Annotated in this window: 38 protein-coding genes and 1 rRNA gene (1 of these 39 cut by a window edge); 13 read left to right on the top strand and 26 right to left on the bottom strand. The window is 62.3% G+C overall.

Going from position 1 to position 42586, the window contains the following annotated elements:
• Nucleotides 1-186 precede the first annotated feature (186 nt).
• A 5S ribosomal RNA gene (rrf, locus tag D6Z24_RS18295) occupies nt 187-303 on the top strand.
• A gap of 165 nt (nt 304-468) precedes the next feature.
• Here rrf and lon read toward each other — a convergent pair.
• Entirely contained in the window at nt 469-2874 is a 2406-nt protein-coding gene (gene lon / locus D6Z24_RS18290; protein ID WP_129128054.1) for an endopeptidase La, read from the bottom strand.
• Nucleotides 2875-3074: 200 nt separating this feature from the next.
• Here lon and D6Z24_RS18285 point away from each other — a divergent pair, with 200 nt between their 5' ends.
• Both D6Z24_RS18285 and D6Z24_RS18280 read left to right on the top strand, forming a co-directional pair.
• Nucleotides 3075-3755 carry a type 1 glutamine amidotransferase domain-containing protein gene (locus tag D6Z24_RS18285; protein ID WP_129128053.1) on the top strand — a complete coding sequence of 227 codons (681 nt, stop codon included), beginning with the start codon at nt 3075-3077 and terminating at the stop codon, nt 3753-3755.
• A gap of 58 nt (nt 3756-3813) precedes the next feature.
• Entirely contained in the window at nt 3814-4713 is a 900-nt protein-coding gene (locus D6Z24_RS18280; RefSeq protein ID WP_129128052.1) for a pirin family protein, read from the top strand.
• A gap of 70 nt (nt 4714-4783) precedes the next feature.
• Here D6Z24_RS18280 and D6Z24_RS18275 read toward each other — a convergent pair whose 3' ends face one another.
• Nucleotides 4784-5473 (bottom strand): OmpA family protein, encoded by a 690-nt coding sequence (locus tag D6Z24_RS18275; protein WP_129128051.1) that lies wholly within the window; start codon nt 5471-5473, stop codon nt 4784-4786.
• Nucleotides 5474-5556: 83 nt separating this feature from the next.
• Nucleotides 5557-6432 carry an alpha/beta fold hydrolase gene (locus tag D6Z24_RS18270; protein WP_129128050.1) on the bottom strand — a complete coding sequence of 292 codons (876 nt, stop codon included), beginning with the start codon at nt 6430-6432 and terminating at the stop codon, nt 5557-5559.
• Nucleotides 6433-6914: 482 nt separating this feature from the next.
• Between D6Z24_RS18270 and D6Z24_RS18265 the strand changes: the two genes are divergently transcribed.
• The 5 genes from D6Z24_RS18265 to D6Z24_RS18245 all read left to right on the top strand — a co-directional run bounded on the left by D6Z24_RS18265 (nt 6915) and on the right by D6Z24_RS18245 (nt 12249).
• Nucleotides 6915-8330: a B12-binding domain-containing radical SAM protein gene (locus D6Z24_RS18265; protein WP_129128049.1), complete on the top strand. Its 1416-nt coding sequence runs from the start codon at nt 6915-6917 to the stop codon at nt 8328-8330.
• Between the two features lie 112 nt (nt 8331-8442).
• Nucleotides 8443-9207, top strand: coding sequence for a hypothetical protein (locus D6Z24_RS18260; RefSeq protein ID WP_129128048.1), 765 nt, complete (start codon nt 8443-8445; stop codon nt 9205-9207).
• A gap of 20 nt (nt 9208-9227) precedes the next feature.
• On the top strand, nt 9228-9935 hold the full coding sequence (locus D6Z24_RS18255) for a methyltransferase domain-containing protein (RefSeq protein WP_129128047.1): 708 nt from the start codon (nt 9228-9230) through the stop codon (nt 9933-9935).
• Complete coding sequence (locus D6Z24_RS18250) at nt 9932-11161, top strand: U32 family peptidase (protein ID WP_129128046.1); 1230 nt, start codon at nt 9932-9934, stop codon at nt 11159-11161. The genes D6Z24_RS18255 and D6Z24_RS18250 overlap by 4 nt, the downstream gene beginning before the upstream one ends.
• Nucleotides 11161-12249 carry a type III polyketide synthase gene (locus D6Z24_RS18245; RefSeq protein WP_129128045.1) on the top strand — a complete coding sequence of 363 codons (1089 nt, stop codon included), beginning with the start codon at nt 11161-11163 and terminating at the stop codon, nt 12247-12249. Before D6Z24_RS18250 ends, D6Z24_RS18245 begins: the two co-directional genes overlap by 1 nt.
• A 147-nt stretch (nt 12250-12396) precedes the next feature.
• Here the strand turns inward: D6Z24_RS18245 and D6Z24_RS18240 are convergent, their stop codons facing one another.
• A complete protein-coding gene (locus tag D6Z24_RS18240) occupies nt 12397-13809 on the bottom strand; it encodes a B12-binding domain-containing radical SAM protein (protein WP_129128044.1) in 1413 nt (470 codons plus the stop codon).
• A 164-nt stretch (nt 13810-13973) separates the two neighbouring features.
• Here D6Z24_RS18240 and D6Z24_RS21710 point away from each other — a divergent pair, with 164 nt between their 5' ends.
• From D6Z24_RS21710 to D6Z24_RS18230, 3 genes are all read left to right on the top strand, one after another.
• Nucleotides 13974-14123, top strand: coding sequence for a hypothetical protein (locus tag D6Z24_RS21710; protein ID WP_198419581.1), 150 nt, complete (start codon nt 13974-13976; stop codon nt 14121-14123).
• Between the two features lie 161 nt (nt 14124-14284).
• Entirely contained in the window at nt 14285-16885 is a 2601-nt protein-coding gene (ppk1, locus tag D6Z24_RS18235; RefSeq protein WP_129128043.1) for a polyphosphate kinase 1, read from the top strand.
• Nucleotides 16886-16997: 112 nt separating this feature from the next.
• Nucleotides 16998-17267, top strand: coding sequence for a hypothetical protein (locus D6Z24_RS18230; RefSeq protein ID WP_129128042.1), 270 nt, complete (start codon nt 16998-17000; stop codon nt 17265-17267).
• Nucleotides 17268-17507: 240 nt separating this feature from the next.
• On the opposite strand, the gene hcp is transcribed toward D6Z24_RS18230, so the two are convergent.
• The 3 genes from hcp to D6Z24_RS18215 all read right to left on the bottom strand — a co-directional run bounded on the left by hcp (nt 17508) and on the right by D6Z24_RS18215 (nt 21136).
• Nucleotides 17508-19142 (bottom strand): hydroxylamine reductase, encoded by a 1635-nt coding sequence (gene hcp, locus D6Z24_RS18225; RefSeq protein WP_281275048.1) that lies wholly within the window; start codon nt 19140-19142, stop codon nt 17508-17510.
• 428 nt (nt 19143-19570) lie between these two features.
• Entirely contained in the window at nt 19571-19843 is a 273-nt protein-coding gene (locus D6Z24_RS18220) for a hypothetical protein (RefSeq protein ID WP_129128040.1), read from the bottom strand.
• Between the two features lie 60 nt (nt 19844-19903).
• The gene (locus D6Z24_RS18215) at nt 19904-21136 is read right to left on the bottom strand and encodes an MFS transporter (RefSeq protein WP_129128039.1); all 1233 of its coding nucleotides are present in this window, start codon (nt 21134-21136) and stop codon (nt 19904-19906) included.
• 282 nt (nt 21137-21418) lie between these two features.
• Between D6Z24_RS18215 and D6Z24_RS18210 the strand changes: the two genes are divergently transcribed.
• On the top strand, nt 21419-22330 hold the full coding sequence (locus tag D6Z24_RS18210) for a LysR family transcriptional regulator (RefSeq protein ID WP_129128038.1): 912 nt from the start codon (nt 21419-21421) through the stop codon (nt 22328-22330).
• On the opposite strand, the gene D6Z24_RS18205 is transcribed toward D6Z24_RS18210, so the two are convergent.
• The 19 genes from D6Z24_RS18205 to D6Z24_RS18120 form a co-directional block, all read right to left on the bottom strand.
• On the bottom strand, nt 22327-22890 hold the full coding sequence (locus D6Z24_RS18205) for a CheB methylesterase domain-containing protein (RefSeq protein ID WP_129128037.1): 564 nt from the start codon (nt 22888-22890) through the stop codon (nt 22327-22329). The two genes, D6Z24_RS18210 and D6Z24_RS18205, sit on opposite strands and share 4 nt — an antisense overlap.
• Nucleotides 22880-23278 carry a response regulator gene (locus tag D6Z24_RS18200; RefSeq protein WP_129128036.1) on the bottom strand — a complete coding sequence of 133 codons (399 nt, stop codon included), beginning with the start codon at nt 23276-23278 and terminating at the stop codon, nt 22880-22882. The genes D6Z24_RS18205 and D6Z24_RS18200 overlap by 11 nt, the downstream gene beginning before the upstream one ends.
• Nucleotides 23275-25647, bottom strand: coding sequence for a PAS domain S-box protein (locus D6Z24_RS18195; RefSeq protein WP_129128035.1), 2373 nt, complete (start codon nt 25645-25647; stop codon nt 23275-23277). Before D6Z24_RS18195 ends, D6Z24_RS18200 begins: the two co-directional genes overlap by 4 nt.
• On the bottom strand, nt 25644-27410 hold the full coding sequence (locus D6Z24_RS18190; RefSeq protein WP_246014717.1) for a cache domain-containing protein: 1767 nt from the start codon (nt 27408-27410) through the stop codon (nt 25644-25646). The genes D6Z24_RS18195 and D6Z24_RS18190 overlap by 4 nt, the downstream gene beginning before the upstream one ends.
• Nucleotides 27411-27488: 78 nt before the next feature.
• Nucleotides 27489-28574: a protein-glutamate methylesterase/protein-glutamine glutaminase gene (locus D6Z24_RS18185; RefSeq protein ID WP_129128034.1), complete on the bottom strand. Its 1086-nt coding sequence runs from the start codon at nt 28572-28574 to the stop codon at nt 27489-27491.
• A complete protein-coding gene (locus D6Z24_RS18180; RefSeq protein WP_129128033.1) occupies nt 28565-29128 on the bottom strand; it encodes a histidine kinase in 564 nt (187 codons plus the stop codon). The genes D6Z24_RS18185 and D6Z24_RS18180 overlap by 10 nt, the downstream gene beginning before the upstream one ends.
• A gap of 2 nt (nt 29129-29130) precedes the next feature.
• On the bottom strand, nt 29131-29967 hold the full coding sequence (locus D6Z24_RS18175; RefSeq protein ID WP_246014720.1) for a CheR family methyltransferase: 837 nt from the start codon (nt 29965-29967) through the stop codon (nt 29131-29133).
• A gap of 32 nt (nt 29968-29999) precedes the next feature.
• Entirely contained in the window at nt 30000-31736 is a 1737-nt protein-coding gene (locus D6Z24_RS18170) for a methyl-accepting chemotaxis protein (protein ID WP_129128031.1), read from the bottom strand.
• Nucleotides 31733-32260, bottom strand: a complete 528-nt coding sequence (locus D6Z24_RS18165; RefSeq protein WP_129128030.1) for a chemotaxis protein CheW — start codon at nt 32258-32260, stop codon at nt 31733-31735. The genes D6Z24_RS18170 and D6Z24_RS18165 overlap by 4 nt, the downstream gene beginning before the upstream one ends.
• 21 nt (nt 32261-32281) lie before the next feature.
• Entirely contained in the window at nt 32282-34324 is a 2043-nt protein-coding gene (locus D6Z24_RS18160; RefSeq protein ID WP_129128029.1) for a chemotaxis protein CheW, read from the bottom strand.
• Nucleotides 34325-34372: 48 nt separating this feature from the next.
• A complete protein-coding gene (locus tag D6Z24_RS18155) occupies nt 34373-34699 on the bottom strand; it encodes an STAS domain-containing protein (protein WP_129128028.1) in 327 nt (108 codons plus the stop codon).
• A 275-nt stretch (nt 34700-34974) separates the two neighbouring features.
• Nucleotides 34975-35103 carry a hypothetical protein gene (locus tag D6Z24_RS21975; RefSeq protein WP_281275047.1) on the bottom strand — a complete coding sequence of 43 codons (129 nt, stop codon included), beginning with the start codon at nt 35101-35103 and terminating at the stop codon, nt 34975-34977.
• Nucleotides 35104-35110: 7 nt separating this feature from the next.
• A complete protein-coding gene (locus tag D6Z24_RS18150) occupies nt 35111-36019 on the bottom strand; it encodes a type II secretion system F family protein (RefSeq protein ID WP_129128027.1) in 909 nt (302 codons plus the stop codon).
• 9 nt (nt 36020-36028) lie between these two features.
• Complete coding sequence (locus D6Z24_RS18145; protein ID WP_129128026.1) at nt 36029-36988, bottom strand: type II secretion system F family protein; 960 nt, start codon at nt 36986-36988, stop codon at nt 36029-36031.
• A 13-nt stretch (nt 36989-37001) separates the two neighbouring features.
• The gene (locus tag D6Z24_RS18140) at nt 37002-38309 is read right to left on the bottom strand and encodes a CpaF family protein (protein ID WP_129128025.1); all 1308 of its coding nucleotides are present in this window, start codon (nt 38307-38309) and stop codon (nt 37002-37004) included.
• 52 nt (nt 38310-38361) lie between these two features.
• Complete coding sequence (locus D6Z24_RS18135; protein ID WP_129128024.1) at nt 38362-39483, bottom strand: nucleotide-binding protein; 1122 nt, start codon at nt 39481-39483, stop codon at nt 38362-38364.
• A gap of 57 nt (nt 39484-39540) precedes the next feature.
• On the bottom strand, nt 39541-40863 hold the full coding sequence (locus D6Z24_RS18130; protein ID WP_129128023.1) for a type II and III secretion system protein family protein: 1323 nt from the start codon (nt 40861-40863) through the stop codon (nt 39541-39543).
• 44 nt (nt 40864-40907) lie between these two features.
• A complete protein-coding gene (gene cpaB, locus D6Z24_RS18125) occupies nt 40908-41768 on the bottom strand; it encodes a Flp pilus assembly protein CpaB (protein ID WP_129128022.1) in 861 nt (286 codons plus the stop codon).
• Between the two features lie 133 nt (nt 41769-41901).
• Entirely contained in the window at nt 41902-42060 is a 159-nt protein-coding gene (locus D6Z24_RS18120; protein ID WP_129128064.1) for a Flp family type IVb pilin, read from the bottom strand.
• Between the two features lie 461 nt (nt 42061-42521).
• Here D6Z24_RS18120 and D6Z24_RS18115 point away from each other — a divergent pair, with 461 nt between their 5' ends.
• On the top strand, nt 42522-42586 hold the 5' end (the start) of the coding sequence (locus tag D6Z24_RS18115; protein WP_129128021.1) for a TadE/TadG family type IV pilus assembly protein. The gene runs 427 nt beyond the window's last position; 65 of the gene's 492 nt are visible here — the first part of the coding sequence; its start codon is at nt 42522-42524; its stop codon lies off the right edge, out of view.

Below are 42586 nucleotides of genomic sequence, written 5' to 3'. Positions count from 1 at the left end.
CTAATCGGCCGTGAGGCTTGACCATAAAAAATTCTCGAGAGGGGGGTGGACCTCCACCCCCCGATCATATACTGCCGAATCCTACGATCACGAAAATGCAATTGTAAAACTGTCAGACCAGTCTGACCAGTCCGACTGGTCTGACGTCCGACGATAGAGAGTTTCGCGCTAAGCGCGTAAAAGTTTCTCTGTGGCAATGCCGAGAGGGTCACACCCGTTCCCATCCCGAACACGGAAGTTAAGCCTCTCTGGGCCGATGGTACTGCACTGGTAACGGTGTGGGAGAGTAGGTCGCCGCAGGGAATTTAATAGAAAAGCCCCACCGGAATCCCGGTGGGGCTTTTTCGTTTTCCTGGTTTCACTCAAACTGTCATCGCGACTCACTAACGGGGCAGCGCCCTCACCCCTGCCCCTCTCCCGGAGGGAGAGGGGAGGATGTGCTAGCGTGTTACCTGCGTACGTGCTCTCTTAAGCCTTGCCGAAGGCGATCTTGGCAACGTCCTTGTACTCTTTGGCGAAGTGAACCTCCAGCCCCTCTTTCAGATAATCCGGCAATTCATCAAAGTCTTTCTTGTTCGCCTCGGGGAAGATCAGTACTTTCAGCCCGGCACGACGCGCTGCGATGGTCTTTTCTTTAACTCCCCCGATCGGTAGCACCCGACCCGTCAGAGTCAATTCCCCGGTCATCCCCAGTTTTTTCCTTACCGGCTTTCCTTTTATCATCGAAATGAGCGCCGTTGCCATGGTGACACCAGCCGACGGGCCGTCTTTCGGTGTCGCGCCGGCCGGGACATGCAGGTGCACGAAGTGGTTGTCGAAGTAGTCCGCCGGTGCGCCGTACGACTTCAAATGCGCCATCACAAAGGAATAGGCAATCTCGGAACTCTCTATCATCACGTTACCCAGTTGGCCTGTCTGTCTGAACCCCTTTCCTTTGCTTGCCATGGCGGTTGCTTCGATGGGAAGCGTCGCTCCCCCCATGCTGGTCCAGGCAAGACCCGTCACCACCCCGGGCACCCCTTCGAAGATCTCCTCCGTTGTGAACACCGGCTGACCTAAGTAATCATGCAGATCTTTCTTGCTGACCACGATGGCTTCGGTCCGTCCGGAGGCGAACTCCATCGCGGCCTTGCGCATCAGTTTCTTGATGCGGTTCTCAAGGGTTCTGACTCCGGCTTCCCTTGCCCATCCGTCGACTATCGCGGCTAGGGCGTCCTTCCTGATGGTGACCTGCCCGTGTTTCAGACCATGGTTCTTCATCGCCTTGGGTATCAGGTAGCGCTTCGCTATCTCCATTTTCTCCTCAAGGACATAACCGGAAAGGCGGATCACCTCCATCCTGTCGAGTAACGGCGCGGGAATCGTGTCCAGCTGGTTCGCCGTCGCAATAAACAGGACATTGGAAAGATCGAACGGCACGTCGAGGTAATGGTCGCGAAAAGATCCGTTCTGCTCCGGGTCCAGCACTTCCAGGAGCGCCGATGCCGGATCCCCCTGGAAGGAGGCGCCGATCTTGTCGATCTCGTCCAGCATGAGCACGGGGTTCGCGGTGCCCGCACTCTTCATGGCCTGCAGGAATTTCCCCGGCATCGCCCCGATGTAGGTTCGGCGGTGCCCCTTGATCTCGGCCTCGTCCCGCATGCCGCCCAGCGAAAAACGGAAGAACGAACGGCCGAGGGCGTCTGCGATGCTCTTCCCGATGGAAGTCTTGCCGACGCCTGGGGGACCGACCAGGCAGAGGATGGAGCCTGAGATGTCGCCCTTCATCTTGCCGACCGCGATGAACTCGGTGATGCGGTCCTTCACGTCATTCAGCCCGTGATGGTCGCGATCCAGCACCTTGCGCGCCTTCTCGACGTTGTACGAGTCCTTGCTGTATTTACCCCACGGGAGAATGGTGAGCCAGTCGAGGTAGTTCCGGGTGACGTGGTACTCCGGCGAGGACGGCTCCAGCAACCTGAACTTGTCGAGTTCGTCGGCGACGGCACGCTGCGCCTCGTCGTTCAGTTTCAGCTCCTTCAGACGCTGCTCGAACTTCTCGATCTCCGAAGTCTTTCCTTCCTTCTCCAGCCCCAGTTCCTTCTTGATCGCCTTCAACTGTTCCCGCAGGAAAAACTCGCGCTGCTGACGACTGATCTTCTCTTCGATCTGCTTGGTGATCTTCGTCTGTAGTCTCGAGACCTCGAGCTCCTTCTTGAGCAGGGTGAGGACCATGTCGAGCCTTTTCCGTACATCGAAGGATTCAAGGACCTGCTGCAGTTCCTGCCCGTCGGCGGAAGTGAGGCTCGCGGCGAAATCGGCCAGCTTGCTCGGGTCTTCGAGGCTCGAGCGCCCGAGGAACATCTTGATCTCCTCGGAGTAGAGCGGGTTGATTTGGACCAGTTCTTTCAGTGCGCTCACCACCGCCATGGAATAGGCCTTCAGTTCAGGATTGACGGAAAGCTCGGTGCCGTACTGGTAACTGACCGTGGCATAGGATGCTCCATCGCTTTGGTGCAGTTCGACGATTTTGAAGCGCTCCAGGGTGTTCAGCAGGAACTGTGCATTGTCGTCCCCCAGGTGGATCATCTTGACGATCTTCCCTACGACCCCGACGGCATGGAGGTTATCCGGACCGTCCGGCTTCTCCGGGTCTTTGACGAGCACGAGCCCGATCGCCTGGGCCTGGGATTCCATGGCGTGTTTGATGGCGCGTATCTGGTTCGGATCATCAAGCGCCATGGGAATCAGCATGTTCGGAAACGCAGGGCGCGGCCGTATCGGTATTATGGGGACACCAAGCGGCAGGACCTCGGAAGCCAGAACAAGAGTGCCCGGCTGCGAAGGCTTGCCGTTTATTTCAGCTTCTACAACTTCGATATCCTTTTCGCTCATGATGAGACTCCTGGCTTGGTTTTAATAAAACGTAAGCACGGAACCCGGCAGTGTCAACCTCACCGACAGCAGCCGATCGATGCGAAGGCGCCAAACATAAGCCTGTAGGTTGATATATCCCCGGGATGTTGTAAGACTTAGCAGTGCTCAACCAAATCCCGATACTTTCCCGCAGGCTGCAACGCGCAAAGGAGTCAGTGATGAAAATTCTGATGGTGGTGACCTCGCATGACAAGTTAGGCGACACTGGAGAGAGGACCGGCTTCTGGCTGGAAGAGCTTGCCGCGCCCTATTACGTCTTCCACGATGCAGGGGCGTCGGTGACCATCGCCTCGCCCAGGGGAGGAATGCCCCCGGTGGATCCGAAGAGCAATCTGCCGGAGAACGAGACCGAGGCGACGATGCGCTTCAAGGACGACCAGGCGGCGCAGGATGACCTCGCTCATTCCAGAAAGCTGCGCGAGGTGTCTGTGAATGACTTCGACGCGATCTTCTATCCCGGTGGACACGGGCCGCTGTGGGACCTGGCGCTCGATGCGGATTCCATCGCACTCATCGAGGCCTTTGTGCGGGCCGACAAACCGGTGGGCGCCGTTTGCCACGCCCCGGCGGTGCTGGCGGATGTAAAGGGAGCGGATGGCGATTTCCTGGTGAAGGGAAAGCATGTTACCGGCTTCACCAACGCAGAAGAAGAGGCGGTGGGGCTGACCGATGTTGTGCCGTTCCTCCTGGAGGACCGGCTTAAGCAGCGTGGTGCGACCTTCCGGAGCGGGGGAGACTGGGCTCCCCACGTTGAAGTTGACGGTAAGCTCGTGACCGGCCAGAACCCGGCGTCATCCGCACCTGCTGCCGAAGCGCTACTGAAGCTGTTGAAGCGGTAACCTGTCCCGAGCCGCGCTGACACCCGGGACAGCGGAGCCCATCACGAAAGGAGCTATTATGGAGACCCTGCGAAAGATACGGAAGATATGGAAGAGCGAGCCGACCATCGAGGGGGCGGGCGTGCACCTGAAGCGCGCCTTCGGGTACCACGAGGCGCCGCTTTTGGACCCGTTCCTGCTCTTCGACGACTTCCATTCCAACTACCCGCCGCATTACTTGAAGGGCTTTCCATGGCACCCGCACCGCGGCATCGAGACCATAACCTATGTGCTCCATGGGAAAGTGGAACATGGTGACAGTATGGGAAACAAAGGTGTGATCGATTCCGGCGATCTGCAGTGGATGACTGCCGGCAGCGGCATCATCCATCAGGAAATGCCGCTTGGCGACGGGGAGGGGCTCATGTGGGGCTTTCAGCTTTGGGCGAATCTCCCCGCCTCACAGAAGATGATGGCGCCGCGCTATCGCGGGATCGTCGCGTCGGAGATACCGGAGGTCACCATGAACGGCATCAAGGTGAAGGTGATCGCCGGGACGGCGGGGGGCGTGCAGGGACCGGTACGGGACGTGGTGGTCGATCCTGAGTATTTGGACGTAACCATCCCCGAGGGGAGCAGCTTCACCCACCCGATAAAGCGAGGCTATACGGCCTTGGCCTACGTTATCGACGGTGAAGGTTACTTCGATCACGAGCGCAACGCCTTCGGGCACGAGGTGGTCGGTAACAACTACTTCGACCTCGATCGACAGTGTGAGTGCGGTCCCGAGAACCTCATCCTTTTCGAGGACGGCGACGTGGTATCGGTAACCACACAGGGGAAACCGGTGCGCTTCCTTTTGATCTCGGGGAAACCTATCGGGGAGCCTGTGGCGTGGTACGGCCCCATCGTCATGAATACGCAGGAAGAGTTGGAGCAGGCCTTTGAGGAGTACCGCAACGGTACCTTCGTGAAGTAGGCGGGGATTTCAGGTAGCTAGAAAGAAGAACGGGACGCCGAGGTCGGCGTCCCGTTGCTGTTTGAGGGAGCTAGTTGCTGCCGCTTCCTTCCTGTGCCTTGAGCTTCTCGTTCGGAGTGAGCTCGATCTGCACGCGGCGGTTCAAGGCGCGGTTGGCCTCGGTATCGTTCGCCACGGCCGGGCGGGTGGACCCGTACCCAACGGCGGCCATCTTCGATGCCGGTACCCCTTGGGAAATCAGGAAGTCGCGCACGCGACCGGCGCGCCGCTCGCTGAGCGGCTGGTTGATGGCGTCGGAGCCGGAGGAGTCGGTGTGCCCCTCGATGACGATGGTGGTCTGGGAGTCCTTGAGGGTGGGGGCCGCCTTGCTGAGGGCATCTTTCGCTTCCGGCTTCAGGACGTCCTTGCCCACGTCGAAGAGGACACCCGAGGGAAGGGCCACATAAACCTTGTCGCCGTCGCGCACCACCTCAGCCTGGGGCATGCTCTTTTTGAGCGCAGCCGCCTGGCGGTCCATGTAATTGCCCACGCCTCCGCCGATGACCGCACCGGTTAACCCGCCGATGGCCGCGTTGCGTCCGCGGTGGGATTTGCCGCCGATGAGCGCGCCGGCACCGGCACCCAGAACCGCACCGCCCAAAGCTCCCAGGCCGGTTCTCTTGTACTCGTAGCTTCCGTCAGGATTGGTTGCGCAACCGGTTACTAACAGGGCGGCTGCTGTCATTCCAACGATCATTCTCGCTATCAAACGTGCTTTCATACTCCATCTCCTTGTTGAGTAAAATATGATGGAACTCACCAAACATAGCACTACCGTTGTCTGGAATCAATGCGCCTTTGGCTTTACGAGTGTTTTTCTTTCACGGCCTCTCCGATGAAACTATCAATGATCTCATAAGTTTCAACAGGTTTCTCCTCCTGAGGGTTGTGTCCGCATTGTTCGATCACCCGTAGTTTAGCCCCTGGAATAGCAGCTTGCAGGCGACTCCCCTGTGACAGTGGCACGATCTCGTCGTGCCTTCCCCAAAGAAGCAATACCGGCAGACGCAGGTCCTGGTAACGTGAAGTGATCTCTTCCTGGTTGACCGGCACCAGGCTGCAACATGTCGCGACAAGGGCACGCTTGGCGGCTTTGTTGCGGTAGCAGGGGGCGTACCTGGCGATGTGTTCCCGGTCGATGAGGCTGTGGTCGTGGTAGGCCATCTTAAGTCCGACTTTCACCCAAATGTCCGGTGCATAAAGGGCAACGAAGAGGGCGGCGGCGTAACGGTTTTTGAAAATCTCCGCCATGAGTGGTAGCCGCTGGAGGTAACCCGGGCCGGCCATGATGATCATGGAGGACAGAAGATCGCGCTCATCCCGGAGCATCACCTCTATCGCGGTCAGCAGCACCACTGCTCCGCCGAGCGAATGGCCGGCGAGGACGACCTGTGCGAGCCCTTCCTTCTTCAGGAAGGCGATGAGGCGGAGTGCGTGACCGCGGATGGAGTAGTCCCCTTCTTTGGGCTTAGAGGATTCTCCGGACCCGAGCAGGTCGAGCAGGTGGACGCTGTAACGGTTGGCGGGGAAGAGCGAAACGAGATCACTCCATGTCTCGGATCTTGCCGCCAGGCCGTGCACCAGGATGACGTTGGTAGGCCCGGTCCCGTAGGTACGGTAGGCGAGAGTCTCGGTTTCCGACAGACGACAGCATGAAAGGGGGAGGGTGACGATGTTCATGTCGGGTAGTTTAACAGAAGACAGGCGGAACGCGGGCGGGGGGCGGCGAAAAACGAGGATTCTGATACTCTTTTGTGGTGGGACAGGCAACGGAACAGGCAACGGTTGAAAGTGTGTGAAACGGAAAAGGCCCGATGCATAGTCATCGAGCCTTATGTGAAAAAAATAACTGGCGTCCAGTGAACCTGCTCAATCCGTGGAGTGGTTTTGGTGCTTCTTGAAGTAACTGCTGTAGCCACCCTTTTCTGGTCTTTTTATGCCATAACGGACGAGATATATGAGCCTTTCGGCCTGGTCTCCTGAACGTCAGTTACCAACCCCGGATGCCGCTTCATGCACCTGGAGTTGTTTTTGTATTGGTTTGTGAAGTTCTTTGTCTTGTGCTCCCTCCATAAGAAACATTTTACTCCTGCCACATTGTCTGTTCAACACTTTTTGTGCCGGTCTATGAGGTGCAAGGTACTGTTTTTCAGGAGGAAGATGTGCCCTGCCGCATACTCGTCATCAGCACGAACCGTGAGCACGCCCCACAGCCGACGGTTCCTCTCGGCGCGGCCTGGGTGGCCGAGGCGCTGCTGCAGGCAGGCTTCCAGGTCCGCCTCCTCGACCTCTGCTTCGCGCGGGATGCGTTGCGCGCAACTGAGAACGCCATCGCCGCGTTCGTTCCCGACGGCATCGCCCTTTCCGTAAGAAATCTCGACAACTGCAACTTTCTCGCCCCCAAGTCCTATCTCCCCGAGGTGCGGCTCCTGGTGGATCTCATCAAGTCGCGCAGCGAAGCCAGAATACTGGTGGGAGGCTCGGGCGTGAGCATCATGCCGCAGCAGGTCCTGGACTTCCTCGACCTGGACCATGCCGTTGTCGGGGAGGGGGAGCATGCCGCACCGCTTTTCTTTCGCGCTGAAGGAGCCGAGCAAGCCGGACGTGTGGTAGGGGTGGTCCGCCGCAGCAAAATGGGCGTGGCGGACGCGGGCGGGGGGGGCGCAGGCGCCGGTTCCTTCATCACTCCGCGCCTGCACCGATGGGTGGAGACACGGCGTTACCTCGCGCTGGAGCCGGTGCTCCCCATACAGGGAAAGAGGGGCTGTACCCATCGATGCCTATACTGCACCTACCGCAGTATCGAGGGTGACTCGTGGCGGGTCAGGGAGCCGGGAGCGGTGGTCGATGAGATCCTGTCGGCGATGCATAACACCCGGGCCCGCGAGTTCGAGTTCGTGGACAGCATCTTCAACGAACCGGAGGGGTATCTCGAAACCCTTCTCGATGAGATTTTGAGGCGTGGGATCAAGGCCCGCTTCAGCGTCTCGTCCCTTTCCCCGAAGGGGCTCACCAGGAAACAACTTGAGTTGATGGCCCGCGCGGGAGTTGCTTCCGCGGTCATCACCCCCGAGAGTGCAGCCGGCACCACCCTGGCTGCGCTTGGCAAGGGATTCGACGAGGACGAGGTGCACCGTGCCGCGGAACTTGTTTCAAGTTCACGCCTGCGCGCCCTGTGGTGCTTTCTCCTGGGTGGTCCCTCCGAAGATGAGATGACCCTGGGGAAGACGGTGACCTTTCTGAACCGCTACCTGAGCGACAAAGACCACGCCTTCCTGACCACCGGGATACGCGTCTATCCGGGTACGGGTTTGCACGGAATCGCGTTGCGGGACGGGCTGGTTGCGACGGGAGACGATCTGCTCATGCCGGCTTTCTATTTTTCGCCGCAGCTTACCCCGCAGCAGGCCCGGACGCTTTTGGACAGCGGCATAAGGGCGCCGTCGCGGTGCATCAATCTGCTTGATACACAAGCCCCGGTAATTGGGGCTTTGCGCCGGATAGGCACTGCCGTGGGGTTACCGACACCGTACTGGCGCTATACCCGTTTCGCCAAGCGGATGAGCCGCAAACGCTGACAGAGGTGTACGTCGCTCCAGCACATTGACGATAATGTGTTAGAATTGCCAAATGCTTTGTCACACAATTCCACTTCAGTACCAAGGAGCGACAGTGTCTGCGTTCAGTCGAATGAGTAGCAAGCTGCTGTTGGTACTTTTGCTGCTGTTGCCTTTGCCGGTACAGGGCGCACCGGTGACGGTGAGGTTCACGGAAGGAATGGTGCGCGGCTTCCTCGTACTGAAGGACGAAGCAGGCAATCGGATCGCTTCCGGTGATTTTCTGCAGCTACCAAATGACGGCGGGATAAAGACCCGCATCGTGCTCTATTTCAAGGACGGTTCTCTCCACGACGAGACAGTCGTCTTCTCACAGCAGCACCATTTCCTCCTGAAGAGCTACCGTCTCATCCAGAAAGGGAAGTCTTTTGACGAGGACCTCGATGTGTCCCTGGAACGGAGCCCCGGCACCTATCGGGTGCACGTGAAAGGAAAAGACGGCCGCGAGAAGGTCATGCAGGGGGAGCTGGAACTGCCGCCCGACGTCTACAACGGCATGGTGCCTACGGTGATGAAGAACCTCGTCAGGGGGAGCCGTGAGACCATCCGCATGGTGGCTTTCACCCCGACACCGAGGGTGATCGAGTTGGAGATGTCCCCTTCCGGGGAGAACAAGATACTGATCGGTGACGTCGAGAAGACGGCAAACCACTACGTGCTGAAACCGAAGCTCGGACTGCTGAGGCTTCCCGCCGCGCTCCTCGGCAAGAGCCCGCCGGACAACCACATCTGGACCGTCATGGACGAGGTGCCCGCCTTCGTCAAATTCGTGGGGCCGCTCGCCACCGGCGGACCGATTTGGCGCATCGAGTTGACCAGCCCCTGTTGGCCCAAATAGAAAAGGGAAAGAACCAGCCTATGCCGTTTATCCCCCGCCGGAGGACAAACCTGGAATTTCTCGATCTCCCCTCGGACGTCTGCAGTGTCGACGAACTCGAGGGGAGCCTCGCCGACATTCGCACGGTGAACCGTTATCTGGGCGACCGCCGGGCGCTTTTGAAACACCTGTCGGCTCGGGCGAATGGGCTCGCGCGGATCACGGTGCTTGACGTCGCCACCGGTTCCGCCGACCTCCCGGTTACTATGGTTGAGTGGGCGCGTAAAAAAGGGATCGATATCAGCATCACCGCAGTCGACATCAACAGCCGCACCATAGACATCGCGCGCACGTGCACAGTGCAATACCCCGAGATCGAGCTGATGGTCGCCGATGCCTTGGAGCTCCCGTTCCGGGATGGGAGCTTCGATTTCGTGCTATGCAGCAAGACCATGCACCACATGAAGGAGCCGGACGGGATCGCCGCACTGCGGGAAATCCTGCGTGTGGCGCGGAGGGGATACCTCGTCATGGACCTGCGCAGGAGCTGGGTCGCCTACCTCCTCATCTATGGACTCACGAGAATTTTCACCAGAAACCGCATGACCCGGTATGACGGCCCGCTCTCCGTGCTGAAGGCGTTCACGGTCGAGGAACTCGCCTTGTGGGCGCAGCAGGCGGGTGCCCTTTCCTTCAAGATCCGCCGCGAGCCGTTCTGGCTGCTCGTTCTCTCCGGGGACAAATCATGAAGTTCTCCGTCGCCACCAATTTCGAACCAGACCTGCTGCCCGCCCTGGAAGGTTTCCCGGTCGCGGAACTCTTCGGCAAGCTCGCTAGTGACAGCATAGGCGGGGGGCGCGCCTCCTTCATGCTGGCGCCTCTTGGCAGGGATCGGTTCCGCGCCCACGTCGAAGATGCGGCGCGCAGGGGGATCGGGTTCAACTACCTTTTGAACCCCGCCTGCCTGGACAACCGTGAGTTCACGCGCAAGGGGCAAAAGGACCTGGAACGGCTGCTCGCTTTCGTAGAGGAGTGCGGCGTCACCTCGGTCACCGTTTCGCTCCCCTTCCTGCTTCCGGTCATAAAGAAGCGGCACCCGCGTCTCAAGGTGCGGGTGGGCGTCTACGCGCGGGTGGACTGCGTGGCGAAGGCCAAGTTCTGGGAGGACTTGGGGGCGGACTGCATCACGCTCGAATCGATCGCGGTGAACCGGGACTTCGCCATGCTGCAGGCGATCCGAGAGGCGGCGCGCATCGAGCTTCAGCTCATCGTCAACTCCAACTGCCTCATCTTCTGCCCCTGGTCGGGACAGCACATGGTGAACCTGTCGCACGCCTCGCAGAAGGGACACGAAAGCCGCGGCTTCATGATCGATTACTGTGCCCTGCGCTGCTCCGCGGCGAAGCTCGCCGATCCGTCGCATTACCTGCGCTCCGAGTTCATCAGACCCGAGGACCTCGGGGCCTACACCGGGCTTGGCTACCACTCCTTCAAGATCCTGGAGCGGGGTGCGCCGACGCAGGTGTTGGCGCGCCGGGTGAGGGCCTACGCCGAAGGGCGCTTCGACGGGAACCTGCTCGACCTGATCCAGCCCTACGGCTACCGGGGGGGCGGAGGAAGCGGTGGCTTCGCCGGGCTCCGGAGGTTCGTGAGGTTCTTCCTCCGTCCGGCAACGGCGAGCCCCACCGGTCTCATGCGTCTGAAGCGTCTTGCCGAAAAACGCGGCCTGCTGGCGGGACTGGACTGGGACCCGGTCTACATCGACAACCGGCTCCTGGACGGCTTTCTGGACGGCCTGAAGGATATCGACTGCCGGGGCTGCGATTGCGCCCGGTGCGGCTACTGCGCCCGCTGGGCGGAGAAGGCGGTCAGGGTCGACGCGAAGTACCGCGAAGAGATGCTCAAGCTTTACCAGGCAGCTTTCCATGACATGCATTCCGGGGCCCTCTGGGGGGTGACCGATGGGAGGGGATGATGATCGATGCACGTTTCACCAAGGGGGAGCCTGCCTCGCCCGGGGCGGCGTATGTGGCCTCGGTGGCGTCGGCCGTACCGCAGTTCAGCGCAACACAAAGTTACGCGGCGGAACTCGTCCGGCAGCGCTTCAAAGACACCCTGACGCCCAGGAGCCTCGGGCTGATCCGGGCGACCTTCGAGCACCCGGCCATCGAGAAGCGTCACTTCGCCGTAGATGCACCGGTGCGCATCTTCGACGAGACCGCTGACGAGCGGGTGGCCCGTTTCACCGAGGAGTCGGTGGACCTTGCCGGCCGGGCGGTGCTGGCCGCGCTGGAACAAGTAGGGCTTTCGCCCTTGCAGGTGAGCGGCCTGGTGCTCAACACCTGTACCGGCTACATCTGTCCCGGCATCTCCACCTACCTTGCGCAACGCCTCGGGATGCGTACAAGCACGCGGCTTTACGACCTCGTGGGGAGCGGTTGCGGCGGCGCAATCCCGAACCTGCAGGTGGCCGAGTCGATGCTGAGAGTGACCGGGGGCGTCGTGGTGAGCGTCGCGGTGGAGATCTGCAGCGCCGCCTTCCAGATGGACAACGACCTGAGCCTCATCCTCTCCAACGCGCTCTTCGGCGACGGCGCGGCGGCCGCCGTCTTGTGGCAGAAACCGGTCGGCTTCGAGTTGACGGCATCGGCGGGGCGCTACGTGCCCGAGGAGCGCGAGGCGATCCGCTTCGTCCACAAGGGGGGGCAGTTGCACAACCAGTTGTCGACCGACCTTCCCGGTCTGGTGGCAAGGGCCGCGGCCGAGGTGGTCGACGACCTTTTGGAGTCGGCATCGCTGGAAAAGGAAGACATCGGGGCGTGGGCGCTGCACACCGGAGGCGAGAAGGTGATCAATGCGGTGCGGGACCAGGTGGGGATACCGGAAGAGCACCTTTGGGCGACGCGTCGGGTCCTCTCCCAGTACGGCAACATGTCTTCGCCCACCGTCTGGTTCGTGCTCGAGGAGATGATGCAAAAGGGGATCCCTGCCGGTACGTGGTGCGTCCTGCTCGCCTACGGCGCGGGGCTCTCCGCCCACGCCTATCTGCTGCGCAAGACGTGAGGTCCGGCTGGGAATTTAGAGCAAAAAGCAAATCCCCTCTGTCCCCCCTTCGCAAAGGGGGGGACGTGATGCCATGCTCACCTTTTCATGGACAGAGGTCTAAGAAGGTCCCTGTATTTCCGGGTGAGCCTGGCATGAAGGGGAGGATCAAAACCTGTGGCGGGAGCGGAACTGGTCGCCGGTGAAATAGCCGCGCACCAGGTCGAGGTTGTTGAGCAGCACCTTCCAGGCACCCTTCTCGCGCTTTTTCACGAAGCGGTTCCCCACGAACATCGAGGGGCTGAAGAACGCCTTCAGGTTCTCCCAGTTCATCAGACGGTTCAACTGGGCCGTGCTGAGCCGCCTCGTCCTCACGTTGCACATGAAGCCGGTGTACCTGCTCAGTCGGTCGGAATTGGTGACGAGCCCCGCCTGAAGCAGCTCCTCCCTGATCCGGGTGCCGGGGTAGGGGGTGACGCACTGCACGTAGGGGAGGTCGACCCCCAGCCGGCGCGAGGCGCGGAACACCTCCCTTATCTCCTCCTTGCCGTCGTCGGGATTGCCGATGATGAAGCCTCCCATCACCCCGATGCCGTGTTCGCGCAACCGGCGCACCGCCTGCCTGGTCTGCTCCCGGATGTCACCCTTTTCAAAAAGAGCGAGGTTCTTCGGCAGCACCGACTCGATGCCGAGGAACACCATGGCGAAGTTCGCACGGGAAAGCGCCGGGATAAGCGCCGGGTCGGCCACGATGCCGGCGACGGAGGCCTGCACCAGGTACTCCATGTCGTTAAGCCCCTGCTCCGCGATCGCCTCGGCGAGCCTGGTGAAACGGCGGCTGTCCAGAGTGATGTTGTCGTCGACCAAAAGCACCGTCTTCGTGCCGCGTCGTTTGAGTTCCCTCAGGTCCTCGATCACCATCTCGATCGGTCGGCATCGGAAGCTGGAGCCGTACATCCCGGTGATCGAACAGAAGGTGCAGGTCATGGTGCAGCCTCGCGAGGTTTCCACGCAGTCGAGCCGGCGGTCGAAGTAGGTGAAGCCCTCCAGCGCGCGCACGCTGCGGTCCGGCAGCGGCAGGGACTTCAGGTCGAGCAGGGGTGCGGGGGGATTGTGGACGAAGACACCGTGGTGCGGCCAGGAGAGGCCGGGGACGTCGAAAAAGGAACGTTGGCCGTCGAGCGCTTCCAAAAGGGCGGCAAAGGCGTGCTCACCTTCGCCGCATACCAGGAAGTCGAAGGGGGCGTCGCCGGAGGCGAGCTCTTCGCGGGCGAGGGTCGCGTGGTAGCCACCAAGGACGAGGCGAGCGCGCGGGGCGGCTGAGCGGCAGATGGCGAAGACTTTCAGGGCGCTTTCGTATTGGAAGCTCATACTGCTGACGCCGATCACGTCGGGAGCGAACTCGGCCAGAAGCCGCCTGAGCCACGACTCGATGTCGCGATGCACCAGGACGAGATCGACGATCTTCACCCGGTGCCCCTTGAGGTGCGCGGCGATGGAGCAGAGCCCGAGGTTGGGGACCTTTATGATGCGATGGAAATTGTTGGCGGCATCGGGCATCGCCAGGAGGAGTACGTTCATGATTTCCCTTGTGACTGCGGCAGGTTCGATTGAGCCCCTAGCATTATAGTGGCTGGGACCGCTTGCGCAAACGGAATGCCGGCTGGCAAGGGGGAGTATTGAAGATAAAATGTTCGTCATTAAACCCGGTGCTGCGGTGGAAGCCGCCGCGGCTGGAGGTGCCCATGGACGAACAGGAAAAAAAAGAGGAAGCACCGGTGGTGGTGATCGTAGAGCGGCGCAGGCAAAGGGAGACGGAGTTGAGCCCGGCTGAGGTCATGAAGATATTGAGAAAGAGGGCGGCCCGGGCACGGAAGAACCCGACTCGGGAGTAAGAGGACTGTCATTACCGGCAAGGCGAAGGCCTCCGTTTCAGTAACCACAGAGTTAACTGGACCGGAGGCCTTTTCATTTGCTTTCCATGCTCAGCAGCAGTTGCAATGTGAGATAATAATGCAAGAATATTCCATCCCTACAACCTCCGGAGACCAAGGTCATGGAGACCAAGACCGTCGTACCCTTAAATATCGAGCAGGAAGAGAACATCTTGCAGCTGGCGAATGAGCTGCCGATCCTTCCTGATACTGCAGCAGATCCATTGCAGCCCCCCCAAGTCCCCACTGTTGACGCAGACAGTCCTTTTGCCGACCCCATCCTCGTCCGAAACGATGCGACGACTCCCGGCGCCGGGGGCGAGACTATCGTCGTCCTGCCGCAGGCCGGTGCCGAGCGCAAGGGGGGGAGGCTGGAACGGCCGCAAGCCAAGGCGAAGGCGGCCAAAGGGGCGAAGGGGGAGAAGACCGCCAAGGGATCCAAAGCGGCGAAGGATGCGAAGTCGGGCAAAGACGAGAAGGCGGCGAAAGGGGTGAAAGCGAAGGGGGGCAAGCCGGTAAAGGCGGCCGGCGGGGCGAAGCCCGCCAAGGCCGGTAAGGCTAAGGTGGAGAAGGCGAAACCGAAGGGGGGACCCAAGCCGAAACAGCCGGTACTTGAAGAGTCCCCCTTCGACCTGAGCGAGAGCCGCTGGTACCTGAACCGGGAACTGACCTGGCTCGAATTCAACCGGCGCGTGCTGCACGAGGCGATGGACGAGCGGACGCCGCTTCTGGAGCGGCTGAAGTTCATCGCCATCGTCAGTGCCAACCTGGACGAATTCACCATGAAGAGGATCGGCGGCTTGAAGCAGCAGATCGGGGCCGGGCTGCACGAGCTGACCCTTGACGGCCGCTCGCCGCGCCAGCAGGTGCTCGAGTGCAACGCGTCGGTACGCGAGATCGAGACGGTCAAGCGGGAGGCGTTCCGGGTGGTGCGGGAACTCCTGGAGGCGAAGGGGATCGTCATCGAGAGCTACGACACCCTTGCCCCTAAGGATAAGAAGCAGCTCCGCGAGCATTACTACAAGAACATCTATCCCCTCCTGACCCCGCAGTCCATCGACCCCGCGCACCCTTTCCCGTTCATCTCGAACCTTTCGCTGAACCTCCTGGTCACCCTGCGTTATCCGAAGTCGCGCGAGCATTCCCTGGCGCGGGTGAAGGTCCCGGTCGGTCTCGGCACGCCGCGCTTCATCCGCGTCGGCAAGGGGGACCGCTTCGTCCCGCTCGAACAGGTGATGATGAACAACCTGGACATGCTCTTTCCCGGCATGCTGATCGTCTCCTGCGAGATCTTCCGCGTCACCCGCAATGCCAACACGGAGAAGGACGAGGAAGAGGCGGACGACCTGATGTCGATGATCGAGTCGGAGTTGAAGGAGCGCAAGTTCGCCCCCATCGTGCGCCTGGAAATCGGGGCCGGCATGGAGCCGGTGCACCGCGGCCGGCTGGCGGCCGAGCTGGAGCTGGACGAGGAGAACGACGTCTTCGAGGTTTCCGGCATGCTCGCCCTGCGCGATCTCTTCGAGATATCGCGGCTCGATTACCCGCGCCTGCACGACCCGCCGCATCACCCGGTCGATCACCCGGGCCTGCCGGCGGAGCGCAACATCTTCCATACCATCCGTGATCTGGGATCGCTCCTGTTGCAACATCCCTACGTTTCCTTCTCCACTTCGGTGGAGCGCTTCCTGCGCGAGGCGGCCAACGACCCTAAGGTGCGCGCCATCAAGATGACCCTCTACCGCACCTCGATCCAGGGGCGCATCATCGATGCCCTGGTGCAGGCCGCGCAAAACGGCAAGCAGGTGGCGGTGGTGGTGGAGCTGAAGGCGCGTTTCGACGAAGCGACCAACATCCATCTCGCCGAGGTGATGGAGGAGGCGGGGATCCACGTCACCTACGGCGTGGTGGGCCTTAAGACCCATTGCAAGGTGATCCTCGTGGTGCGCCAGGACTACACCGGGCTCAAGCGCTACGTGCACATCGGCACCGGCAATTACCACACGGAGACCGCCCGGATCTACAGCGATATCGGGCTCATCACATGCGACGAGGTGATCGCGCAGGACGTCACCGAACTCTTCAACTACCTGACCACCGGGTTCACCGCAAAGCGGAACTACCAGGCGGTCATGCCGGCGCCGAAGCTGCTTAAAAAAGCGCTCCTTTCGCGCATCGAGCGGGAGATCGAGCTGCACCGGCAAAGCGGCGGCGGATGGCTGCAGTTCAAGATGAACGCGCTGGAGGACGGCGAGATCGTGAAGGCGCTGTACCAGGCCTCCATGGCCGGGGTCAAGGTCGATCTCTACGTGCGGGACACCTGCCGGCTGCGTCCCGGCGTTCCGGGCCTTTCGGACCGTATCCGGGTGGTGAGCATCGTCGGGCGCTTCCTGGAGCACGCGCGCATCTACTACTTCAGAAATGGCGGTGCCGAGGAATATTTCATCTCGTCCGCCGACGCCATGAAGCGGAACCTGGAGGCACGGGTGGAGGTGCTTTGTCCGGTGACCGCGCCGGAGCTGACCGCGGAGCTGCGCGCCGTCTTCGACTGCTACGACGCGGACCGCCGCTCGGCGTGGGACATGCGGCCGGACGGAAGCTATCTCCAGCGTCAGCCTGCCGAAGGGGAGAGCGGCGAGGGGACGCACCAGATGCTGATCGCACAGGCGCAGAAGCGTTTGAAGGATGCGCTCAAGCAGAAGAAAAAGCCGCTGCAGAAATAGCGACTCACTCTATTCGGCGTGAGATGACATGCAACGGGAAAAGCGGTAGCATATGCGATGCGCCAACGCCAATGTTGGCCCCCAAACAGAGAGACAACAGCAGGGGGAACTGATGGAACCGAAAAAAGATTGTATCTGCGCCGGCGACCACGAACATCACATCTGCTTTCTGCACAGCAAGGGTCTGGTCAAAGAGGTCGAGAAGCTTACCGACAATCCCACGGTGACCTGCTCGATATGTCTCGTGAACGCCAATTCACCCGATAACGTCTGCTCGCCCACCACGCTCGGCGGCGGGTTCAAATACTCCGACATGCAGGGGAGCAAGAAGGTCATCTGCGAGAGCGTGACGGAGGCGATCCCGGAGAAGGAGAAGGAATAACCTTACGCCAGGAGTTAACGTCCACGTCCCCTCTCCCTTTGGGAGAGGGACAGGGTGAGGGCGTCGGCATCACTTCGTGGCAACGCCCTCACCCGCCCGCTGGGCACCCTCTCCCGGAGGGAGAGGGGATGACGGAGGATGGTCATAGCTGAACGCTGAATAGGTAGGTGCGACAACAAAAAGGCGGCCCCGGTGATGATACCGGGGCCGCCTTTTTTGTCCATACTGCGGTTTTGTCGATTAGCCGAGGATCTGCTTCAGGTCGCCCTCTGCGGTGCCGATCGGGCCGATGTTGAAGTTCTCGACCAGGAAGTTCAGCACGTTCGGGGTGATGAAGGCCGGCAGGCTCGGTCCGAGCTTGATGTTCTTCACGCCCAGGTGGAGCAGGGTGAGGAGGATGGCAACCGCCTTCTGCTCGTACCAGGAGAGGATGAAGGAGAGCGGGAGGTCGTTGACGCCGCAGTTGAAGGCGCCTGCCAGTGCCACTGCGATCTGGATCGCGGAGTAGGCGTCGTTGCACTGCCCGATGTCCAGAAGGCGCGGGATGCCGCCGATGTCGCCGAAGTCGAGCTTGTTGAAGCGGTACTTGCCGCAGGCCAGGGTCAGGATGACGCAGTCGGCCGGGACGTTCTCGGCGAACTCGGTGTAGTAGTTACGGCCGGTCTTTGCACCGTCGCAGCCGCCAATCAGGAAGAAGTGACGGATCTGACCCGCTTTCACCGCGTCGATGACTTTGTCTGCAACGCCGAGCACCGCGTTGTGCCCGAAGCCGGTGAGGATCTCTTTGCCCGGTTTTTCTTCGAAGCCCGGGAGGGAAAGAGCCTTCTCGATGACCGGGGAGAAGTCCCAGCCGTTGATGTTCTTGACGTCCGGCCACTGTACGAGGCCCCAGGTGAAGAGGCGGTCTTTGTAGCTGTCGGCCGGGCGCTGGATGCAGTTGGTGTTGAAGATGATGGCGCCGGGGAAGTCGACGAACTCTTTAGCCTGGTCCTGCCATGCACCGCCGAAGTTGCCGGCCAGGTGGGCGTACTTCTTGAGGCCCGGGTAACCGTGGGCCGGGAGCATCTCGCCGTGGGTGTAGATGTTGATCCCTTTCCCTTCGGTCTGCTTGAGGAGTTCCTCGAGCATGCGCAGGTCGTGGCCGGAAACGAGGATCGCCTTGCCCGCCTTGGTGCCGAGCTGTACCGGGGTCGGTACCGGGTGGCCGAAGCTGTCGGTGTTGGCCTTGTCGAGGAGCTCCATGGTGACCAGGTTGATGCGGCCGCACTCCATGGCGAGGCCGACGAAGTCCATGAGGCCGAGTTTCAGGTCGAGGGTGGCGGCGAATGCCTTGTGGGTGAAGGCGTAGATCTCGTCGTTCTCAAGGCCGATCACCAGGGCGTGGTGGGCGTAGGCTGCGTAGCCTTTCATGCCGTAGGTGAGGATTTCCTGGACCGATTTAACGTCCGCGTCGATTTCGTCGCTCTTGATGCCGTGTTTCGCGCCGAGCTCGACGAGTTCCGCGGTGGTGCCGGCGTGGAAGGCCTTCGCGGCTTCGGGAACGATGCCGGTGTAGGCGCCGCCGTTGGCCTTCTCGTAGAGGGCCTGTGCCTGGTTGCGGTAGGACGCTGCGTCGCGGACCAGCTTGGCGATTTCTTCGGCGTCGAAGTCGACGTTGGTTACCGTGGTGAAGAGGCCGTCGATCATGAAGCGGTCGATGGCGGCGTCCTTGGCGCCTTTCTCGCGTGCCAGGTTGGCCCAGAAGGCGATACCTTTCATCGAGTAGACCAGGAGGTCCTGCAGCGCGGCGACATCCGGTTTCTTACCGCAGACACCTACTTTGGAGCAACCGCCGTTGGCGGCTTGTTCGCACTGATAGCAAAACATGTTTTCCATTACTTCCCCCTTTGCGTTGTTTTTGGTTGAGGTTTCCATGCCGAACAGGCTTTTCAAAAAGGCTTTCATCGTCTCTCCTAATGGTGATCTTTTGAGGCGGTCGGTCTCGGCTGCCTTCGGCGCCTCTGCTCCGCTCTCGATGATGCGACTTTAACCACTATTGCGGGGGGCGACCTTGACCTAAGTCATAAAAACGCGATTCTGGTTTTTGGGATCTTTTTGGTCTTGTGGGGCTGGGGACGGGCGCCGCTGTGGACCTAATGGACCCGGTGGACACGATGGACTGCAGCTAAGGGGCGGTGAAACGCAGGCTGGGCGGGCTGGGGCGGTGGGCCGGGAGAGCAGGGAGAGCAGGGAGAGCAAGGAGAGCAGGGTGGTACGGAGGGGGGGGGAGGGACGCTGGGGCGCTGGAAGGGTGCGGGGCAGCGTCAGTTGATGACGCTGCCGATCATGGCGCGGTAGATGTCGGGACGGAGTACCAGTTGCAAACTGGCGGAGGTGGCGGCTCCAAAGCCTATCGCCTGCTCGCCTCCTATGGAGCTGTTCAGATGATAGATCGGGCGCAAGTTAAAACCCAGCCGCACCAGGTCGGCTTCGAAAACGGGACCGTGCTTCACGGCCAACTCGGAAAGACTGTCCCAGGTCGCCCACATGTCTACGGGGATCGCTATCCCTTCTGCTACACGTATCAGTTCCTGCATGGCTCGCTCCTCGGTCCTTTTGATGAGACCTATCGGCAGGCCGGTCCGGAACTTGAGCGATCAACTGCGCATGGCGTCGAGGCTCGCGACGGCGTTGCGGGCTGGGCAGTCGGCCGCGGCACAACTGGTGAGGACCTTCAAAAGGGCGAGCGCCAGCAATAAAAGGCCGAGGATGAGCAGCGCCACGCCACTCCAGCCGTGGGATACCCAGAAGACTCCGCCGACGGTGCCGGAGATGCTTGAACCGAGATAGTAGAAGAAGAGGTAGAGTGAAGCGGCCTGGGCTCGGGCGGTCTTGGCGCGGCTTCCTACCCAGCTGGAGGCGATGGTGTGGGCGCCGAAAAAGCCGCAGGTGAAGATGGCGATGCCGGTGACGATGCTGCCTACGTCGCGGCTCGTGGTGACGGCGGCCCCGAAAACCATGGTGCCGATGGTGAGAAAGAGCATCCTCCCGCGACCGAAACGCTCGACCTGTCCGCCGATCATGGAGGAGCTGAAGGAACCTAGCATGTAGACCAGGAAGATCAGGGAAACGAGCCACGCGGAAAGGTGGTAGGGGGCGCCTAAAAGCCGGAAGGTGATGTAGTTGTACAGGGTTACGAAGCTCCCCATGATCAGGAAGGAGATGCCGTACAGGCAGAGCAGTCCCGGGTCCTTCAGCTGGCGCAGCAGCGAGCTGAACAGGTAGCGCACCGCGAACGGGCGCTTCTTCAGGTTTTCGGATGGGGGAAGGGTCTTGGCGAAGTAAAGGCTCAAGACGAGGCAGACCACGCCGATCACCTCGAGGGCAACCCTCCAACTGGTCTCTTCGGACATCACCGCGGTGAAAATCCTTCCGGTCATGCCGCCGATTGCATTGCCGCTTATGTACAGACCGATCGCCGAGGTGAGCGAGCCGGGGGCGATCTCTTCACTCAAATACGCCATGGCCACCGCCGGAAGCCCGGCGAGAGCGATACCCTGCAGGAACCTGACGACGACCAGTTGCTCGAGGTTCGCCGTCTGGGAGGTGATCAGCGCGAGTATCGAGGTCGTAACGAGTGAGGCGACCATGACGGCCTTGCGGCCGAGCGTTTCGGAGATGGTACCGGCAAAGAGCATGGAGACGGCGAGGGCGCAGGTGGTTACCGATAGGGGGAGGCTCGCGAAGGCGGCACTCACGCCGAATTCACGGGTGAAGACCGGCAACAGCGGCTGCACGTCGTAAAGGGTGATGAAGGTTACGAACCCGGCGCAGAAAAACGCCCAGTTGATCTGCCGGTATCTCTTGGTGCCGCTCGTTATCGATCCCATTGCTCTCTCCCCGCTTACTGCCTGTGACGGAGTCCACTATAGCGCTTGCCATACCATAAGCAAAATATATAATGCTTATCGTATTAATAACAATTCGGTATGATTGTGGCTCCCTCCCCTGCCTGCGGACCGAAGCCCTACGGTGGGCGAAGGCCTGGAGGGGGAGGGCAGGGGAGGGGGCGCGGAGCGTTTCGTGCAGGCAGAAGCTCCCCCCTCCCGACCTCCCCCCTCCCGGGGGGAGGAGATTTCCGGGGACGGCATCTTTATCGCGGAGAAGAAACCATGGAAGTACGGCAGCTCAAATATTTCCTCGAAGTGGCGCGGCTTAAAAATTTCACCAAGGCGGCGGAGTCGCTGCGCATCGCGCAGCCCGCGATCAGCATGGCGGTGAAGAAGCTCGAGGAGGAACTCGACCTCATGCTTTTCAACCGGCAGGACAAGCGGGTTTCTCTTACCGCGGAGGGAGAGATCTTCTTGCCGCACGCACGGCGCATCCTAGACGACCTGCATGGGGCGGAGCTGGAGATGGCCGAGCTGAAGGGGCTAAGCCGCGGAGAGGTGAGGATCGGGATCACGCCGATGATCAGCGCCTACTTCTTCCCGGACATCATAAGGGACTTCAAGAGGGCCTACCCGCAGCTCAGCATCTCCGTGCTCGGCGAAGGCTCGGGGCGGATCCAGAAGATGATCGGCCAGGGGGAACTCGACATGGGGGTGGTGGCGGGAGGGGGAAGCGCCGCTTTTCCGGAGGCCCTGGAGGTGCGCCGCTTCCTGCGCGAGGAGATCGTCGTCTGCGTGCCGCTTGACCATCCCTTCGCCGGACGCGCCTCGGTGACGCTTGCCGAGTTCATCCGGGAGCCGCTGGTCTTCTACAAAGAGGGGTACTACATCAGGGAGTTCTTTCTGGAGGCGATCAAGGAGAGCGGCAGTACGCCGGACATCGTCTTCGAGACGAACCTCTTTTCGCTGGTTAAATCGCTGGTTAGAAACGGTACCGGGATATCCATCTTCCTCAAGATGGTGGTGGCGGGAGACGAGGACCTGGCCGCGGTCCCCTTCGATCCCCCTCTGTCCCTCGACCTGCTCATCGCCTGGAAGAAGGACACCTACCTCTCCCTTGCCAATCGCGCTTTCGTCGATTTTCTACTGAAGCACGCACCGGGGGAGCGCTCGGCGGGGGAACCTCGGGGCTAGGTGAGGAGCTCGATCAGTTTCGCCGCGATCTTCTTCGGAGGGAGCACGTAGTCGACCGCCCCGGTGAGCGCCGCTGCCTTCGGCATGCCGTAGATGGTCGAGGAATGCTGATCCTGGGCGATGGTGACCCCGCCGATATCATGGATGTGCTTGATCCCGTCGGCGCCGTCGCGCCCCATCCCGGTCAGCACGATGCCGACCAGTTTTCCCTTGAGCGGTCGGGAGACGGAAAGCATCGCCACGTCGGCCGCCGGCTGCACGTAGTTCACCCGCGCCCCCTCGTACAAAACGACCCGGTGGTTCCCCTCGAGCTTCAGGTGAAAGCCCCCGGGGGCCATGTAGATGTGCCCGTGTTTCAGGTACTCCCCGTCCTCGGCGAGGGTCACCGGCATCGTTGCCGCGGTGGCAAGCCCCTGGGCGATCCGGTAATCCATCTGCGGCGTGATGTGCAGCACGATGAGAAAGGCGGCGTCCAGCGGGGGAATCTCCTTGAAGAGCGCCTTCAGGGTAAGCGGGCCTCCGGTGGAGACCCCGATGACGACGAGGTTCCTAGCGCTCATGGTCGTCTACCGGCGTGTTTAAAAGCGTAAGGTAGTACTCCAGGGAATCGAGCAGTTCGTCCGGGTTGAAGGGCTTGGTCATGTAGTCGGACACGTACTCCTGGAGCCCGTCCATCTTCGAGTCGGGCTCTCCCATGCCGGTCAGCATCACCACGATGTTCCCCTCGTAAAGCCCCCGACCCACCATCTCCCTTATGGTGTCCCAGCCGTCCATCTCCGGCATCATGATGTCCATGAGGATCACCCCCCTGAACCCCTGCTCCAGGTGCTCCAGGCATTCCATGCCGCTGGCGGCGCTGGTCAGCTCGAGCCGTCCGGACTCGCAGATGATGTCCACCGATGCCCTTACGTACTCGTTGTCGTCTACGATCATTATCTTTTTGTTCATGGCGCGGGTTCCTTCCTGTGGGGGGGGTAGCCCCTCTGTTCTCCAATGAGTCGTGCCATCTCCCTGTGATCCAGGGGAGGAGGCTCGGCAACTGCAGGGGCCATCTGGAACAGCATCTCGGTGATCCTCGCCATGAACTGTTCCAGGGTGAAGGGTTTCGCCAGGAAGATCGCCTGCCGGCTCTCCTGCTCTTCCTGGAGGGGGCTGTTGGTGTAGCCCGAGATGTAGAGTACCGGCAGGTCAGGGTACTGCTCCTGCAGCTTCTGGTACAGCTCGGGACCGGTCATCTCCGGCATGATGACATCGGTCGCCAGCAGGTCGATGTCGGAGGTCGTGACCGCGGCAAGCTCCAAGGCGCGTGCCGGCGAGTCTGCGGCGAGGACGCGGTAGCCGAAGGAGTCGAGCAGATCGGCGGTCGCCTCGCGGATCATCCGGTTGTCCACGACGAGAAGGATCACCTTTTCCGCGCTCCCGTCCTGCTGCAGCTGCGTTCTAAGCGGCGGGGTGAGGATCGGTTCCTCGAGGCTTGCGCTGGCCGGGAGGTAGATCGCGAACCTCGTCCCTTCCCCGGGGGCGCTCTTCACCTCGATGCAGCCGCCGTGGTGCTTGACGATGCCGTAGACGGTGGCGAGCCCGAGGCCGGTGCCGCGGCCGGTTTCCTTCGTGGAGAAGAAGGGCTCGTAGACCCGCCTCAATATCTCTTCGCTCATGCCGCAGCCGTCGTCGCTGCAGGCGAGCAGGATGTAGTGCCCGGGCTTCGCAACCGGATGCTGCCGGTGGAACTCGTCATCGAGGATCAGGTGCCCCGTCTCGAGGCAGATGGAGCCCCTCCCCTCTATCGCGTCCTGCGCGTTCAGGATGAGGTTCAAAAGCACCTGTTCGAGTTGGCCGCGGTCCGCCTGCACCTTGGCGGCGCCGGGGGAGAGGATGAGGTCGATGACGATGTCGTCCCTTATGGTGGCGCGCATGATCTCCCTGAAGGAGGTGATCACCTCGTTCAGGTCGAGGAGCGTCATGTGCAGCGCCTGCTTGCGCCCGAAAGATAGCAGTTTCTGAGTGAGTTCGCTAGCTTTATGCGCTGCGGCACTCATCGACTGCACCATGCGGGCCTGAGGCGACCCCTCCGTGGACATGCGCAGCAGCATGTCGCCGTAGACTATGATCGGCGTCAAGAGGTTGTTGAAGTCGTGGGCCACGCCGGCCGCCAGCTGTCCGACCGCCTCGATCTTCTGGCTCTGGCGCAACTGCTCCTCCAGGACGTGGCGACCTTCATCGGCCCGCACGCGGCTGATGGCGATCCCGGCGAGGTGAGCCGCCGATTCCAGGAGCTGGAGGTCGTCCTCGCTCGGTGGGAGCGGCTCTCTCCGGTACACGGCGATGGTGCCGAGCAGGGTGCCGTTGGCGGCGAAGACCGGGTCGGACCAGCACGACCTGAGCCCGGCATCGCGCGCGGCGGGGAAATCGCGCCACCACGGGTGCTCGTCCAGGTCCTCGATCACCACGCGCTGCCGCAGAAAGGCGGCCGTGCCGCAGGAGCCGTTCCCCTTGATGATCTGCAGCCCGTCCATCGCCTCGTTGAAGGCGCTGGGGAAGGAGGGGGCCGCGCCGTGGTGCAGCTTGGTCCCGGAGTTGTCGATGAGGAGGATGGAGCAGAGCGATCCGGGGATGGACTCTTCGACGAAGCTGACCACCGAGGTGAGGAGTTCCTCGAGGGGTGCGTCCGAGGCGACCCGCTCCAGCGTTTTCAGGCGGCTTTGCTCCCTTATCTCGGCCCGTTTTCTCTGGGTGATGTCGCGGGCGATGTTCAGGATGAGCAGGGCTCCCCGGCTCTCCATGGTCCGCGCCCGCACCTCGACCGGGATCACCCGGCCGTCCTTGGCCCGGTAGGCGCTCTCGAAGGCGGCTTCGCCGCACTCGGTGATGAGACGGATGGTCGGCTCTATCTGCGCCGCGCATTCGGGGGGCTCGATCTGGTGCAGTTTAAGCCCGGCCAGTTCCTCGGGCGAGTAGCCTGTCATGCGGCTGAACGCCTGGTTGAAGTGGATCAGGCGCCCCTCCTCGTCGGTCTGCACGATGCTGTCGTTGGCCGCGTCGATCTGGGCCGCCTTCAGGGCGAGTTCCGTCCGCTGCTCCTCGATGATGCGCCGGGTCTCCTCGAAGTGCTCCAGGTGGGCGAACAGCAGCCGGGCGAGCACCGCGAGGGCCATGCACAAAAGCAGGATGAGCACCGACTGCAACAGCGAGGTCCACCCTCCGGTGCGGCCGATATGAAAGAGCCCGAGGGTGAGGATGCCGAGCGCCGCGCAGGTCACGACGGCGACGGTGATGCCGATGCGGAGTTTCAGTTGATCAACGGAAAGATATTTCATATGTCGTACAGTGCCGGAAACGCGTCTCCGGAACCGTCCCCCTTGAGGGTGAAGAAAATGGTGGTGCCAAGGCCGGGACCTGGGCTCTCCGCCCAGATCCTGCCGTCGTGGTTGGTGACGATCCTCTTGCAGATGGCGAGCCCGAGCCCCTGCGTGGTTAGGTCGTGGCGCGCGCTGTCCGCCTTGTAGAACTCGTCGAAGATGAGGTTCAGGTGTTCCCGGTCGAGCCCCACGCCGTCATCCCGCACCGATACCACGACCTCGTCCTCCCAGCCGGTGGCGGAGAGCACCACCTTGCCGTTTTGCGCCGCGTAACGTGCCGCGTTGCTCAACAGGTTCTTGAAGAGGAGGGTGAGCTGTTCAGCCGATCCCAGCACCTTGAGTTCCGGGTCGATGGCGTTGCAGCAGATCACGCCGCGCTCGGCAAGGGCCTCGGCGACGTCGCCCATCGCGCTGTCCGCCGCGACGGCGAGGTTCACCGGAAGGAGCCTCGGGCGCTCCGAGGAGATGCGCACCAGGTCGAAGGACTTTCCCGCCAAACCCTGGATCTGGTTCACGCACTGCTGGCAGATCTCCAGCATCCGGTCCACGCCCGCGTCCTCCACCTTCCGCCTTATCATCGGCAGCAGGGCGAAAAGAGGGGTGAGCGGCGTGTTCAGGTCGTGGTTCAGCTGGATCATGAGCGACTCCATCATGCGCGAGCGGTGCCTTTGGGCCTCCATCAGGCTGCGCTCCTTTTCGGCCGCCTTTCTCTCGGTGATGTCGAGGATCACCCCCACCAGGCCGCCGGGGGTGCCGTGCTCGTCACGGAAGGAGGCCTTGTGGAACATGACGTCGCGCAGCGAGCCGTCGGCGTAGCACACCTGCGATTCGTAGATCTGCGTTCCGGTCGCCTCCATGATTTCCCGGTCCATGTCGTAGTAGCGCTGCGCCAGTTCTTCCGGCCAGAGCTCGAAGACCGATTTGCCGATCAGCTCCTCGCGGGTAAGCCCCACGTAGGACTGGAAGGCCTTGTTGCACAGGGTGTAGCGCCCCAGGGCGTCCTTGGAGAAGATCGGACTGGGGATGGTATCGAGCAGGTGCTGCTGGAAAAGCAGCTGCGTCCTTATCTCCCGCTCCGACTGCCTGCGATTGAGGATCAAAAGAACGGCGAAGAGCACGAAGATCGCGGCGAGGGTGCCGTTTATCGCGGTGATCTTCAGGGCGATCCCCTTGTAGCGCGCGAGGTACTCGCTTTGCTTCACGCCGACGAAGAGGGCGCCGATCACCTTGCCGCTTGCGTCCCGGACCGGGTCGTATGCGGTGAAGTAGGGGATGCCGAGGATGTCCGCGCTGCCGCGGTAGCGCATCCCCTGCCGGAAGACGGTATCGTACGCCGGGCCGGTGAGTTTCGTCCCGATCGCCCGGGTTCCGTCCGCCTTCATCACGTTGGTGGCGATCCGGGTGTCGCCCATGAAGATGGTCGCGCGGCTGCCGGTGATGTGGAAGATCCGGTCCGGGATCTCGTTGCTGCCGTTAAGCACGTAATAGTCGCCGAGGATCATCCTGCCGTCCTCGATGTGGAAAAGGTTGCCGCGGCGGCTGGCCTGCTCCCAGAAGGCCGCCATGCTGCTCTCCTGCTGCCGGGTCGCCTGGCGCACCGCCTCCTCGCGGATCTGCTCCAGCACGAGACGGTTCGCTACCATCATGACGAAGGCGATGGCGACCGCCGTAATCAGCAGGAGTATGGGGACCTTTTCGGTTGCCATCTTGAGATGGTTCAAATTTCTTTTCTCCGGTTACGGCAAAAGGCGTTCAGACCCCGCGTTGTCAGTCTGCTTGTTGTGGTCGCCGAAAATGGCTCAAACCCTGAAGCTGCGCTTGCCGTGCGAAGCGAGCCAGCCAAGGAGGCGATGCGCCATCTCGGACAGGGGGACCACCTCGTCCACGCCGCCTCGGGCGATTGCCTCACGGGGCATGCCGAATACGACGCAGCTCTCCTCGTCCTGGGCGAAGGTCCTCGCCCCCGCCTGGTGCATCTCGAGCATCCCGGCGGCGCCGTCGTCCCCCATGCCGGTCATGATGATGCCGAGGCCGTTGGCGGCGGCGCAGTTGGCCGTGGAGCGGAAAAGGACGTCCACCGAGGGGCGGTGCCGCGACACCGGGGGACCGTCGTCCAGGGCGATGGTGTAGTTGGCGCCGCTTCTGGCGAGCATCATGTGCCGGTTGCCGGGCGCTATGTAGGCGTGCCCCGGCAGCACACGCTCGCCGTGCTCCGCTTCCTTCACCGCCAGCGCGCAAAGGCCGTTCAGCCGTGCCGCGAAGGTGCGCGTGAAGGTCTCAGGCATGTGCTGCGTGATGAGGATCCCCGGGCAGTCCGGCGGGAGCTGGGTCAGGAAGGCCTTGAGCGCTTCGGTCCCCCCGGTGGAGGAGCCGACGGCGATCACCTTTTCAGTCGTGGAAAAGTGCTGACGGGCGCTTGGGAGCACCGCGTCGGCGGTGAGCTTTCGCTCGACCTGCGGCACGCTCCGCGCAGCACCCCGGTTGCGGAAGGAGAGGTGGGCGCAGCGGATCTTTTCGGTGAGTTCCTGCGCGTACTCCATGAGCCCGCTGCGGATGTCGATCTTCGGCTTGGTGACGAAATCGAAGGCGCCAAGCTCCAGCGCCCGCAGCGTCACCGTCGAACTCTTCTCGGTAAGCGAGGAGACCATCACCACCGGCATGGGGCGCAGCCGCATCAGCTTCTCGAGAAAGACCAGCCCGTCCATCTTGGGCATCTCGACGTCCAGGGTGATGACGTCCGGGTTCAGTTCCTTTATCTTCTGCCGCGCCGCGAGCGGGTCCGGCGCCGTCCCCACCACCTTGAGGTCGGGTTCGGCGTCGATGATCTCGGTCAGAAGCGACCGGATCAGCGCGGAGTCGTCTACTATGATCACCTTTATGGGCATCGCGTTTGTTCCTGCGGGTTGCGCATCCTTTTCACGAGGGCGCGACCGGTTTTTGGGAAGAAGATCACCTTTCTGGGGCAGCACTCCCCAAGGTCCGAGGCGACGATGGGGATCCCCTGTCTTTTCAAGTAGTCGATGGCGAAGGCCGCATTGCTTCCGCCGATATCGGCGGCGGTCGCCATGACGCGCCCCGCACCGAAAACCTTCGCCGCCAGGCGCCTGCGGTCCGCGCCCAGAAGCTCCAACTGCGCCATGAGGCGCCTCATCGCGCAACTGCCGTAGCGGGCGCAACTGCGCGACTCCGTGTTGCAGAGGCCGGCGCAGGGGGTGGCGTCGCCTCCTTTTTGCAGATCCGGGAGCATGAAGTGGTTCATGCCGCCAACGCCGCGCTCGATGTCGTAGAGACAGACGGCCACGCAGGAACCAAGAAGCGTGGTGATGGCGAGTTCCTCGGAGGTGGCAAAGAACTCGCCCGCCACGATCTTCACCGCCTCGGTTGCGAACTCCTGGTCGAAGTAGCGCGCCGGCTCCTGCTGTTTCCCCCTTTTCGCCACCGTCAGCTCCTCAATGCATAGGTCGTGTTGCCGCAGATCCTGAAGAGGTCCTGGGCGTGATGCAGGCTTTCCGAGTGCCCCACGAAGAGGAGCCCGTCGGGTTGCAGCACCCGGGCGATCCGCTCCAGGATCGCCTGCTGGGTGTTCCTGTCGAAGTAGATCATCACGTTGCGGCAGAAGATGAAGTCGAACCTGCCGCGCATGGGCCACTCATGGTCTAGGAGGTTCAGCCGCTTGAAGGAGACCATGCGGCGCAGCTCCTCCTTCACCCGGACGAACCCCTCGTTTTTCCCGTCGCCGCGCAGGAAGAAACGTCTGCGGTACGCCTCTGACACCTTGTCCAGCTGGTCGACCGGGTAGATCCCCTCGCGCCCCCGTGCGAGCACGTTGGTGTCGATGTCGGTGGCGAGGATGCTCGCCTGGTTTTTCCCGCCGAGGGCGTCGAGAGCGGTCATGGCTATCGAGTAGGGCTCCTCGCCGCTGGACGATGCGCAACTCCAGATGGTGACCGCACGCCCCGCCGGGCGTTGCGCCAAACGCTCGGCCAGGGTCCTGAAGTGATGCGGCTCCCGGAAGAAGGAGGTCATGTTGGTGGTGAGGGCGTTGATGAAGGCCTCCACCTCCTCAGGCTCGCCCCCCTCCACGATCGAGATGTAGTCGGAGAATGTGGCGACGCCGCGCGCCCGCAGCCGTCGCGCGAGGCGGCTGTAGACCATGTCCATCTTCCCCGGGGCAAGGGCGATCCCCGCGTAGCGGTAGATGAAGGCCCGGATGCGCGCGAAGTCGTCAGCGGTGAACTCGAACTGCCCCGGGTGAAGCGCCGCTCCCCCCCCCGTCAGGGGAAGCGGCGCGTTACGGGGTGCCTCGGTTCTCAGAACTCCTTCCAGTCATCGTCCGGCTCCGCTTCCGCTGCGCGTGCCAGACGTTGTTCCGGGACTCTTGCCCCTGCCGATGCCGCTACGGGTTTTGCCTTTTTCTCCTGCACCTGGGGCTTTGCCGCCGCGCGGGTGAGCTTGCGCTTCTCCGCCGGCGGCGCTGCCTGCTTCTGCGCCTGCTCCAGGGTGAAGCGGGCCACGACGGAAACGAGCTGCTGGGCCTGCTCTTCGAGAGACTCGGCCGCCGCCGCGGCTTCTTCCACCAGTGCGGCATTTTGCTGGGTGACGTCGTCCATCTGGGTGATCGCGGTGTTGACCTGTTCGATCCCGGAGGACTGCTCGATCGACGCGGCCGAGATCTCGGCCATGATGTCGGTCACGCGCTTGATGCTGGTGACGATGTCCTGTGTGGTGCGCCCCGCCTCCTCGACGAGCCGGCTGCCGTCCTGGACCTTGGCGACCGAGTCCTCGATGAGCGACTTGATCTCCTTGGCTGCCGCGGCGCTTCTTTGCGCGAGGCTTCTCACCTCGGCGGCGACGACCGCGAACCCTCTTCCCTGCTCGCCGGCGCGCGCCGCCTCGACCGCGGCGTTGAGGGCCAGGATGTTGGTCTGGAAAGCGATGCCGTCGATGACGCCGATGATGTCCGAGATCTTCTTGGAGCTGTCGGTGATCGACTCCATGGTGCGCACCACGCGGTTGATCACCTCGCCACCCTTGACCGCGACCCCGGAGGCGTTGATGGCGAGCTGGTTCGCCGCCTGGGCGTTGTCGGCGTTCTGCTTAACCGTCGAGGTGAGCTCCTCCATGCTGGAGGCGGTCTCCTCGAGGGCGCTCGCCTGCTCCTCGGTGCGCTGGGAGAGGTCGGCGTTCCCCGCCGCGATCTCCTCGGTCGCCGTGGCGATCGATTCGGCGCCGTTTCTCACGTCCCCAACGATGTGGGCGAGTCCCTCGTTCATCTCCTTCAGCGAGGCGAGGAGTTCGCCGGTCTCGTCCCTGCTCTCCACCGAGATGTGTCCGGTGAGGTCGCCGGAGGCGATGCGCCTGGATGCCCCGATGGCCTGGTCGAGCGCCTCCTTGATACGGCGCGCGACGAACCAGGCGAAGACGAAGATGAGGGCGGCAAGCGCCGCGGTGCCGCCGATGATCTTCCAGCGGATCATGTCCATCTCGGCTTTCACGTTGTCGACGTAGATGCCGCTTCCCACGACCCAGCCCCACTCCTTCATCTGCTTCACGTAGGAGATCTTAGGGACGGGGACGGTGGAGCCGGGTTTCGCCCACATGTAGTCGACCACCCCTTCGCCTTTTTCCTTGCAGACGTTCACGAACTCGACGTAGAGCCGCTTGCCGTTGGGGTCCTTGTTGTCGTACTGGGTCTTGCCGATCAGCTCCGGCTTGATCGGGTGCATGAGCACCTTGGTGTCCATGTCGTTCACCCAGAAGTATTCGTTCCCCTGGTACCTCATCTCGGAGATCTGCTTCAGCGCATCCGCCTGGGCCTGCTGCAGGGTCTTTTTCCCCTGCTGCACCGCGTTGTAGTTGCTGGTGACGACGTCATAGGCCACGTCGACCACCGCCTTCGTCGCCTGTATCTTCTCGTCCATCAGCTTGTTCTGCATGAAGGGGAGCACGTAGAGCATCACGCCGAGTACCATCATGAAAATGGTGGCAACCGAGATGCTGAGGATCTTCGTGAGTATCTTCCAGTCTTTGAAACGTGCCGTTTTCATTGGTTCACCACCTCGCTCTGGGAATTGTCAGCCGCACTGTCTACGATCTGCAGTTCGTCGCTGCCGATCAGCTTTTCGATGTCCACCAGGATCAGCATCTGGTCGTTGAGCGTCCCAAGCCCCGTGATGTAGCGGGTGTCGAGCGACGCGCCCAGCTCCGGCGCCGGCTTGATGCTTTCCCTGGGAAGCGCCACCACGTCGGAGACGCCGTCCACCACGATCCCCACCACCTTGCCGAGCACGTTGATGATGATCACCACGGTGAACTCGTGGTAGGTCGCCTCCCCCACGTTGAACTTGATGCGCAGGTCCACGATGGGGACGATGACCCCGCGCAGGTTGATCACCCCTTTGATGAACGCGGGGGTGTTGGCGATCCGGGTGACGCTGTCGTACCCCCTGATCTCCTGCACCTTGAGGATGTCGATCCCGTAGCTCTCGCTTCCCAGCGTGAAGGTGAGGTACTCAGCCGCCGCCTGCGCCACCCCTAGCTGTTCGGAGCCGTTTTGTGCCGTCTCTTGCATGGTTCTTTGGCCTCCTTCCCTTTAAAGCTGCTTGTGCATCGAAAAAAGCTCCGGGAGGTCGAGGATAAGCGCCACGCGCCCGTCGCCCAGGATGGTCGCCCCGGCGCTCCCTTCGACCCGGCGGTAATTGGTCTCGATGCTCTTCACCACGACCTGCTGTTCGTCCAAAAGGGCGTCCACCATCACCGCCCCGCGTTCGCCGTCCGCCTCCACCAGCACCAGGATCCCCCGGCACGGCTCGGTCACGCAGGTCTCCAGGTTGAAGATCGAGTGGAGCTTCAGGATGGGGAGGTATTCCCCGCGCACCTGGACCACCTCGCGCCCGTTGACCGTCTTCAACTGCTCCGCCTTCGGTTGCAGCGATTCGATCACCACGTTGAGCGGGACGATGAACTTCTCTTCTCCCACCGCCACCGAGAGCCCGTCCAGGATGGCCAGGGTGAGCGGGAGGCTTATGGTCACCCGCACCCCTTTTCCCGGCTCGGAGGCGATCTGCACGCGCCCCCCGATCGCCTGGACGTTCTTCAGCACCACGTCCATCCCGACGCCGCGCCCGGAGAGGTCGGTGATCTCGCTCGCGGTGGAGAAGCCTGGGGCGAAGATGAGCTGCCACACCTCTTCGTCGCTCATCGTCTCCGAGCATGGGATGCCGTTTTCCGCCGCCTTGGCGAGGATCCTCTCCCGGTTGAGCCCCGCGCCGTCGTCGATGACGTCGATAACGATCCTTCCACCCACCTGGGAGGCGGAGAGCTGCAGCGTTCCGACCGGATTCTTGCCGGCAGCAACCCGTTTCTCCGGGCTTTCCAGCCCGTGGTCGAGGGCGTTGCGCACGAGGTGGGTGAGGGGATCGGAGATCTTTTCGATGAGGCCGCGGTCGAGTTCGGTGCTGTCGCCGGCCGTCTTCAGTTCCACCTGCTTGCCGAGCTTCGCCGCTATCTCGCGCACGAGGCGCGGGAAGCGGCTGAAGACGATGCTGATCGGGACGAGCCGGATCGACATGACGCTCGCCTGCAGGTCCCGGGTGTTGCGCTCCAACTGGGCGAGGCCGCGCTGCAGCGACTGGTGCAGCATCGGGTCGAGCCCGACCGAGACCTGGCTCAGCATCGCCTGGGTGATGAGTAGCTCGCCGACCTGGTTCACCAACTGGTCCACCTTGGTTACGTTCACCCTGATCGACGATTCAGCCTCGCCGCAGCGTCTGCCGAAGGCGCCCGGGGCGGTTTCGTTGCGGTCGTAGGCGCGCCTCCCCTCGACCGGGAGCGCGGGCTCGCCTTGCGCGTCCTGCGCCTGCGTGCGCCGCTCCGCGGGTTGCTCCTCGATTTTGAGCTGGTCTTCGTCCGCCACGAACATGAAGACGTCGGCTAGCTGGTCCCTGTTTGCCCGTGAGACGAGGGCGAACTCCCATCGGGTGATGCAGCACTCGGGGTCGAAGCCTGCGAAGTCCGGGACTTCGGCGAGCCGTGCCTCGCAGCGGAAGGTTCCCGCCTCGGCGAGGTCGGCGAGCTCGGCGATGATGCTCTCCATCCTGACCCGCCTCATGAAGATCTCGGGTTCCGGTGTGAAGGCGAGTCGGTAGCTCGTCGGGAGCTCTCCTGCGGGCGGCGCCTGCGTCTGCGTCTGGGACACGGGGGCGGTGGACGCCTGTGACGTGCCACCATCTATGGTCTGCTGCAGCCTGGCGCGCACCCGGTCGATCGCCTCCTGTTGCACCGGTTTTCCGTCGCGGTGACCGGCTAGTTGCATGGCTATGGCGTCGCCGGCCTCGAGGAAGAGATCGATCATGCCGGGGGCGAAGGCGATCTCGTGGTTTCTGAGCCGGTCCAAAAGCGATTCCATGACATGGGTCACCACGGTCATGTCCTCGAAGCCGAAGATGCCTGCGCCCCCCTTGATGGAGTGGGCGGCACGGAAGATGGCGTTCATCTCTTCCTGGTCCGGCTCCCGGTCCCCGAGCGAGATGAGGATCTGCTCCATCTGCGCCAGGTTCTCCGCGCACTCCTCGAAGAACACCTCGTTGAAGCGTTTCAGATCAACGCCGCTTTGTTCCCCGCCTGCAGTCGTCATGCTTGTCCCTTCGTTGCGGTCGATCGCGCCGGCTTTGGGCCGGTCTGGTTACGGTTGCGGTTGTCCCCCGGAGAAAAGAGCGCAGAAACCGAGCAGCTCGACCCTCTCCCTGATCTCGGGCTCGGCGTTCTCCGCGCTGGCGGCGATGCCCTGGCGCCTCAACTGCTCCAGAAAGAGCGCGAGGAGCTGGCAGCCGCAGGCGTCGATCCCGGTCACCCGTGCCAGGTCGACGTGCACCACCGCCGCGGAGGGGGGCGTCCCGGTGAGGGGCGCGCAGCGCTCGGCGAGGAGCGCGTGCAGGTCGGTGACCCGCTCCATGGTGCAGTCGCCGTCCAGTGTGATGTTTACGTCATTAACAAAACCTTTTTTTGGCATGATCGTCAGGCCCCATAAGGTGTTTTCCCTATTCAGTACGGGAGTTTCCGCAACAAACAACCAGTGTTATATGATGAGACGCTTATCGGCATACGTGCCCGCCACTTTAATTTATCTTTGGGGTCGGGAATCTTCATTGGAAGAAGTCGGGCGGCGCCCGGAGGAAGGGGGGAGCGGAGTCGGGAGGGTGTGGTGTGTTTGGTGCGTATCAGGGAGGGGAAGGCAGGGGGGTAGGGCCTCTTGCCGGCGCCGGGGCCGGCAAGAGGGGGTAGGGGTTACTTTCTGGAGGACTTCACGTACCCCAGTGCCAGCTGGACCGAAATGATGAGCAGGACGAACGTGTTGAAATCGATCTTCATGCGCCTCACCTCCTTCTGGGTGGATTGGGCTCCGGTTTCGCGCACCGTGCGCTTACTTGAACACCTTCGCTATCTGCACCATGGCCGGCCCGAGAACGACCACCAAAAGCGCCGGGAAAATGGCGAACACGAGCGGGAAGATGAGCTTTACCGTGGTCTTTGCCGCCTCCTCCTCCGCCATCTGACGTCGCCTTGTTCTCAGGTCGTCGGAAAAGGTGCGCAGCGCCTGGCCGAGCCCGGTGCCGAACCGCTCGGTCTGGGAGAGCATGGTGGCGAAGGACCTCAGGTCATCCACCATGGTCCGCAGCGCCATGTCCTTCAGGGCCTCCATGCGGGGCTTACCGGCGCGGGTTTCCATGTTCACCTGCCGGATCTCCGCGGTGAGCGGGTTTTTACCGAACTGCGGGGTCTCCGAGGCCTTGAGCAGCGCCGCGTCCATGCTGAGCCCCGCCTCGACGCAAAGGGTGACCAGGTCGAGCAGGTCCGGCAGGGCGTGGAATATCGCCTCCTGGCGGCGCTTGACCCGCCGCTTGAGCCATAAGCTCGGCAGGAGGTATCCGCAGACGGTCAACGCGGAGGTGATGAGCAGGGTGTCGGCGCTGAAATAGTCATGGCCGGGGGCGGCGGCCAGGAGCAGGTAGGGAAGGGGCAGTAATACGGCGAGCATAAGCTTGCTCCCGATGAAGGCATGCAGGGTGTCCCTGCGCAATCCGGCAGCAACCAGCGCCTTGCGGTAACGGGAGTTCTCCCCCTTTGGGAGCTTCACCCGTTCGCCGATGCGGGTCAGTTTCCCGGCCCAAGCGCCCGATGCGGATTCCCTGGTCGCTGCCGTTTTATCCCCCGCCGGGAAAAAAGCGGAGAGACGCTGGGCGACGGTGCTCCGCCTGGTGAGGAAGCCGTACAGGGCGGCGCACAGAAAAAGCGCGGTGCAGAACACGGTGAAGGATATGAGGTAGAGCATGGCGCACCTCTAGATGCGGATGTTGATGATCTTCCTGATGATGGCGAGCCCGACCACCTGCAGCAGTGCCGCGAGGACCAGGATGACCAGGCCGGTCGGCTCTTTCAAAAGCGCGGACTCGTACTCGGGACTGGCACTGTTGAAGACCAGGAAGGCGATCAGGGGGAGGGCTCCCAGGACGTAGCCGGACATCCTCCCCTGCGCGGTGTAGACCCTCACCTGGCGCCTGATCTTCAGCCGCTCCCGTATGGTCCCGGCGAGCTTGTCGAGAAGTTCGGAGAGGTTGCCGCCGATCTCGGCGTTGATGGTCACCATGGTGGTGAAGAACCTGAGGTCGAGGCTTTCCATCCGTTCGTTCATCGCGGTGAGGGCGTCCACCATCCTGAGCCCCAACTGCTGCTGCTCGTGCGCCGTCCTGAAGAGGGGGCCGACCGGAGGGGGGACTTCCTCGGCCACGAGCTGCACCGCGACGGCGAGGGAGTGCCCGGCGCGGAGCGAACGGGCGATCATGGTGAGCGCATCGGGTAAGAGCTCGGTGAAGCGTTCGTGCCGGTGCGAGATCCTCAAGCGAAGCGCGATCTCAATGGCGCCGACGACGGCCGCGGCCGCCGCCGCTGCGGGTGCCGCCTTTCCCGTCACGAGCGCCGCTGCCGCTGCCGCCGCGACCACGCTGAGGGCGCTACCCGCAAGTACCGCGGCGGGGGGGATTGACAGCCCCGCCAGCTCAAGCCTCTTGGCAACGCTGCGTGCGAGTGGCGTACCGGTCACCAGGGCGCCGGCACGGCGGGCCTGCTCGACCAAGCGCGCCTGCAGTTCCGGAGGGAGCTCCCGGTCCGTCCCTGCCAGCTGCTGCAGGCGCCTTTTCAGCTCGGTGCGTGGCGAGGCGCTTCGCTGCAGGAGGTAAAGGCAGGCGGCGCCGAAGGCGAAGAGGGCGGTGAGGAAGACGAAGGTGACGATGGGGATGAGCATGACCGTCTCCTGGCTAGAACATGGCCTGGGGGAGCTCTATGCCGAAAAGCCGGAACCGTTCGGCGAAGAGGGGACGGACGCCGGTGGTGACGAACTCCCCGACGACCCTTCCCTCCCGGTCGATCCCCTGCTGCTGGAAGACCATCACGTCGTGCATCACGATGGTGTTCCCTTCCATCCCGGTGATCTCCGAGAGCTTCACCACCTTGCGGGTGCCGTCGGAGAAGCGCACGAGCTGCAGCACGAGGTTCAGGGCCGAGGCAAGTTGCTCCTTTACGGCCCGCTCCGGGAGTTCCACGCCGGACATGAGCACCATGGTTTCCAGGCGGGAGAGGGCGTCGCGGGTGGTGTTCGCGTGGACGGTGGAGAGGGAGCCGTCGTGCCCGGTGTTCATCGCCTGCAAAAGGTCGAGCGCCTCGGCGCCGCGCACCTCGCCGATGATGATCCGGTCCGGCCGCATCCTGAGGGCGTTGCGCAAAAGGTCGCGTGAATTCACCTCGCCCCGTCCCTCGAGGTTCGGCAGCCTCGTCTCCAGGCGCACCACGTGTTCCTGCTTTAGCTTAAGCTCGGCCGAGTCCTCGATGGTCACCACCCGCTCCCCTTCCGGGATGAAGGCGGACAGGACGTTCAAAAGGGTCGTCTTTCCCGTCCCGGTGCCGCCCGAGACGAGGATGTTGAGGCGCGTCTGCACCGCCGCCTCGAGCAGTTGCGCCATGCGCTCGTCGACCGTTTCCAACTGCACCAGGTCTGTCATGGTGAGAGGGTCGCGCCCGAAACGGCGGATGGAGAGGACCGGTCCGTCGAGGGCCAGCGGGGGGATGATGGCGTTCACCCGGGAGCCGTCGGGAAGCCTCGCGTCGACGTAAGGGGCGGATTCGTCGATGCGCCTTCCCACCTTGGAGACGATGCGCTCGATGATCTGCATCAGGTGTGCGTTGTCCCTAAAGCGAACCGGGGTCCTAAAGAGCCTTCCCTCCCGCTCGATGTAGACGCTCGAGCTGTTGTTGACGAGGATGTCGGAGATCCTGTCGTCGGCGAGCAGGGGCTCGAGCGGCCCGAGGCCGAAGGTTTCGTGCTGGATCTCCCGGACCAGCCGGTCCCGCTCCTTCTGGTTCAGCGGGATCCCCTCCCCGGTGATGAGGGTCTCGATGATGCCGCGGATCTGGTCCGTCATCTCGCAGCTTCTCATCAGGTCCATCTTGGCGAGGTCGATGGTGTCGATCAGGCGCCGGTGGATGCGGGTCTTCATCTCCTTCAACTGATCGTCTTCCGCCATGACGGCGTCTTCGCCTGCCTTCCCAAGCGGGTCGTCCAGCAGCATAGCTACCCCCTTTTCGGTACCCTGGCCGCGTCCCGGCGCAGAGCCCGGCGCCCTAGCGTCTGATGCGCTCGGCTAGCCCCTTTATCGCCCTGCTGACCGGTGACTTGGGCAGCAGCTTGATTACCGGGATCCCTTTGTTTATCGAGGCGACCACGTCGCCGTACTCGTTGGGGATGGCCTGGAACACCGGGATGCCCAGTACCTTTTCCGCGTCTTTGAGCTGGATGTCCGCCCTGGGGAGGTACCGGTTGATGACGAGCTTCACCCGGTCGCTTCCAAGCCCTCTGGCCTCCATGGCGGATATGTAGCGCTTGGTGTGTTTGAGGGCGGGGAGGCTAAGGGTCGTGGTGAAGAGGATGAGGTTGGCGCTGGAAAGGATGGAGGTGTTGCAGCCGGCCAAAAGCCCCACCGCGTCGACCACGACATAGGAGAAGATCCCGCGGAGCAGTTCCAGCACGCGCTGCACCTGCTCAGGCGTGATGGAGACCGCCTCGTCCACCTCCAGCGGCTCGGTGAGGATGTAGGGACCGGAGCTGTGGCGCGTCATCACCCCCATCAGGAACTCCGCGTCGAGGCGCTCCATGTTGCTCGTGACGCTGCTCAGGGTGTAGGCGGGATTCACGTTCAGGAAGGTGCTGACGTCGCCGGCTTCCAGGTTCAGGTCCACCATGGCGACCTTGGCGCCCTCCTCGGCTAACGCCGCGGCAAGGTTGACCGCGATGGTGGTGGTCCCCATGCCGCCGATCGGGTTGTAGACGACGATGATCTCCCCTGCCGGGGTCGCCTGGGGGGCGATCGGGAAAAGCAGGCGCCCTACCTTCCGCATGGACTGGTCCAGATCCTCGGGCGCGATGGGGCGCAGCAGGTATTCCACCGCACCGGCGCGCATGAGTGCCATGAAGCCTTCGACGCTTTTCTCGGCCGAACAGGCGATGACCGAGGCTCTGGGGAATCGGGCGGTGATGGCGCGGATGTCACGGATCCCCTTCTCGACCGTCCCGACCCCCAGGAACACGACGTTTGGGACCCCCTTGGAAAGCGAGGTCTCCCGCGTGGCATGCTCCACGGTTCCCGTTACGGTGATCGATTCGGCATACATCTTTAGGGAAGACTGGAGCGCCTCTCGGGCCGCGCTGTCCTCGTCGATGATGGCAATGGAAAACTCGGCAGTCATCTTGAGCCCCTTCACCGGACCTTCCCCGGTGTCACCTGTCGGCAACCGGCACCGCCGCTAGCGTGTCTTTGGTATCCAGTCGAACTCCCGTTTTTCTTCCGGTTTCACCTGGTCCGTGGGGAGCACGGTGGCCTCTCCCGGAGGCGTAGGTTGCACGATCTTCGGCGTGATGAAGAATACGAGGTCCTTTTCTCTCATCTCCTTGTCCGTGGCCCTGAAAAGCGAGCCGAGGATCGGGATGTCCCCAAGGAGCGGAATCTTCGACATGTTCCTCACCTGCTCTTCCTGAAGCAGCCCCGCGAGGACCAGGCTCTCCCCCTCGCGCAGCTCGACGCTTGTGCGCACGTCACGCGTGTCGATGATGGGGTAGCCGTTCACGGCGAGCGTTCCGGCGATGCTGCTCACCTCGGCCGGATCGATCTTCAGGTTGATGAGGCCGCTTGGCAGCACCTCGGGTTTGAACCTCAGCTTCACCCCGACCGTTTCGAAGACGATGGAGGTGGTGGCGGTCCCGCCGGTACTCACCACCACGTTGTACGGGATCTTGCTCCCTGCCAGAAAATCCCCTTCCTGTCCGCTCTTCACCAAGAGGTTGGGTTCGGCGAGGATCTTCGCGAGCCCCTTGCTGCTGAGCGCCTGCAGCACCGCCCCGATCCCGGCCGGGAAGTAGGAGACGCCGACGGTGAACGGGTCGAGGGGATCGAACGAGGTGAGGGCGGGGACCGAGCCGGCTATCCCCTTGAGTCCCGCGGAGGAGCTAGTGCTGCTTGGCGCCCCGATCAGGTTCAGGAACCCCTCGGCACTGGTCCCTTTGACCATGGCACTGATCCCCAGCTGCTTGAGCGAGGTGCGATCCACCTGCGCCACCTTGACCTGGAGCAGGACCTGCGCGGAGGGCTCGATGGTGAGATGGTTCAGCACCTTGGGCGCGTACGCCTTGGCGATCTCCTCCGCCCTTTTCAGGGTGGCTTCGCTGGCGACGCTCCCGGAAAGGACCAGGGTGTCCTGAGCGAACTGCACGTTGATGTCGTCGTCGGGCGCCCAGTCTTCAAAGAGCGACTCGATCCCTTCCCGGTCCCCGACCACGCTCACGTCGAAGAAGATGGGCTTGTCGCTGTTTTGCTCCCACACGACCAAATTGGTATTGCCGATCTTCTTGCCGTTGATGAGGATCTGGTTGCGTCGCGGGGGATCCGGGACGTCGATGATGTCGCGGTCGGTGATGGTGATATAGGTCGCCGGCTGCTTCAGCGTCAGCACGACCCCCTTGTTGACGGTCACCATGGTCGGGACCCCGGCCGAGGCCGCTTTGGGGGAAAGTGCCGCCATCAGCAGCGTCACGGCAAACGCCAGGCTTTTAAGGGCGCGGAGAAACATCATGGGTCACCTCGTCCGATTCGGAAGCGGTCGCTTTCTCGGCATTTTCACTCGGGGTATTGTCGTGAAGACTTCTCTGATCCCCTGACGATCACCAGGGTGTAGGAGGCTCCCGGCATCGGTTTCGCCTCCCTCTTCGGTCGCGCCTTTGGGGCACGGGGTGCCGCCGGTTGCGGCGTGCGGGCGGCCTGCACCCCCAAAAGCTTCGATACGGTGATGCCATGGGAGGCGACCGGGGCGCTGTCGGAGATGTTTCGAAGCAGCAGTTGCAGCGATCCCTTGCCAGCGGAAAGCACCAGCTTTTCCGAGTCCTCCGGCGTGAGGTCCAGGGTGACGGTCGGCACCACCACGGGCTTTCCCCCCTTCTGGTCGGTGATCTGGCCGGTGGCGAGCACGGGGGCATTCTCGAGGACGATTCTGCTGATGCTGTCTCTTTCATTTTCCGGCAGGGGCATGGTCACGACGACGTCGACCCGGTCGCTCGGGGTGAGAAACCCGGCAACCCCCGCCACTTCATTCACCGCGACGGTGACGGCACGGTGCCCCTGCGGCACCACGTAGGTCATGAAGCCGCTGCCGGGAGCCCCGGACCCGGGTTTTAGTTTCGCCTCGGTGACGGCGTCGCCGCCGTTGATCGGGCGAACCGCCACCCGGTTCACCAGGGGCTCCGGCTCCGGGCTGCTGCCGGGGGGGATGCTGTCTTTGGGCCAGCTCGTCACCTTAAGCTGCGCCTCCTTGATTGTGGATCCGACCGGGATGTCCGCCGCGGCGACGACGATCTTTTGCGGTTGGACCGCCTTGAAGGTAGCCATTTCCCTTTGCAGGTAGGTGTAGGAGAGCCAGGCCGCGGCCACGGCGAACAGCAACGCGAATACCGAGACCACTGCGACGGTGCTGGGGCGGGTCATACGTTTCCTCCTCGTTCACGTGCGCCGGCAGCCACATGCGGTGTGCCGGATCCGGGGGAGGCGCCCTTCTAAAGGCGATGCCAAGGGTCACCTGCGGCGGAGTGCGCGCACAGGTGACCCCACGGGAGCCGTTTCAGCGGGCACTCAGGTTGGTGTTGACGTCCGTGAACACGGTGCTGGTCGTCCTGCCGAGGGTTCTGACAGCAACCATCACGACGATCGCGATGAGCACCAGTATCAGAGCGTACTCGACCAACCCTTGCCCACTGATGTTTCTGAACAAACACTTCATCTTGCTTGACACTTTCTCTTTCACAGACATGATGACCTCCCTTTTGATGGCTGCTGTTGGAGTATCTACCACCCGGACTTCAGTACAACATCGCTGTGATGTTGTTTGCACTACTGATTCTATTGGATGTTGTGCCGGTGATGAATTTCAGACCTCCTGATTCAAACAATTGCTTCAACTTCGGATATCTGCCGTGCCGCTGGTTGTTAGTGATCAGGACTCGTAACAATCATTAAATTGTGTATGAAATTAAAAAACTTTAAAATACTACGACGGCGGAACGATTGTGCAAGCGATTTTTTTTAGCCCCCCCGAGGAATTCCCGATGGTCGCTCTCCGGGAATCGAGGACGGGGCCCTTTTTCTCCCGGGGACGGCTTGAAATTGGAATCCTCTAACCTATACTGGTGCCTGTTTTGTCCGGAGGGTGCCGGCAACCGCTAACGCGCAAGGAGCTTTCTTATGCGGAACGACCCAAGGGGGCAGGCGTTGGTGGAGCTCGCGCTGGTGGTTGTGATCGTCTCCCT

Source organism: Geomonas oryzae (genome assembly GCF_004117875.1).
Classification (GTDB): Bacteria; Desulfobacterota; Desulfuromonadia; order Geobacterales; family Geobacteraceae; genus Geomonas; species Geomonas oryzae.
The sequence above is the reverse complement of the archived record's forward strand: the minus strand, read 5'-3'. Positions and strand labels throughout refer to the sequence as shown.

Excerpts from the sequence above, each read along its gene's own strand:
- lon (WP_129128054.1), bottom strand. The coding sequence starts at position 2,874 with ATGAGCGAAAAGGATATCGAAGTTGTAGAAGCTGAAATAAACGGCAAG.
- D6Z24_RS18285 (WP_129128053.1), top strand. The coding sequence starts at position 3,075 with ATGAAAATTCTGATGGTGGTGACCTCGCATGACAAGTTAGGCGACACT.
- D6Z24_RS18280 (WP_129128052.1), top strand. The coding sequence starts at position 3,814 with ATGGAGACCCTGCGAAAGATACGGAAGATATGGAAGAGCGAGCCGACC.
- D6Z24_RS18275 (WP_129128051.1), bottom strand. The coding sequence starts at position 5,473 with ATGAAAGCACGTTTGATAGCGAGAATGATCGTTGGAATGACAGCAGCC.
- D6Z24_RS18270 (WP_129128050.1), bottom strand. The coding sequence starts at position 6,432 with ATGAACATCGTCACCCTCCCCCTTTCATGCTGTCGTCTGTCGGAAACC.
- D6Z24_RS18260 (WP_129128048.1), top strand. The coding sequence starts at position 8,443 with ATGAGTAGCAAGCTGCTGTTGGTACTTTTGCTGCTGTTGCCTTTGCCG.
- D6Z24_RS18255 (WP_129128047.1), top strand. The coding sequence starts at position 9,228 with ATGCCGTTTATCCCCCGCCGGAGGACAAACCTGGAATTTCTCGATCTC.
- D6Z24_RS18250 (WP_129128046.1), top strand. The coding sequence starts at position 9,932 with ATGAAGTTCTCCGTCGCCACCAATTTCGAACCAGACCTGCTGCCCGCC.
- D6Z24_RS18245 (WP_129128045.1), top strand. The coding sequence starts at position 11,161 with ATGATCGATGCACGTTTCACCAAGGGGGAGCCTGCCTCGCCCGGGGCG.
- D6Z24_RS18240 (WP_129128044.1), bottom strand. The coding sequence starts at position 13,809 with ATGAACGTACTCCTCCTGGCGATGCCCGATGCCGCCAACAATTTCCAT.
- D6Z24_RS21710 (WP_198419581.1), top strand. The coding sequence starts at position 13,974 with ATGGACGAACAGGAAAAAAAAGAGGAAGCACCGGTGGTGGTGATCGTA.
- ppk1 (WP_129128043.1), top strand. The coding sequence starts at position 14,285 with ATGGAGACCAAGACCGTCGTACCCTTAAATATCGAGCAGGAAGAGAAC.
- D6Z24_RS18230 (WP_129128042.1), top strand. The coding sequence starts at position 16,998 with ATGGAACCGAAAAAAGATTGTATCTGCGCCGGCGACCACGAACATCAC.
- hcp (WP_281275048.1), bottom strand. The coding sequence starts at position 19,142 with ATGGAAAACATGTTTTGCTATCAGTGCGAACAAGCCGCCAACGGCGGT.
- D6Z24_RS18220 (WP_129128040.1), bottom strand. The coding sequence starts at position 19,843 with ATGCAGGAACTGATACGTGTAGCAGAAGGGATAGCGATCCCCGTAGAC.
- D6Z24_RS18215 (WP_129128039.1), bottom strand. The coding sequence starts at position 21,136 with ATGGGATCGATAACGAGCGGCACCAAGAGATACCGGCAGATCAACTGG.
- D6Z24_RS18210 (WP_129128038.1), top strand. The coding sequence starts at position 21,419 with ATGGAAGTACGGCAGCTCAAATATTTCCTCGAAGTGGCGCGGCTTAAA.
- D6Z24_RS18205 (WP_129128037.1), bottom strand. The coding sequence starts at position 22,890 with ATGAGCGCTAGGAACCTCGTCGTCATCGGGGTCTCCACCGGAGGCCCG.
- D6Z24_RS18200 (WP_129128036.1), bottom strand. The coding sequence starts at position 23,278 with ATGAACAAAAAGATAATGATCGTAGACGACAACGAGTACGTAAGGGCA.
- D6Z24_RS18195 (WP_129128035.1), bottom strand. The coding sequence starts at position 25,647 with ATGAAATATCTTTCCGTTGATCAACTGAAACTCCGCATCGGCATCACC.
- D6Z24_RS18185 (WP_129128034.1), bottom strand. The coding sequence starts at position 28,574 with ATGCCCATAAAGGTGATCATAGTAGACGACTCCGCGCTGATCCGGTCG.
- D6Z24_RS18170 (WP_129128031.1), bottom strand. The coding sequence starts at position 31,736 with ATGAAAACGGCACGTTTCAAAGACTGGAAGATACTCACGAAGATCCTC.
- D6Z24_RS18165 (WP_129128030.1), bottom strand. The coding sequence starts at position 32,260 with ATGCAAGAGACGGCACAAAACGGCTCCGAACAGCTAGGGGTGGCGCAG.
- D6Z24_RS18160 (WP_129128029.1), bottom strand. The coding sequence starts at position 34,324 with ATGACGACTGCAGGCGGGGAACAAAGCGGCGTTGATCTGAAACGCTTC.
- D6Z24_RS18155 (WP_129128028.1), bottom strand. The coding sequence starts at position 34,699 with ATGCCAAAAAAAGGTTTTGTTAATGACGTAAACATCACACTGGACGGC.
- D6Z24_RS18150 (WP_129128027.1), bottom strand. The coding sequence starts at position 36,019 with ATGCTCTACCTCATATCCTTCACCGTGTTCTGCACCGCGCTTTTTCTG.
- D6Z24_RS18145 (WP_129128026.1), bottom strand. The coding sequence starts at position 36,988 with ATGCTCATCCCCATCGTCACCTTCGTCTTCCTCACCGCCCTCTTCGCC.
- D6Z24_RS18140 (WP_129128025.1), bottom strand. The coding sequence starts at position 38,309 with ATGCTGCTGGACGACCCGCTTGGGAAGGCAGGCGAAGACGCCGTCATG.
- D6Z24_RS18135 (WP_129128024.1), bottom strand. The coding sequence starts at position 39,483 with ATGACTGCCGAGTTTTCCATTGCCATCATCGACGAGGACAGCGCGGCC.
- D6Z24_RS18130 (WP_129128023.1), bottom strand. The coding sequence starts at position 40,863 with ATGATGTTTCTCCGCGCCCTTAAAAGCCTGGCGTTTGCCGTGACGCTG.
- cpaB (WP_129128022.1), bottom strand. The coding sequence starts at position 41,768 with ATGACCCGCCCCAGCACCGTCGCAGTGGTCTCGGTATTCGCGTTGCTG.
- D6Z24_RS18120 (WP_129128064.1), bottom strand. The coding sequence starts at position 42,060 with ATGAAGTGTTTGTTCAGAAACATCAGTGGGCAAGGGTTGGTCGAGTAC.